This is a genomic window from Sphingomonas ginsenosidimutans (assembly GCF_002374835.1).
GTDB classification, from domain to species: domain Bacteria; phylum Pseudomonadota; class Alphaproteobacteria; order Sphingomonadales; family Sphingomonadaceae; genus Sphingomonas; species Sphingomonas ginsenosidimutans.
In genome coordinates this window covers 1-55,295 of record NZ_NWVD01000013.1, presented here as the reverse complement: position 1 = coordinate 55,295, position 55,295 = coordinate 1, and the positions used below count along the sequence as shown (strand labels likewise).

Annotated in this window: 54 protein-coding genes and 3 pseudogenes; 31 read left to right on the top strand and 26 right to left on the bottom strand. The window is 65.1% G+C overall.

Annotation, left to right across the window (positions count from 1 at the left end):
• The 7 genes from COA17_RS20195 to COA17_RS17135 all read left to right on the top strand — a co-directional run.
• Positions 1–74 (top strand): ATP-binding protein (locus COA17_RS20195; protein ID WP_217991017.1); only part of this gene is annotated, 74 nt, incomplete at its 5' end.
• A 168-nt stretch (positions 75–242) separates the two neighbouring features.
• Positions 243–1,403, top strand: coding sequence for a conjugal transfer protein TraH (locus tag COA17_RS17160; RefSeq protein WP_245857914.1), 1,161 nt, complete (start codon positions 243–245; stop codon positions 1,401–1,403).
• 24 nt (positions 1,404–1,427) lie between these two features.
• Complete coding sequence (locus COA17_RS17155; RefSeq protein WP_245857912.1) at positions 1,428–3,872, top strand: conjugal transfer protein TraG N-terminal domain-containing protein; 2,445 nt, start codon at positions 1,428–1,430, stop codon at positions 3,870–3,872.
• A gap of 89 nt (positions 3,873–3,961) precedes the next feature.
• Positions 3,962–4,414, top strand: a complete 453-nt coding sequence (gene tnpA / locus COA17_RS17150) for an IS66-like element accessory protein TnpA (protein WP_231729992.1) — start codon at positions 3,962–3,964, stop codon at positions 4,412–4,414.
• The gene (gene tnpB / locus COA17_RS17145) at positions 4,411–4,764 is read left to right on the top strand and encodes an IS66 family insertion sequence element accessory protein TnpB (RefSeq protein ID WP_066760231.1); all 354 of its coding nucleotides are present in this window, start codon (positions 4,411–4,413) and stop codon (positions 4,762–4,764) included. The genes tnpA and tnpB overlap by 4 nt, the downstream gene beginning before the upstream one ends.
• A gap of 66 nt (positions 4,765–4,830) precedes the next feature.
• A complete protein-coding gene (gene tnpC, locus COA17_RS17140) occupies positions 4,831–6,468 on the top strand; it encodes an IS66 family transposase (protein WP_096614018.1) in 1,638 nt (545 codons plus the stop codon).
• Positions 6,469–6,981: 513 nt separating this feature from the next.
• A complete protein-coding gene (locus COA17_RS17135) occupies positions 6,982–7,689 on the top strand; it encodes a M23 family metallopeptidase (RefSeq protein ID WP_245857911.1) in 708 nt (235 codons plus the stop codon).
• Here COA17_RS17135 and COA17_RS17130 read toward each other — a convergent pair.
• On the bottom strand, positions 7,670–7,930 hold the full coding sequence (locus tag COA17_RS17130) for a hypothetical protein (protein WP_056433121.1): 261 nt from the start codon (positions 7,928–7,930) through the stop codon (positions 7,670–7,672). The genes COA17_RS17135 and COA17_RS17130 overlap by 20 nt on opposite strands.
• On the opposite strand from COA17_RS17130, the gene COA17_RS17125 reads away from it, so the two are divergent.
• Positions 7,929–8,417, top strand: coding sequence for a hypothetical protein (locus COA17_RS17125; RefSeq protein WP_236696960.1), 489 nt, complete (start codon positions 7,929–7,931; stop codon positions 8,415–8,417). The genes COA17_RS17130 and COA17_RS17125 overlap by 2 nt on opposite strands.
• Positions 8,418–9,144: 727 nt before the next feature.
• Here the strand turns inward: COA17_RS17125 and COA17_RS17120 are convergent.
• The 6 genes from COA17_RS17120 to COA17_RS19960 all read right to left on the bottom strand — a co-directional run bounded on the left by COA17_RS17120 (position 9,145) and on the right by COA17_RS19960 (position 14,119).
• A complete protein-coding gene (locus COA17_RS17120; RefSeq protein WP_082442114.1) occupies positions 9,145–9,774 on the bottom strand; it encodes a TetR/AcrR family transcriptional regulator in 630 nt (209 codons plus the stop codon).
• Positions 9,775–9,965: 191 nt separating this feature from the next.
• Complete coding sequence (locus tag COA17_RS17115; protein ID WP_056433095.1) at positions 9,966–10,403, bottom strand: acyl-CoA thioesterase; 438 nt, start codon at positions 10,401–10,403, stop codon at positions 9,966–9,968.
• Positions 10,384–11,754 (bottom strand): Dyp-type peroxidase, encoded by a 1,371-nt coding sequence (locus COA17_RS17110; protein ID WP_056433092.1) that lies wholly within the window; start codon positions 11,752–11,754, stop codon positions 10,384–10,386. The genes COA17_RS17115 and COA17_RS17110 overlap by 20 nt, the downstream gene beginning before the upstream one ends.
• 1 nt (position 11,755) lies before the next feature.
• Positions 11,756–12,454 carry a hypothetical protein gene (locus COA17_RS17105; RefSeq protein ID WP_096614026.1) on the bottom strand — a complete coding sequence of 233 codons (699 nt, stop codon included), beginning with the start codon at positions 12,452–12,454 and terminating at the stop codon, positions 11,756–11,758.
• Between the two features lie 17 nt (positions 12,455–12,471).
• The gene (locus COA17_RS17100; protein WP_176484948.1) at positions 12,472–13,584 is read right to left on the bottom strand and encodes a catalase family protein; all 1,113 of its coding nucleotides are present in this window, start codon (positions 13,582–13,584) and stop codon (positions 12,472–12,474) included.
• Positions 13,585–13,861: 277 nt separating this feature from the next.
• On the bottom strand, positions 13,862–14,119 hold the full coding sequence (locus tag COA17_RS19960; RefSeq protein WP_245857909.1) for a hypothetical protein: 258 nt from the start codon (positions 14,117–14,119) through the stop codon (positions 13,862–13,864).
• Between the two features lie 338 nt (positions 14,120–14,457).
• On the opposite strand from COA17_RS19960, the gene COA17_RS17090 reads away from it, so the two are divergent.
• Positions 14,458–15,215 (top strand): IS5 family transposase gene (locus COA17_RS17090; protein WP_096614016.1). Its coding sequence is split into 2 segments (ribosomal slippage): positions 14,458–14,779 and positions 14,779–15,215, totalling 759 coding nucleotides; the frame shifts between segments, so codons are not numbered across the junction.
• Positions 15,216–15,274: 59 nt separating this feature from the next.
• Here COA17_RS17090 and COA17_RS17080 read toward each other — a convergent pair.
• Entirely contained in the window at positions 15,275–16,078 is an 804-nt protein-coding gene (locus COA17_RS17080; protein WP_236696957.1) for a TolC family protein, read from the bottom strand.
• 3 nt (positions 16,079–16,081) lie between these two features.
• On the opposite strand from COA17_RS17080, the pseudogene istB reads away from it, so the two are divergent.
• A pseudogene (gene istB, locus COA17_RS17075) lies at positions 16,082–16,555 on the top strand (IS21-like element helper ATPase IstB); the annotation flags it as partial.
• Positions 16,556–16,650: 95 nt separating this feature from the next.
• On the opposite strand, the gene COA17_RS17070 reads toward istB, so the two are convergent.
• On the bottom strand, positions 16,651–16,956 hold the full coding sequence (locus COA17_RS17070) for an acyl-CoA thioesterase (RefSeq protein WP_056433088.1): 306 nt from the start codon (positions 16,954–16,956) through the stop codon (positions 16,651–16,653).
• 60 nt (positions 16,957–17,016) lie between these two features.
• Between COA17_RS17070 and COA17_RS17065 the strand changes: the two genes are divergently transcribed.
• The 9 genes and pseudogenes from COA17_RS17065 to COA17_RS17025 all read left to right on the top strand — a co-directional run bounded on the left by COA17_RS17065 (position 17,017) and on the right by COA17_RS17025 (position 25,977).
• The gene (locus tag COA17_RS17065; RefSeq protein WP_176484947.1) at positions 17,017–17,655 is read left to right on the top strand and encodes a TetR/AcrR family transcriptional regulator; all 639 of its coding nucleotides are present in this window, start codon (positions 17,017–17,019) and stop codon (positions 17,653–17,655) included.
• A gap of 103 nt (positions 17,656–17,758) precedes the next feature.
• Entirely contained in the window at positions 17,759–19,138 is a 1,380-nt protein-coding gene (locus tag COA17_RS17060) for a TolC family protein (RefSeq protein ID WP_236696956.1), read from the top strand.
• Positions 19,135–20,160, top strand: a complete 1,026-nt coding sequence (locus COA17_RS17055; protein ID WP_232834232.1) for an HlyD family secretion protein — start codon at positions 19,135–19,137, stop codon at positions 20,158–20,160. Before COA17_RS17060 ends, COA17_RS17055 begins: the two co-directional genes overlap by 4 nt.
• Positions 20,157–21,326 (top strand): ABC transporter permease, encoded by a 1,170-nt coding sequence (locus COA17_RS17050; RefSeq protein ID WP_056433082.1) that lies wholly within the window; start codon positions 20,157–20,159, stop codon positions 21,324–21,326. The genes COA17_RS17055 and COA17_RS17050 overlap by 4 nt, the downstream gene beginning before the upstream one ends.
• The gene (locus COA17_RS17045; protein WP_056433079.1) at positions 21,323–22,423 is read left to right on the top strand and encodes an ABC transporter permease; all 1,101 of its coding nucleotides are present in this window, start codon (positions 21,323–21,325) and stop codon (positions 22,421–22,423) included. Before COA17_RS17050 ends, COA17_RS17045 begins: the two co-directional genes overlap by 4 nt.
• 438 nt (positions 22,424–22,861) lie before the next feature.
• Positions 22,862–23,365 (top strand): annotated as a pseudogene (locus COA17_RS17040) (IS21 family transposase); the annotation flags it as partial.
• Between the two features lie 38 nt (positions 23,366–23,403).
• Complete coding sequence (locus COA17_RS17035; RefSeq protein WP_056433076.1) at positions 23,404–24,033, top strand: MFS transporter; 630 nt, start codon at positions 23,404–23,406, stop codon at positions 24,031–24,033.
• Positions 24,034–24,165: 132 nt separating this feature from the next.
• Positions 24,166–24,888 carry an SIMPL domain-containing protein gene (locus tag COA17_RS17030; protein WP_042491065.1) on the top strand — a complete coding sequence of 241 codons (723 nt, stop codon included), beginning with the start codon at positions 24,166–24,168 and terminating at the stop codon, positions 24,886–24,888.
• 288 nt (positions 24,889–25,176) lie between these two features.
• Positions 25,177–25,977 carry a protein-L-isoaspartate(D-aspartate) O-methyltransferase gene (locus COA17_RS17025; RefSeq protein WP_056433069.1) on the top strand — a complete coding sequence of 267 codons (801 nt, stop codon included), beginning with the start codon at positions 25,177–25,179 and terminating at the stop codon, positions 25,975–25,977.
• Here the strand turns inward: COA17_RS17025 and COA17_RS17020 are convergent.
• Together COA17_RS17020 and COA17_RS17015 are read right to left on the bottom strand one after the other, a co-directional pair.
• A complete protein-coding gene (locus COA17_RS17020) occupies positions 25,938–27,290 on the bottom strand; it encodes a sensor histidine kinase (protein WP_236696955.1) in 1,353 nt (450 codons plus the stop codon). The two genes, COA17_RS17025 and COA17_RS17020, sit on opposite strands and share 40 nt — an antisense overlap.
• A gap of 49 nt (positions 27,291–27,339) precedes the next feature.
• Complete coding sequence (locus COA17_RS17015; protein WP_056433062.1) at positions 27,340–28,014, bottom strand: winged helix-turn-helix domain-containing protein; 675 nt, start codon at positions 28,012–28,014, stop codon at positions 27,340–27,342.
• 124 nt (positions 28,015–28,138) lie between these two features.
• On the opposite strand from COA17_RS17015, the gene COA17_RS17010 reads away from it, so the two are divergent.
• The 12 genes from COA17_RS17010 (at position 28,139) to COA17_RS16955 (ending at position 44,011) form a co-directional block, all read left to right on the top strand.
• Entirely contained in the window at positions 28,139–28,453 is a 315-nt protein-coding gene (locus COA17_RS17010) for a PepSY domain-containing protein (RefSeq protein WP_056433058.1), read from the top strand.
• Between the two features lie 59 nt (positions 28,454–28,512).
• Positions 28,513–29,859, top strand: coding sequence for a TolC family protein (locus COA17_RS17005; protein ID WP_096614009.1), 1,347 nt, complete (start codon positions 28,513–28,515; stop codon positions 29,857–29,859).
• Complete coding sequence (locus COA17_RS17000) at positions 29,859–30,899, top strand: efflux RND transporter periplasmic adaptor subunit (protein ID WP_056433051.1); 1,041 nt, start codon at positions 29,859–29,861, stop codon at positions 30,897–30,899. Before COA17_RS17005 ends, COA17_RS17000 begins: the two co-directional genes overlap by 1 nt.
• On the top strand, positions 30,899–33,973 hold the full coding sequence (locus tag COA17_RS16995) for an efflux RND transporter permease subunit (protein WP_096614008.1): 3,075 nt from the start codon (positions 30,899–30,901) through the stop codon (positions 33,971–33,973). Before COA17_RS17000 ends, COA17_RS16995 begins: the two co-directional genes overlap by 1 nt.
• Positions 33,970–34,980: a YncE family protein gene (locus COA17_RS16990; RefSeq protein WP_056433045.1), complete on the top strand. Its 1,011-nt coding sequence runs from the start codon at positions 33,970–33,972 to the stop codon at positions 34,978–34,980. The genes COA17_RS16995 and COA17_RS16990 overlap by 4 nt, the downstream gene beginning before the upstream one ends.
• A 35-nt stretch (positions 34,981–35,015) precedes the next feature.
• Positions 35,016–35,675, top strand: a complete 660-nt coding sequence (locus tag COA17_RS16985; RefSeq protein ID WP_056433042.1) for a phosphatase PAP2 family protein — start codon at positions 35,016–35,018, stop codon at positions 35,673–35,675.
• 98 nt (positions 35,676–35,773) lie between these two features.
• Positions 35,774–36,427: a DedA family protein gene (locus COA17_RS16980; RefSeq protein ID WP_056433039.1), complete on the top strand. Its 654-nt coding sequence runs from the start codon at positions 35,774–35,776 to the stop codon at positions 36,425–36,427.
• 115 nt (positions 36,428–36,542) lie between these two features.
• Positions 36,543–37,520 (top strand): efflux RND transporter periplasmic adaptor subunit, encoded by a 978-nt coding sequence (locus COA17_RS16975; protein ID WP_056433036.1) that lies wholly within the window; start codon positions 36,543–36,545, stop codon positions 37,518–37,520.
• Positions 37,520–40,627, top strand: a complete 3,108-nt coding sequence (locus COA17_RS16970) for an efflux RND transporter permease subunit (RefSeq protein ID WP_056433033.1) — start codon at positions 37,520–37,522, stop codon at positions 40,625–40,627. Before COA17_RS16975 ends, COA17_RS16970 begins: the two co-directional genes overlap by 1 nt.
• Positions 40,624–42,000 carry an efflux transporter outer membrane subunit gene (locus COA17_RS16965; protein WP_056433030.1) on the top strand — a complete coding sequence of 459 codons (1,377 nt, stop codon included), beginning with the start codon at positions 40,624–40,626 and terminating at the stop codon, positions 41,998–42,000. The genes COA17_RS16970 and COA17_RS16965 overlap by 4 nt, the downstream gene beginning before the upstream one ends.
• A gap of 7 nt (positions 42,001–42,007) precedes the next feature.
• Positions 42,008–42,685 carry a response regulator transcription factor gene (locus tag COA17_RS16960; protein ID WP_056433028.1) on the top strand — a complete coding sequence of 226 codons (678 nt, stop codon included), beginning with the start codon at positions 42,008–42,010 and terminating at the stop codon, positions 42,683–42,685.
• Positions 42,686–44,011 (top strand): sensor histidine kinase, encoded by a 1,326-nt coding sequence (locus COA17_RS16955; protein ID WP_056433025.1) that lies wholly within the window; start codon positions 42,686–42,688, stop codon positions 44,009–44,011. It begins immediately after the preceding gene.
• Positions 44,012–44,140: 129 nt separating this feature from the next.
• On the opposite strand, the gene COA17_RS16950 is transcribed toward COA17_RS16955, so the two are convergent.
• The 15 genes and pseudogenes from COA17_RS16950 to COA17_RS16890 form a co-directional block, all read right to left on the bottom strand.
• Positions 44,141–44,914, bottom strand: a complete 774-nt coding sequence (locus COA17_RS16950) for a hypothetical protein (RefSeq protein ID WP_056433022.1) — start codon at positions 44,912–44,914, stop codon at positions 44,141–44,143.
• Positions 44,915–44,919: 5 nt separating this feature from the next.
• On the bottom strand, positions 44,920–45,093 hold the full coding sequence (locus tag COA17_RS19485; protein WP_156361063.1) for a hypothetical protein: 174 nt from the start codon (positions 45,091–45,093) through the stop codon (positions 44,920–44,922).
• A 155-nt stretch (positions 45,094–45,248) separates the two neighbouring features.
• Positions 45,249–46,679: an ISNCY family transposase gene (locus COA17_RS16945; protein ID WP_056433019.1), complete on the bottom strand. Its 1,431-nt coding sequence runs from the start codon at positions 46,677–46,679 to the stop codon at positions 45,249–45,251.
• A 280-nt stretch (positions 46,680–46,959) separates the two neighbouring features.
• The gene (gene arsH / locus COA17_RS16940) at positions 46,960–47,700 is read right to left on the bottom strand and encodes an arsenical resistance protein ArsH (RefSeq protein ID WP_018251259.1); all 741 of its coding nucleotides are present in this window, start codon (positions 47,698–47,700) and stop codon (positions 46,960–46,962) included.
• Positions 47,700–48,131: an arsenic resistance N-acetyltransferase ArsN2 gene (gene arsN2 / locus COA17_RS16935; RefSeq protein ID WP_018251258.1), complete on the bottom strand. Its 432-nt coding sequence runs from the start codon at positions 48,129–48,131 to the stop codon at positions 47,700–47,702. The genes arsH and arsN2 overlap by 1 nt, the downstream gene beginning before the upstream one ends.
• On the bottom strand, positions 48,131–49,417 hold the full coding sequence (locus tag COA17_RS16930) for an arsenic transporter (RefSeq protein WP_043061442.1): 1,287 nt from the start codon (positions 49,415–49,417) through the stop codon (positions 48,131–48,133). Before COA17_RS16930 ends, arsN2 begins: the two co-directional genes overlap by 1 nt.
• On the bottom strand, positions 49,417–49,845 hold the full coding sequence (gene arsC / locus COA17_RS16925; protein ID WP_018251256.1) for an arsenate reductase (glutaredoxin): 429 nt from the start codon (positions 49,843–49,845) through the stop codon (positions 49,417–49,419). Before arsC ends, COA17_RS16930 begins: the two co-directional genes overlap by 1 nt.
• Before the next feature lie 11 nt (positions 49,846–49,856).
• Positions 49,857–50,189 carry an ArsR/SmtB family transcription factor gene (locus tag COA17_RS16920; protein WP_018251255.1) on the bottom strand — a complete coding sequence of 111 codons (333 nt, stop codon included), beginning with the start codon at positions 50,187–50,189 and terminating at the stop codon, positions 49,857–49,859.
• Positions 50,190–50,267: 78 nt separating this feature from the next.
• Positions 50,268–50,618, bottom strand: a complete 351-nt coding sequence (locus tag COA17_RS16915) for a DUF3147 family protein (RefSeq protein ID WP_018251254.1) — start codon at positions 50,616–50,618, stop codon at positions 50,268–50,270.
• Positions 50,619–50,648: 30 nt separating this feature from the next.
• A complete protein-coding gene (locus COA17_RS16910) occupies positions 50,649–51,566 on the bottom strand; it encodes a cation diffusion facilitator family transporter (RefSeq protein WP_018251253.1) in 918 nt (305 codons plus the stop codon).
• The gene (copM, locus tag COA17_RS19955; RefSeq protein ID WP_231376782.1) at positions 51,566–51,823 is read right to left on the bottom strand and encodes a CopM family metallochaperone; all 258 of its coding nucleotides are present in this window, start codon (positions 51,821–51,823) and stop codon (positions 51,566–51,568) included. The genes COA17_RS16910 and copM overlap by 1 nt, the downstream gene beginning before the upstream one ends.
• Complete coding sequence (locus COA17_RS19950; RefSeq protein ID WP_018251251.1) at positions 51,759–51,998, bottom strand: hypothetical protein; 240 nt, start codon at positions 51,996–51,998, stop codon at positions 51,759–51,761. Before COA17_RS19950 ends, copM begins: the two co-directional genes overlap by 65 nt.
• Positions 51,995–52,678 carry a ZIP family metal transporter gene (locus tag COA17_RS16900; RefSeq protein WP_018251250.1) on the bottom strand — a complete coding sequence of 228 codons (684 nt, stop codon included), beginning with the start codon at positions 52,676–52,678 and terminating at the stop codon, positions 51,995–51,997. The genes COA17_RS19950 and COA17_RS16900 overlap by 4 nt, the downstream gene beginning before the upstream one ends.
• A 25-nt stretch (positions 52,679–52,703) precedes the next feature.
• Positions 52,704–55,049 (bottom strand): annotated as a pseudogene (locus tag COA17_RS16895) (efflux RND transporter permease subunit); the annotation flags it as partial.
• Between the two features lie 18 nt (positions 55,050–55,067).
• Positions 55,068–55,295: transposase (locus COA17_RS16890; RefSeq protein ID WP_141397124.1), on the bottom strand; the 228-nt coding region annotated here is incomplete at its 5' end.

Sequence of the window (55,295 nt, the reverse complement as noted above, 5' to 3'; positions counted from 1 at the left end):
TCGACCGCATTACCCACCACTGCGACATCGTCGAGACCGGCAACGACAGCTGGCGATTCAAGCACCGCAGCTGACGCGCGGGACCACCGGCAGAAGATGCTTCGCGCTGGTTGCGCCTCCGGTCGGGCTACGCCCGCCCTACGCCGCAACCAGCGCGAACGGCACGCCCGCCATACCCGTCACACCGCTCGACAAACGGGGTCCCTTTTGGACGCCGATAGGGGGTCCTTTTTGGACGCCGATTGACAGATCTGTTCGCCGGCAGCTTCAGCTTCATCAACGCCGACGAGATGGTCGCCACGTTGAAGGCGACAGCGAACAACGCAATCGGCTTCGCGTTCCAGCTCGCGATCGACAGCATCTCCGCGCAGATCGGCGGGGTGATGAAGGACATGAGCCAGCGCGTTCAGGCGCTCAACGCCTTCAACATGTCGAGCTGCGAGGCCGCGCAACAGGCGATCGGATCGATCTGGCCCAAGATGGACGGCGCTAGCTCCACCATCTGCCAGCAGGTGGGCGGCGCCAAAGGCTTCTTCTCGGATGCCGCGTCGGCCCGTCACGGCTGCACGAACAAGGGCGAGCGCGAGGACACGATCGCCAAGGCCGGCGACGCTGCCGAGCTGGTCCAGTCGAAGAATTATACCTGGTATGCGCTGAACGCGAAAAGCGCGACCAAGCCGTCGAAGGAATATGCCGAGTTCCTGATGACGATGGTCGGCACGATCATCTACGATTCCACCAAGAAGGCCGACAGCATGGGCGGCTTCCGCTTCATCGCTCCGGCAAGCTGGGACACGTACCAGGCTCTTCTCGACGGCACGGCATCGGCGCCGACCGATGTGTGGTCGTGTGACACGACGGATGAAAAGGGGTGCATCAGCCCGACGTCGACCAAGCTCAGCATCCCTACCGAAGTGGCGCTGCGCACCCGGGTGCTGAAGATGATGGATAGCATGAGCGCGAAGATCCGCTCAAACGCCGCGCTGTCCGGCGACGAGATCAACCTCCTCGGGATGACGTCGATCCCGCTCTACAAGATCCTGGTGGTCAACGAGGCGGCGCACATGGGGCTGGGCTCGGGCGACAAGGCGACCTTGTCCGAGATGGTGGCGATCGATATGCTCATCTCGATGCTCGACCGCATGCTCGACGTCATCTCGCAGTCGCAACAGGGTGCCGCCTACGTCTCCACCACGGAGTTCGAGACGTGGCGCAAGCAAGTCGACAACGTGAAGGCGGAGCTGGCGCGCCGGAGCACGAAGATGTCGGCCGACGTGCAGAACACCTACCGTGTCATCCAGCAAACGCAGTTCCTGGAATCGACGCTGAAGAACACCATGAGCCCGCAGATGACTGCCTCGCTTCGCTTCGGACGCGGTCTGAGCTCGCAGGGTCTCCGGTAAGCAGTAGGGCAGGGAGCGACAACGATGGGCGCGCTTGAAGTCTTCACGATCGGCGGGGGCGAGTTCATCGTCAACGTGCTGAACGCGGTCGCGGCGTGGTGCGGGGGCGGGGGCTACCGCTCAATGCTCCAGGTCGTGATGGTGATGGGGCTCACCTACTCGCTGTTCGTGGTCGCCTTCTCGTTGGACTGGCGTGCCTGGTTCAACTGGTTCCTGCAGTCGACCCTCATCTACATGATGCTGATGGTGCCGACGGTGACGATCAAGGTCACCGACCGGATCAACCCGGGGCTCGCGCCGGCCGTCGTCGACAACGTCCCGCTTGGTCTCGGCGTCATGGCATCTTTCACGAGCCAGGCCGGTGACTGGCTGACTCGGTCGGCCGAGACGGTCTTCGTCATGCCGAACGCGCTCGCCCTGTCGACCAACGGCATGATCTACGGCGCGCGGTTGATGGACAAGGCGCGTACCTTCGAGCTGACCAATAGCGTATTCCGCGCCAACATCGACGAGCACCTGAAGCAATGTACGTTCTACGACGTGCTGCTGGGCTTCAAATCGATGAACCAGCTGACGAAGTCCAACCAATTTTGGGAAGATATCGGGCCGGGGTCGCCGGCGCGCAGCCAACGCTGGATAACGTCAACCGGCACCGACACGACGGAAAATTCGATCATCCCGTGCAACGAAGCCTACACCCGGATGTCCAACCAGTGGAAAGCGGAGTACGACAACGACATCCCCTTCTTCGCCAAGAGCGCCTATCCAGGCGTTGTTGATGAGATCGCGGCACAGCGCCTGAAAGACGATCTGCCGATCGTCGCGAAGGAGATGCATGGATCCAGCGGCGACGCGTATAGCTATCTACGCCAGGTCTCGATGATCGACGCCTTCCTCGCGGCGCGCGAGAGCTTCTCCGAGGCCGGCTGGGACGCCTATGCGGCGCAGCGCGCTGACGCTCAGGCGAAGAACACCTACACCTCCATCGCGCAGCAGGCGATGACTTGGGTGCCGCTCCTTGGGATCGTCCTCACCGTCGTTTTCTACGCCATGTTCCCGGTGCTCTTCCCGCTGTTCCTGTTCCCCCGCACCGGCGTGCAGACGCTGAAGGGCTATGCGACCGGCTTCTTTTATCTCGCCTCCTGGGGGCCGCTCTACGTCATCCTGCACATGTTCGTGATGAGCAGGGCAGCAAGCCTCTACCACGCCGTGTCGCCAACCGGGCCGAGCCTGCTTGTGGTCGACGGAATGGCAAGCGTGAACGAGTCCATCACGACGCTGGCAGGCTTCTTGATGATGAGCGTGCCTTTCATTGCCGGCGGGATGGCCCGTGGCGCTATGGCAATCGCCGGGCACGCGACGTCGATGCTGCAGCCCGCTCAAAGCGCCGCGGAGCAGGCCGCAACCGAGCGGACGACAGGCAATTATTCATACGGGAACACGTCGTTCCAAAATCTCACGGCTAACAACACGCAAGCCAACAAGTTCGACGATCAGCCGAAGTTCAACTCGGGCTATGCCGTCAGCTCCTTCACGAACGCCGATGGCGGCGTGACGTACGGGTTCTCGGACGGGTCCAACGCCTTCGACACGTCGCAGGGGATCTCGCGCCTCGGGTTTACGCCAACGCGCACGGCCGGTTTCGATAGCCAGATGAGCAGGGCTCTATCGGACGGCCAATCTCATACGGACTCGTTGCGTAACACGGCTTCGCAGTCCTGGAATGCGACCGCTACGACGGCAACCGACTTGCTCAGCGCGGCTGAACGGCGTCGCGGGAGTTCGACTGAGACCGGCTCGGGGTTCAACAATAGCGTCGCTAAAATGACTGACGTATCCAGGGGTATGGCGAATGGTCTCACCAGCCGATTTGGCTTGAGTGAGGCGGACAGTCAGCTGGTTTCGCGCGCCACTCAAACTACTGGCGATGCAAATGCAGGCATTGAAGCACTTGCTAAGGTTTGGAAGAATAAGTTTGCTGACGTCAGTGCCAAGGGCGGCCTCGCTATGCGGCTTGCCTCGATAGCATCCGAAAATACCGGCCGAACAGTAAGCGGTGATCAAGCCCTCGGTGAGATGAAGGAATATCTCACAAGGGAGACTAATTCTACCCAGGCGAAGGCAGCACGGGACGACTTCTTCCGTGAGACAAGTTCGAGTGGCGACAGCGAAGTAAGATCGCTTTCGCAAAAGCTTGGGGTTAGCGTTGGTGAATCGCGGTCGGCTTCGCTCGAGGCGACTCGCGCGGAGGAGACGTTCCAGCGCGTCAGCAACGACGTTCGTGAAGCCTCCTCGAGGGGCTGGTCGCTCAGCCGTAACGAGACCCAGGAGTTCGTCACGTACGCGCAAGAGCGGTTGCTGCAGGATGACAACCTTTCGCAGTCTGGCTGGACGCCCGGCATGGTGATGCCGCGTACTCGGGAGCAGGAGCAGGTCCGAGACATCCTCCTTGGTAAGCGTCCGGTCTGACGCGTGTTGCTGGCGCGGCGCAGCTGCGCGAGGCGGTCGGCTCTCGGAGTGTCCTTTCGCACTCCGTAAGGAGAGTGCGGATGGGGCGCATGGAGGTCATCACGCGGGTTGAGCGCCGCCGGCGGTATTCGGACGAGGAGCGCGCGGCGGTGCTGGCGCAGTGTGATGAGCCCGGCGCCACGGTGGTCGGCGTGTCGCGCCGGCTGGGCATCTCGGCCAGTCTCATCCACGGCTGGCGTAAGACGCGCCGAGAGGCGGAGCGCATCGCCAGCGAACCGTTACAGTTCATCCCGTACGGCGTGGTTGCGGACGCTGCTCCGCCCGAACCGGTCGTGGCGCTCGCAATGCCAGTCGAGCGCAAGAGCGCCGCACCTGCCCGCGAGGCCACGCCAGCCCCTGACGACCTGGTCCGCCCGCATCCGGGCGGCCGGCCGGGTGGCATCGACATCGACTTGGCCAGCGGCGTTCGCCTGTCGGTCGACAGCTACGTCAACGAGAAGGCGCTGGCGCGCGTCCTGCGGGCCTTGAGGGAAGCGTCGTGATCTCACTGGCGCCCGGTACCAAGGTTTATCTCGCCAGCAAGCCGGTCAGCATGCGGCTGGGCTTCGACGGGCTGGCGGCGCTGGTGCGGCCGCTGTTCGCGGTCGAGCCCTATGCCGGCCACGTCTTCCTGTTCCGCAGCCGGAGCGGCAGCTACCTCAAGGCGCTGCACTGGGACGGCACCGGCCTGTGCCTGTTCGCCAAGCGGCTGGAGCGGCACCGCTTCGTCTGGCCACCGCTGGTCGAGGGCGGCGTGGTGCTGACGCCGGCGCAGTTCGCGCTGCTCATCGAGGCGATGGACTGGCGCCGCACCGTGGCCCCTCCGGCACCAAGACTGCCGGTGCAGATGTAGGTGTGAAAACCGCAGAAAAGCGTGGTTTGCGCTTGGGCGCGAGTCGCCCGTCTGGTACACAGAACCATGTCGCCGGGTGGGATAGACATACCGGAAAACCCTGACGACGTGCGGGCGCTGGTCGCCGCCATGCAGGCCCGGCTCGTGGCCTCGGAGCAGGCGCTGGAAGCCGAGCGCACCGCTCATCAGACCACCCGCGAACATCTCGACGCGGCCAAGAACGCGGTCAAGCTGACCACGCTTCAGATCGAGAAGCTCAAGCTCCAACTCGCGCGCTTGCGCCGCATGAAGTTCGGCCAGTCGTCCGAGCGGCTGACGCTGCTGGCCGACCAGCTCGAGCTGACGCTGGAGGACCTGGAAGCCGAGCACGCCCATGCCGCGTGCGTGGTCGCAGGTGATGTGTCGCCCGAGGTGCTTCAGGCACCCGGCCGCAAGCCTCGGCGCGAGCCGCTGCCCGCGCACCTGCCACGCCAGGAGGTCATCCACCCCGCACCGGAGGCGGACGGCTGCACCGCCTGCGGCGGCACCATGTCGGCGCTGGGCGAGGACGTGACCGAGGTGCTGGAATATGTGCCGGCTCGCTTCCAGGTCTTGCGGTACGTCCGCCCCAAACTTGCCTGCACGCGTTGCGACGCGATCTCCCAGGCATTGGCACCGGCGCTGCCGGTCCCGCGCGGGCGTGCCGGACCGGGACTGCTGGCGCACGTGGTCGTGTCCAAGTTCGCGGACCACCTGCCGCTCTACCGTCAGTCTCAGATCTACGCCCGCGAAGGCGTGGACCTCAGCCGCTCGACGCTGGCCGACTGGCTGGGCCAGGTCAGCTGGCTACTGCAGCCGCTGGTCGACCGCATTGCTACCCACGTCATGGCCAGTCCCAAGCTCCACGCCGACGACACGCCCGTCCCGGTGCTGGCGCCCGGCACCGGCAAGACCGCGACGGGGCGGCTGTGGGTGTACCTGCGCGACAACCGACGATGGCGGCCGAGCGACAAGCCGGCTGCTCTCTTCCGCTACAGCCCCGACCGCAAGGGCGAACGCCCGCGCGAGCATCTGAAGGCGTTCACCGGCTTCCTGCAGGCCGATGCCTATGCCGGGTTCGAGCGGCTCTACGACCCGGACCGCAAGCCTGGCCCCATCACACCCGTCGCCTGCTGGGCGCATGCCCGGCGCAAGCTCCACGACGTCTTCCAGGCCGACCCAAGCTCGGTTGCGGCCGAGGGGCTGCGCAAGATCCGCGACCTGTACGAGGTCGAGCGCGGCATTGTGCAGGACCCGCATGACGACCGCCGCAAGGCACGCAAGCTATCAAAGCTGACTGCGCTCGACTTCTTCGCCTGGGCCGACAATGTGCTGGGTCAGGTGTCCGCGCGCACGCCGTTGGCGGAGGCGCTGCGCTATGCGGTCCGGCTCAAGCCGGCGCTGCTCGCCTACACCGGAGATGGCCGGCTCGAGATCGACAACAATCTCGCCGAGAATGCGCTGCGCGGCATCGCCGTCGGCAGGAAGAATTGGATGTTCGCCGGTGCCGACTGCGGCGGGGAGCGCGCTGCCGCCATGTACAGCCTGCTCGAAACCGCCAAGCTCAACGGCGTCAACCCGCAGCACTGGCTCGCTGACGTGCTCCACCGCGTCGGGCAAGGTCACCCGATCAACCGGCTTGACGAGTTGCTGCCGTGGAACTGGACGCAGGCGACACCGGCGTAAATGCCTGATGTGGTAGAAGGCGGCTGCTAGCCGGCGTCACATTTCGTTCTCGGGATCCCAGTCTCGGATGGATCGCGCGATGGGCATTCCGAGGCTTTGCCCGTCCAGCCATTCAACATTCCGCCCGTCCATGTTCCGCGCGGCTAACCCTGTGACCCTTGGCGCCCTCAGGTCAGTCAATCTCATATCGGCAGAAGAAGCTCCCACCATCCTCTTCCGGTCTCAGAAAACGGCACTCGGCATCGCGTCCATCAACTTTGAACGTGCGCCGCACAATCACCTGATCGACCACTCGCAGCTCCCCTCGTCGAGATCGTAGCGCCCTTTCCCGCGGCTGTAATTAGGCAGACTGCCGGCCGACTGCTTCCCCGCCCGACGGAGGTGACCGGACGCTTACAGGTGCGGGACGAGCTCGGCGTCAGCGTTCCGGAGCATCTGCGTGGGACCTTGCATGGTCCCGCGTCGACGACTGCGGCTGGTGTTCGCCAGTGGGGCGGACATCGGGCTGCTAGTGTGGCTGCGCAGGGACCTGATGTATCTATCCGCGAGAGCTCACGTGATCACGATCTCGCGGGTGAGGTCTCGGACGCGATCCCGAACGCCTCGGCACGCATCACCCGTCAGGCCTTCGAAATTGGAAACCAGGTCGACGACGCTAAGGTTACGGCCGGACGCCTGGGCAACCACGTTCGGGAGCGGAATGACGCATGGATCCCGACGACTCTCCCCGGCGTCGAGGGAGCGCGTGATTGGGCGCGCGACACGCTGGGCATGGGCCAGGGAACAAGCCACGTTTACGAGCTACCGCAGGGAGAGCGGGCAACGCTGCCGATCTCCGGACGATTGAGCTCTAACATGGGGGGCCGCATAGACCCGGTGACCGGGCAACCGGGGCATCATCACCGCGGCGTCGATATCGCGGCAGCACTGGGCACTGAAATCCGTGCGCCAGCGTCCGGCCGAGTGGTGAAGAATGACTTTCAAGGAGGCGGTGCTGGGAACTACCTAGTGCTGCAGCATGGCGACGGATCGCAAAGCAAATACTTCCACATGCAGGACCGGTCGGCATTTCCGGTAGGTAGTAACGTTGAGGCGGGCTCAGTTCTTGGCCGGGTGGGAAGCACGGGTAAGTCGACCGGCCCGCACCTTCATTACGAGCTTTGGAAAGATGGCAGGCCAGTCGACCCCAAGCGGTTCCAGCTTAGGAATGCCCGGGAATAAGGAATAGGCCGATGAACATGACGATCAGCACGGCAGCAACGATCCAACGTGCGTGCGGCGACACCTCGTTTTTCACATCAGCGGTGCTGGATGGGTAAACCTCGTCGAGCAACTCTCTGCCGCGGGGGGTCGAGGGGTCGAAAAGATTGTCCGGATTGACCGAGAAGGACGAGGCGGGGAATGCTGGCCCTTGAGCCCGGCCGGCATCCCAGTCCATCTGACCAGTATCGTGGTTCAACATGGCCGCTCCTCCTGCACCGATCGGCTTAACCAGGCGCGATTTACGCTTGCAAAGCGTAGCAGACCGCATTGAACTAAGCGAGCGGCTTTCCGTGTTTGTTCTCTCCGACGTTGCAGGAAGCGCGATGACGGCGAAGGAGGCAGTAGAGGATCCTAGCGTCGCTGCTCGGTACGAGGAGCTACTGGCGACGCATTTAGGCTTTTACGAAGCGCTGCGACTGCGCGAGCGGCGCCCCAGGAGCGCTGCACAGCGCCAATTTCAGGACGTGGCTTGGGGGAGGGCCGAGCCGGCAAGCGAGCACGAGAAGGCCTATGTCTGGCATCTTCGACGGCGTCGGATCGCACCGTTCAATACAGGTACGCCATCGCAGCACATTGATGACGCCATGACTGGCTTTGAGCCTGGATCTCGACCGGTCAGCAGCGAGGCCGGAGTGAAGTGGGATAATGCCTGGCGTGAAATACGCGGCGGTCGAGAGTTCTGGTAAACGGTCTGCAAGCACAAACGTATGTTCCTGTGAGTTAGAGAAGACATATTCTTCGCCACATAGAAACGACACCGTCTGGTAGCAGCGGGGGCAGCGTGGAGCCATCCAAACAGCGCAGCGTTGCCCCCGCTGATGCGATCACCTCCCGGCTCCTGACCCCGGACCCGCTGCGCCAGCAGCGGGCTCGGTCACGCCCGGTTTCAGGCGGTCGGCCTTTCCCGAAACTCCAGGTCCGAGGCAGCATTTTGGGAAAAGGCAATCGGGAACATATTTCGGGAAAATGGCCCCGGGCGGTCAACTGCGCGCTGATAGGCGTACCGTCCTCCCGGCCGACCTTCCCAATCGGGAAGGCGTCGCAGCGGAAATCACTAATTCGGCATAACGACTGGTGTTTGGCGATCAGAACGTGCCACTGGTCGCGGGGCACAGGGGGGCTACAGATGCGCGCACTTATAATGGGATTGGTCTGCCTTTCGCTGGGAAGTGCAGCTATCGCGCGAGACCCGGCATTTGATCCGCGTGCCTGGAAGTCCAAGGTGGCCGGGGAGAAGACGCAGGTTTCGGTGCTGGGTTCGGTTCACCTCAAGAATCTGGGTGCGTTCAAGCCTGATGACCTGCTCCCCGGAAATCATGCCATTTGTAGGTTAGCTCGTCAGATGGAGACGAGCGATGCGGCGAGGCCGTTCTACCCTGCCAAGGCTATTGGCTATGGCAGTCACCACCGCGGTTACGAATCATGCCGTATGAAGAGCTTTGCCAAGGCCTTCATCCAATCCTCGCTGATAGGCTGATCTGACTCAGGAGCACGCAGCATGTTCTCCGCCCGACCGATCAGACATTGCAACAAAGCATGACGGAACGTCGCAAGATCGAGATTCGCTAGCGCGATCGCGGCTCCCGGATGTGCTAGCAAGGCATCAATTGCGCGCAGACCGACAGCATAGGTAGAGGTCCAGGCATCATGCCGCGCGTCCGGTAGTTCCGCCAGCACCGCTGCGATCGCCTGACGCTCCGCGCTGATCAAGAAGGCCAGGATACGCCTCCCGACGCTGCAGAATGCATCGCGAAAGTCTTCCGCATCCACGTCCTCATGAAGTCCGCTTTCTTCCAGTTCAAGCTTGCGCCGCAGAAGGCGCATCAAGAGATCACTGCGGCCATGAAAGCGTGTGTAGATCGTCTTCTTGCTGACAGCAGCCGCACGTGCGATCCGTTCGACCGAGAGTTCGCGGGCACCCTTTGCGAGCAGCAAGTCCCAAGTGGCGGCCAGGATCCGGTCTTCCAGACTGGCCGCCTCTTTGGCACTCGGCCGGCCTATCCGACCGCGTTGGCTTTTCGGCATTCTCTTTTCACCGACCATCGCGGCTCTTCCTTACATCGCTCCGAGCTTTGATCGGTCCCGGTCAGCGTCGGCGACGACCGCTCGAGCCGTTCCGACGATGCCCAGAGGCTGAGCATGATCGGCCGTGGCGCAGCTTGCTCGCGGGCTGCGCCGCACCATCCGACCCAAGCTGCTCGCCAGGGTTAACCGCCCCTCATAGGCCCGGCGTGTTACAGGCAGAACGGCTGCGCAAGGTCCGGAGTGATGCGGACGAGTTGACCCGAGCTCGCGTCGAGACAGCATAACGTCGAGTGCACCTCGGCGACCGTCTCGCCGTCCCTGCCGATATGCGTCGAGAACCATGCTCGCGACGCTGTGTGCTTGGTAATCTGAACCGTCGCGATGAGACTATCGCGGTGATAGGCCGGTTTTCGATAGAAGATCTCGTGACTAGCGACGATCCAGCGAAGCCGGTCGACATCTTCCTTCCTCGCCACCGCGCGCCAGTACGCGGTTATCGCCTGCTGCACCCACTGCAGGTACACAGCATTGTTGACGTGGCCCAGTTCGTCGATCGCGTCCGCCGAAACGGTGATGGCATGCCGATGCGAACGGTATTGCGAGCGCCCCTCAGGCCCGCTGGACGGATCAGTGCCAGCCTGCTTCACCGATCCACCGGAGCGCCGTCAGCGACGGCATGAAGAGATATTCGCCGCCCATCAGACGGTTGAAGGTGGTCACGCCGTTGACGCGCTTTCGCGCCGGCTCCTGCGGAATGGTGAAGGTCCCGGGCTCCTCGTGCAGCGCGACGATCGGGTCCTTTTCGGTGCCAAGATCGATGAAGTTGCCCCGGTTGATCCATTCCTGCTGGAGGAACTCGATCGTATCGTACGCCCGCGCGCTGATGAAGATGAAGAAGATGCCGCGATCGTCTTTCGCATCGTCGGCCGCCGTCACGTCCGGAGTCCACTTGGGGCCGAAGGTGGAAGAGCGCCGGATGATGCGGTGAATGTTGACGTCGGTCAGGATCGTCAACTGGCTGTCGCGCGGGTTCAGACGGCGCATGTGCGCTGAATGCGGACAGACCAGTCCCTTGGGATCTTCCGCGAAATTAAAGTCGTTGTTGCGTGATCGATCCGCCCCCAGCGCCTCGTCGTCATGATCCGGTGCCAGGATCAGCGGCGCGCCGCTGCGCCAGCGGCCGAACATCTTGGCCGCCAGCTTCTCCTGGTCGGCTTCGCTGTCGGCGTTTGCGCGGATGAAATCGTTGAAGGCGCCAACCGCGCTCTGATATTTGCGCAGGACCACGAACGATCCGTTGCGACCGAGCGGGGCCGGTTCGGGCATTGCGACTGGCGCGCCGGTCTCGCTGTTTTCGCCCAGGATGAACTCGCCCGCCGCGATCGCGCGCTCGTCGCCCCGCGGGTCCACCCCGCCGCCCGCCACTGTCGGCTGCGAGATGGAGTCGCGAAATCCGAAAGGGTTCTTGGCATCGGCATCCGCCCCGAAGCTGTGCGTGCCGACGAGCGTGACACCATGCGAGGCTTCCAACTCGGTCATGGCAACTTTGATCGCCTTTTCAAGCGCGTCTTCGTCGCGGGCATAGATCGTCAGCGCGATATGGCAGGTGCCGGGCCGAAAGGCATCTTCCCACCGGTCGGGTGCATTCTCGCCGAAGTCGCGCAGTTGCTCGGCTCGGGCGGCCATGCCCTTTTGAAACGGGAGGGGAAAGCTCTTCAGCGATGCCTCTGGCACGCCCAGCGCCTTCAGGCCGGCATGGCTGATCGCGACGCCGGTCCAAGCGTCCATGTCGTCCGTCCAATCGTCGGCCGCGGGGATATGCGGCGCGAGTCGGCGGACGAGGTCGCGACCGCCTTCCGCCTCATCGACGTGCAGCATCGCGTGCAAGCCGACATAGGGCTCGGGCCGCGATCGCAGGATCAGGGCCTGGATGTCGTCGAGCTGCAGCTTGACCCGCTCCCGGCTGAAGCGCGCCCTCAGGTCCGCCAGAACGCTCATGTCAGTAATCCACCCCTTCCGGCTTGGAGATGGCGTCGGTAAGTTGGCCGAGCGCCGCCTTGGTCGTCGGGTCGATGCCCATGTTGGCGGCCTCTGCATCGAGGAACGCGTTGAGCGCCTTCTCCATTCGCTGGAAACGGCGTACGTCGACCACCGTCACCTGCGGATTGGCAACGAACCAGCCGGCAGCGTCGATCTGGTGGTCGGCGATGAAATCCTTCACCTTGGGGCTGTCGATCCCCGGCCAGCCTTCGACGTTGGCGAACAGAAGGTCCATGAGCTCGGGGATCTTGGTCGCAAAGTCATTGATGTAGGCATCCCAGTCGCCGTCGTAGGCGGTCGCGAACAGGATGCGCGTATCATCGTCGAAAAAGACGAAGCGCATGTCGTGCAGGGTGGAGACGCGCTGGGCCCCGTCCATGTTGCCGGCGGTGAGATCGAAGATCCGCCGCAGGCGCTCTGCGCCGCCCGGCTTGAGCGTCGCGATGGCGGTGAGTTCGGACACGTTGCCGGATTGCTTGCCGGCGCGGCCCGCCGACCGGGCGCTGCCCTTCAGGTCCGGATTATGTTTGCGGATCATCGCCTCGAGCGCGATCTTGGCGAGGTGGGGTGCATCGGCGGCGACTTCCTCCACCCGGCGACGGATTTCCTGAAGCTTGCTCTCATCCGCGAGGCGCGGGTCCTTGTTGTCTGTGGTCATCACGACCTCCTGCTTGTTCAATCGGGAATGTCATCGAGCCGGTCAGGCTCGATCCGGGGGCGCGCGTTCATCCGATGGCGGTAGCTGGTGGAGCGTTCGTAAGCCGCCCGGCGGATGCGCATGATCTGGCCGAGTGGGCGGTGCGCCTCTACGCCGTTCCATGGATTGAAAGACAGGACGTCGTCGCCATACACCTGGCGTGCCGGGGCGTAGGCGTCCTGCGCTGCGAACCGCAGCGTCGCGATCGGGCGATGCGGCGACACCTTCTCGTCCCAGCGTACCGCCGCATCCTCGACCGGCATCTCCGCCAGATCGGTGCAGAGTTGCGCCGACAGGGCATATTCCGCGCCCTGGCCGGCGAAATGCTCCACCATAACATCCCGCATCGTGGAGAAATCCGCCTTGCCCACCGGCTGTCCCGTCAAGGCCCGGACGTTATCGGAAGCTGGGGACAGAGCCAGCTTGGCGACATGGTCACCGAAGCGGATAGCACCTTGCGTATGGTAGCTCTCGCCGAGCGGATGATGGTTGTCGCGCGCCAAACCTTCGAGCGTCGCCCCGGGCGTCATCCCCAACGCCTCCACTGTCTTCTTGGCACCCCGCGCAGTGCCTGCGATCAGCCGCTGGAAGGTGTCGGGCGCATGCGCATTCGCCTCAAGAAGGCTCAGCATCAGCTTGTATTTGGCGATGGTGCCAAAGGCGAGGACGGGAAAGTTCACCATCAGGAAATCCTGGTTGGCGCCCCCGATATCGGGCGACAACCGCTCTCCTTCGACGCCGATTACCTTGATCGCGAATCCTCGCGGCGCAGGGATCGCGTCCGAATGAATGTCGCTGGGCGCCGAGGACAGCCGTGCGACCACGCCGTAGGTGCATGGGTGTCCGAAGATGCCCTGCCGCAGTTCCGGCGCCAGATCGTCGTGAACCGTCAACGTGCCCCTCAGGACAGCATGGGACTTGGCATGCGCGTCGCGGATCGCATGGCGGTGATGCTCGAAAGCGCAGCGGTTCCCGGCCGCCATCTGCTCGACGATCTCGGCCGTCAGGCGATCTTCATCCTCGGCGATCGTCTCGATGTCGGACGAATAGAGAAGCGGTGCTTTCAAAGCCTGACCTCGTCTGTTGCCCATGTCCCGACGCCGGTCGCGGCGCCGCTTGGCCCAGCCATTTCCCGGCAATTACCCACCAACAACACCTAGGGGAACCGAATGGTTCCCTTTCTTGCTGACTCGACCAGGTCTCTACGTGAGGCAACTATCGATGCAGGTGGCAGCGATCAGCGACACGAAGTCTCGTGGCCATGCGAAGCGAGGTCGCAGCCACTACGAGCGGCTAGAATGAGTGCGCGATACACTACAGCCGCGGAAACGGTGGAGCTTGCGCTCCTTGGCGAGGATTGCCCTCCATTCAGGCCTCGGTGGCGGACGTCCCGACCATCGCGCCGAAGCCGACGAGGCGCGAATACGCCAGCATGGCATAGCCGAGGGCGAGGCTTGCAAGGGTCAAGGCGGGGATCGTGACCTCGCTCAGGCGCGCATGCATCTGGTTCAACGGGACGAACGTGTGGACGCCGGCGGTGGCCGGGATCAAGTGAGAGAGGGCGGCGACGAAGCCCGGCATTTGATCGAGCGGATAGGCGGTCCCGGTGAGGAAGAAGAACGGCACCGAGGTCGGTGCCAAGGATGTAGGTTGCCCGCTCGGCGCAATCGAACACGCTGCCGATGAGCAGCCCTAGGGCAGCAACCGCCGTGGCGAAGACAGGGACCATCACCATCATGCCGGTAATGTCGCCATCGACGGGCACAGCCTGGAGCCAGAAGATGAACCCGAACAGGAAATAGCATCCCAGGATGCCTACCGACGTGAACGCCGCCAGCGTTCCCCAGAACTCCGCGACACCCATCCGCCATGCGCCGGAGCGGCGTCGTCCGCCCATGAAGGTAGGGTCAGGACCCATTGATGTGAGCGTCACGATCTGATTCAGGCTCCGCGAGGAGACCGGAATGAGTGACCTGTTTTGGCTGACGGATGAGCAGATTGAGCGGCTGCGGCCGTTCTTTCCCAAGAGCCACGGCCGGCCGCGGGTGGACGACCGACGGGTTCTGAGCGGCATCGTCTTCGTCAACCGCAATGGGCTGCGCTGGCGAGATGCGCCCAGCGCCTATGGGCCGCACAAGACGCTCTACAACCGGTGGAAGCGCTGGGGTGAGGCAGGCGTGTTCACGCGGATGATGGAAGGGCTGGCGGCGGCAGGCGCCGAGCCGAAGACGGTTATGATCGACGCCACCTACCTGAAGGCGCACCGCACGGCATCGAGCCTGCGGGTAAAAAGGGGGGCCTTGGCCGCCTGATAGGCCGCACCAAGGGCGGCATGAACACCAAGCTCCATGCCGTAGCCGATGCGAACGGACGCCCCTTGAGCTTCTTTATGACCGCCGGGCAGGTCAGCGACTACACCGGTGCGGCCGCGTTGCTGGACGACCTGCCGAAGGCTCAGTGGCTGCTAGGTGACCGCGGCTACGACGCCGACTGGTTCAGGGATGCGCTCCAGGCCAAGGGCATCCAACCCTGCATCCCAGGGCGGCGGTCCCGCAACGAGCCGGTCAGGTACGACAAGCGCCGCTATCGGCGACGTAGCCGCATCGAGATCATGTTCGGCCGCCTCAAGGACTGGCGCCGCGTCGCAACCCGCTACGACCGCTGCCCGACCGTCTTCTTCTCCGCCATCGCCCTCGCTGCCACCGTCATCTTCTGGCTGTAATCAACGAGTCCTGACCCTAGCGGCGCCGAAGAGCAGCGTCTGCTGAACGATGATCACCGCTACGGCCGGAAAGACATAGCCCTTGTAACCACCCGTCCGATTGAACAACGGTTCGGTGGTGACCGCGACGGGCAGCCCGCCGCGACTGAGTTGGGTTCAGCGGCAGCACGTTGCTCCAGATGTGGGCAAAGGCGTTGGCGCCGTTCAGCGGTAACGTCGCGCCCGAATAGGCAAGCGCCGAACCGGCATAGACGGCGCTCGCCGACAGAGCGGTCGCGGTTTCGCGTGTCCGTGGGCAGCGCATTGTCGCGATTGGCGTTGTAGCTGCCGAACGCGAAGGCTTGCGGGCGGTAGCGCGATTTCGCCAGGCCGACCCCCGCGCTGGCGATGTCACGCGCTGCGTCGGCGCCGCGGGCCCGGGGCGTCGCGTCTATGCCCTCCAGGAATGTGCCGACGGGAGGCAGCGGCTGCGAATTGACGAACAGCGGCGTCGATGCGCCGACGCCGGCGGGTCGGTCCAGCAACCGCGACAGTGCGTCGGCAGCAGTCGCTTCCTCGAGTTGCGCGCGAATGAAGGCGCGTTCGGCGGCGTCGCGGGCGACCTGAACCTGGAGGACGCGCGCATGGGGAATGACCCCGTTCTGCTCGAGCTTCACGGCATCCGACAGATGCCGATCGAACCCTGCGAGCGTCTCGCGCGTCGACCGGGTCAGCTGGGCGGCAACCTGCTGACCGAAATAGGTGCGGACCAACCTGACGCGAGACAGGTCGCGACCACCCGCCTGCCTGGCGCGGGCCACCTCGACCGCGCCGTCCGCACCCGCCTGGATCGCCGGGATCGCACCGCCCGTGTAGAGCGGCACGCGGTACGCTCGCTGTACAGCGGCTCGTTTCTTCCGGGCCGGCGCAACGTCGTGCTGGTCGGTGGGACGGGCACCGGCAAGACGCACCTCGCCACCACCATCACCGCCAATGTGGTACGGGCCGGCGCCCGCGGGCGCTATTTCCACACGGTTGATCTGGTGAACCGGCTCGAGGAGGAAACCCGCCTTGGGAAGGCCGGCACGCTGGCGGCCCAGCTCTCGCGCCTCGACCTCGTGGTGCTCGACGAGCTTGGCTACCTGCCGTTTGCCCGCTCGGGCGGTCAGCTGCTCTTCCACCTCGTCAGCAAGCTCTACGAACAGACTTCAGTCATCGTCACGACGAACCTGGCCTTTGGTGAGTGGCCCACCGTCTTCGGCGACCCCAAGATGACCACCGCGCTGCTCGACCGAATTACCCACCATTGCGACATCGTCGAAACCGGCAACGACAGCTGGCGCTTCAAACATCGAAGCTGACGCCTGGGACACCGGCAGAGAACGCTTCGCGCTGGTTGCGCCTCCCGTCGGGCTACGCCCGCCCTACGCCGCAACCAGCGCGAACAGTGCGCCCGTCATCCCCGGTACGCTGCTCGACGAAGGGGGTCCCTTTTGGACGCCGGTAGGGGGTCCCTTTTGGACGCCGATTGACAGTCAACGCGCTGATCTAGGAAGGCGGGGCAGCGATAGGTGATCTCATGCTTTATCGCGACCCGGGCAACCGACTCCAGCGCATCGCCGGGCGCGATCCGGTGCCAAAAGGAGATCACCGCCTCCTGTATCCAGCGTAAATAGACCGTATTGTTGACGTGGCCCATGTGATCGATGTCGGAGGCGATCACATCGAAGGCGCAGGTATGGCCGGCGCTATCGTTAGGCATCCGCGTCGTCTCCGCTGATCGTCATTGACACCGACACGGCATTAACTTATATTGTCATCAGTGACAATAGAGCCTCCCCGTCGCCGCCGGCGTCATCCGGACGAGCTTCGCAGCGAAGCGGTCGGCGCTGCCCGCGATATCCTTGAGCGTTTCGGGCCGGCAGCGATCACGCTTCAGAGCGTGGCCGGGGCATTAGGCATGGCGCACGGAAGCATCACCCATCATTTCGGCACCGCGGCCAACCTGCAGGCAGCCGTCGCGGACGACGGCATCGGCCAGCTTCTGGAGGACGTCCGGCGCGGTGTCCGAGCCTTGAGGGCAGGCGACATCGATGAAGCCGGCCTCGTCGACCTCGTCTTCGACACGTTCGCACAGACCGGCGTGGGCCGGCTGATCGGCTGGCTTGCCGCGACCGATCGTCAGATGCTGGAACCCCTCTTCAGCCGATTCTCCCGCCTACCAAGCGAGTTGGCGGGCGACACGACGGGGGGCTCGACAGTCGCCGACCACGAGCTGCCGGCCCTCGTCGAGGGCATCGTTTCGGGCGCGCTGAGTGCGTCGTTGATCGGCGACGAGCTGGACCATGCTTTGGGATTGCCAAGATCATTCGCGAAACGACGTGCGGCCCGCGAGCTGACCCTCCGAAGGGGGGCGAGCATCGTCTCTTGCGAATTTCGACGACCGGGGTCGCAGTCGTGAACGTGATCATGGCGGCGACGCCCAGACCTCGTCCCCTCGTACATGGCTGCGGCATCGAGGCCGCAGACGGCTTGTCGCCTCACAGCAAAGCGGGCCAACGTCGATGATGAGCCTTCGGTCTATCGCCATCATCGGCGCCGCGGTCGCGACGGCGCATGCCGCATCGGCCCAGAACATCGGCCCCTCAAGCCCCGCCGTCCTGACATACGCCCGTGCGCAGGAGCAGCTGCTGGACCGTTCCGACGCGATCGCGGCCTCGGACGCGAACGTGCGCAGCAAGGAGGCGCAAGAGGGAGCCACGCGCACATTGCGCAGGCCGGACGTCGACCTCGAGGCGCAACTGCTGGACTATCAGAAGACGCTCTATCTGCCGCTCGGTTCGCTCGCGCCGGTCGCCGAGGGCTTCGGCATCCCTGACCCGCTGCGGTTTCAAGTTAGAAGGCAAAGTACGCGCCCCATCGCTTCGACGACCCTCCCGATCTACACCGGAGGGCAGATTTCGGGGACGCAGGCTGGTGCGCGGGCACAGGTGGCGCAGGCGCAGGCCGACCGGGCCATCACCGCCAACGATCAGCTCGTGCAACTGGTGCGGGCCTATTTCGGCCAGCAGCTAGCCGAGCGAGCGCTGGGCGTGCGCCGCGACGTGCTCGATGGGCTCGACCGTCACGTCGCAGACGCCGTCAAGCTCGAGGAAGCGCGCTTCATCAGCCGGGCGCAACGCCTTCAGGCAGAGGTGGCACGCGACGACGCACGGGCGGAATATGAGAAGGCGATCGCTGACCTCCAGACGGCGAATGCGGCGCTTGCGGGGCTGCTGCGCGAACCCGCAGGAGTGAGGCCGTCAACGCCGCTCTTCGTCATCTCGCGTCCACTGCCGCCGCTCGACACGTTCAAGGCCGCGGCCCTAGCCTCACATCCTCAACTCGAGCGGCTGTCGTCGCTGGAGGACCAGGCGAAGGCCGGCGTCCTGATCCAGCAGGCGAAGCAGCGCCCGACCGTCTACGGCTTCGGCCAGTATAATTTCGACCGGCGCAACACCCTCCTCACGGACCCGGATTGGGCAGTGGGTGTTGGCTTGCGCTATAAGCTCGCCGGGGGTCTTGGGCGCCGACAGGCGGTCGATGCGGCACGGGCGACGGCGGAACAGGCGCGCGCCGGTCTGCGCGAAGGCCGCACGCAGATCGAGATCGGTGTGACGAAGGCGTGGAACGACGTCGAGGCGGCGCGAAAGCGGTATCTGCTTCTCGATACCTCCCTCGCTTCATCTATCGAGAATCTGCGGCTTCAGACCCTATCCTATCGGGAACAGCAGGCGACATCGCTGGACGTCATCGACGCGCAGCTTTCGCTGGGGCGATCGCGCATCCAGCGCGCGCAGGCGGCCAACGAATATGTACAGGCACTTGCCCAGCTTCTGAACGTCAGCGGGCAAATGGATGAGATGGCCGCATACGTCGCCAAAGCCGACAAGGTAATTCCATGAACGCCGCAACTGAAAACGAAATGCACGACGGCGGGGGGACGACAAGGCCACCCCGCGGCAAACTGGTCGTTGTCGCTCTCGTGGTCGCTGCCCTGCTGGGCGTCGGACTCTGGCTCAGCTACCGTCCCGTGCCTGGTCAGCTGCAAGGCATGGTAGACGCGCGCGAGATCCGCGTCACGAGCAAGGTCACGGGACGGATCGCATCGTTCGGCGTGGAGGAAGGACAGCCCGTCCGGCAAGGGCAGCTACTCTACACGATCTCCAGCCCCGAAGTCGCCGCCAAGCAGCAGCAGGCCGGCGGGGCGCTGGAGGCCGCGCAGGCAACGCAGGACAAGGCCGAGGCCGGCGCGCGCAGCGAGGACATCCGGGCGGCCGAGGCGCAATGGCGGCGTGCACAGGCGGCAGCGAATCTGGCGCAGGATACCAGCAACCGCACGCAACGCTTGTTCGCCCAGGGCGTCGTCGCCGGTCAGAAGGCGGACGAGGCGCGGACGAACGCCATCGCTTCGACGGAGGCTGCGAAGGCAGCGAGGGCGCAATACGATCAGGCCCTGGCGGGAGCCCGCCCTCAGGACAAGGCCGCCGCTGGCGGTCAGGTCCAGCAGGCGCGCGGCGCGGTGGCCGAGGTGCAGGCCGCCGCCGCCGAGACGCGCGTGGTCGCGCCATCTGCTGGGGAAGTCGGGAAGCGGATGGCTCAACCAGGCGAACTCGTGCCGCAGGGCTTTCCGGTCTTCATGCTGACCGACGTCGAAAACGCTTGGGTCACGCTGAACGTCCGCGAGGATCAGCTCGACGGGCTCGCACGAGGCCGGCAGATCGTCGGAACGATACCTGCGCTTGCGAACAGGCGGGTGACGTTCCGCGTGTCGTACCTGGCGCCGGCGGGCGAGTTCGCGACCTGGCGCGCGACCCGCCAGTCCAGCGGGTTCGACGTCAAGAGCTTCGAGGTCCGCGCCCTGCCATCCCGTCCCATCGACGGGCTGCGTCCCGGTATGACGGTCCTGTTCGACTGGCCGCAATGATCCCGCCCGCGCTGGTCGGCGGCTTTCGGCGGGAGGCCGGCTTCCTGCGAAAGAGCTTCTGGGACCTGTCGCTCGTGACATGGATCCCGTTGATCCTTCTCGCCACGGTCGCCATCCAGATGTCGGCCGGGGCCATGCGCGACCTCCCAATCGTCGTGGTCGATCGCGACGGCGGCGGCATCGCCCGCGAGTTGACCCGCCGTCTCGATGCGGCGCCCGGCTTGGCCGTTCTCGAAATAGCACCCGACCTGTCGATGGCGGAAAACGCCGTGCGCGCCCGACAGGCCTATGCAATTGTCCTCATCGATCGGGACACAAGCAGAGAGGTACTCCGCGGCGGCACGGCTCAGGTCATTGCGCTCTACAATGCCAGCTACTCGACACCGGCCGGGTCCGTCATCCGCGAAGTCGGCAGCGTCGTGCAAGGCTATGCCAGCTCGCTTGCGTCGCAGCAGAGCGCGGCCGTGCTGGGGCCTGGGAGGGTTCGCAGGCCACCCATCGCGGTACGCTCGACCGTTCTCTTCAATCCGCAGGGCAGCTACGAAATTCAGCTGGTGGCGCTGCTTCATCCCGCATTGCTGCATCTGATCTTCATGGTGGCGATCACCGGCGCGCTCGGGCGGGAGCTTCGCGACGGAACGATCGGGGACTGGCTTGCAGACTGCTCGCGACGCGAGGCGGCCTGGGCCGTTTGCGGCAAATTGCTGCTCTACGTCCTCATCTTCATGGGCTGGGGGATCGCAGCGATCGCCTATCTGGCTGGTCTGCGAGGCTGGCCGATCGCTGGCAGCCCGCTGCTGATCGGCGCCGGCTATGCGGTGATGTACATGGCATATGTCGGTGTCGGGCTTCTATTCGTCGGTCTTACTCTAACGATGAGCAGCGCGCTTTCGGCGGCTGGCCTCTACGCGGGAGCCTCCTTCGCGTTCGCCGGGGCGGTATTCCCGGTCGAGTCCGCCTCCGGCTTTGCTCGGGTATGGAGCGCGCTGCTTCCTTATTCTTCCTTTGCCAAGCTGCTTTCGGAGCAGTGGATCATGGGTTCGGCGGCATCAGTGTCACTGCGACAGATCATCGTCATGCTACCATTCGTGATCGTCGGTCTTGCCGTCGGACTGCCGCGCTACCTTGCCGCGGCGAAGCAGCCGGAAACCTGGGGCCGCCGGTGATACGCAACGCCTTCCTCGGCACGTTCCGTGCCATCCTCTCGGACCGATCCGCGCTCCTGCTGCTGATCGGATCGGCCATCATCTATTCGTTCTTCTACCCGGCCGCTTATTCCGGCGAGGTGCCGAGGCGACTGCCCATCGTCGTTGTCGATCTCGACCATACCGGTTCGAGCCGCTCGCTCCTGATGAAGCTCCCGGCCCTTCAGCAGGCCGAGCTCATCGCCTCCCTATCGTCTCCTCGAGAGGCTTACGGATGGGTGCAATCTCGCCACGCGGACGCGGTGATCGTCATCCCGGACGGCTACGAGCGGAACATCCTGCGTGGTGGCCAAGGCACGATCGCGCTGTATGGCAATGGTGCCTATCTTCTTCGTAGCAGCACCTCGCTCGGCAGCATCGCCGCTGCCATTTCGGCGGTCGGTCGCGAGGCAGGGATGGATCAGGCGATGGCCGCCGGCGCGACGGCGCCACCGGCCTTGTCGCTCGTGCAACGACCGCTCTTCAACACGCGCGAAGGCTATGGAAGCACGGTCGTTCCGGGCGTCGCGTTCCTGATCATTCATCAGACGCTGCTGATGGGTCTCGCTCTGCTTGCCGGGACGATGAGGGAACGGCAGGGCCGCCGACGCTTCACTCGCAGGGAGTTCTTCGGCATCGCACTGGCATTCGTATCAATTGGTCTCCTCGACGTGGCCTACTACACTGGCTTCGTTTTCTGGTTTCAGGACTACCCACGTGCTCAGGCGGCCCCTCTCACCCTCATCGTCGCAGCAATCGCGTTCGTCGCGGCAACCGTCGCCGGGGCAATGGCGCTTGCCAGCTTCTTCAAGACTCGCGAGCGGCCGATCCAGCTCTGGATCGTGACATCCCTGCCAATCTTCTTCCTCTCCGGCTTGTCATGGCCCTCGGAGGCGACGCCGGGATGGCTCGTCGCAGCGTCACGGATGCTTCCCACGACCCCGGGGATACATCTGATGGTGGGGGTCAACCAGATGGGTGGAAGCCTTCGGCAATTATCAGGCGAAGTGGTGAACCTCTTCGGGCTCACCGTTTTCTACGGCTGGATCGCATATGCCCGCTTTGTTCGGCCAAGTTAGCCAACATCGCCGCACACGAGATTGCACGTGCTTTTTTTATCAACCAAACAGTCTAGGATCGTTGAGCGCATGATGCAGCGTTCGTGACACGCTGGCGTCACGAGCCTCATGCCTCGGGAGAGGCGCACTGCTCAAAATGTGACACCATCAAGGCTGAGATATTCACCGGCGATCCAGGCTATAACGACCCAATTTCGGTGGTTCAATCGCGGTAATAGCGCTCCCGAAAGCGGTCGTCCGTTCACCTGCCAGTCGGTAGTCTGCGGCTGGGCAAAGAGCGGTGGCCGGTGATGGGCAACCGCATTTCGAGCGAAATTTCGGGTGTGGATCGGCGTGGAAAAAGGACCCCGGCAGCGGGGTGATCGGCGTCGAAAAAGGACCCCTCATCCCGGTGGTCTAGGCTGCTCGCTTGGCGGTGTGTCAGGCGGCGAGATCGGGATGCTGGTATTGGAGACGGTGTTGAGGATCCGGCGCGAGCACGCGTCTGGGAAGGCCATCAAGGCGATAGCGCGGGACCTGCACCTGTCGCGCAAGGTGGTGCGTAAGGCGATCCGGGCGCCGGAGGCGGACATGGGGTATCGGCGGGAGGTACAGCCGCTGCCTAAGCTGGGGCCGTTTCAATCGCGACTGGACGCGTTGCTGGAGGAAGATGAGGCACGGCCGCGGCGGGAGAAGCTGCGCCTCACCCGTATCCACGACCTGCTGCTACGCGAGGGGTTCGACGGCTCGTATGATGCGGTGCGCCGTTATGCGGCGCGCTGGCGGCAGGCGCGGCGTCGCGACGTAATGAATGCGCCGGCGTTCATCCCGCTGCTATTCCGGCCGGGCGAGGCTTACCAGTTCGACTGGAGCCACGAGGACGTCGAGATCTCGGGCAAGCCGATGCGCGTGAAGGTCGCGCATGTCCAGCTGTGCGCGTCGCGGACGATGTATCTGCGCGCCTAAGCGCGCTCGCCGGAACACTCGTTGCGACCGCACTGATGCTTGCCGCACTGGCAGTTGCCGCATCACGGTTCATCGTTACGCCGCGTGCCGAACAAGCGCCGCTTTTCGTCGTGCCGCGCGGTATTGTGGTTCTCCTGGCGCTACTCGCCGCGATTACCTTCCTGACGGAGGGGGCTATTCTCGACTGGGGTGCGCTGCTCCTTGCCGGCAAGGGATTGCTGGCACCCGATCAAGCGGGCCTTGGATATAGTGTCTTCGCTATTGCGATGACCGCAGGGCGGCTCACCGGCGATCGGGTGGTGGCTCGAATTGGTGATCGTCAGACCATGTTTTGGGGCGGCTTGCTGGCGCTCATGGGCTACGGGATCATGCTGCTCGCACCGGTTGCCGTGGTCGCCATGTTGGGTCTGATGTTGATCGGACTTGGTGCATCGAACACGGTGCCGGTATTGTTTCGCCAGGCTGGCGCACAGAACGCGATGCCGCCTGAGCTTGCCGTCGCCTCGATTACGACGGTTGGCTACGCCGGCATCCTGGCAGGTCCGGCTGCGATCGGTTTCGTCGCGGGGCATACCGGCCTAACGGCCGCTTTCTGGATGCTGGCGGCTCTACTCTGCCTTGTACCACTATGCGCGAGAGCGGCAGTGGCAAAAGCTTCAGCTTGAGGATGGCGTAGTTATAGGAACACCTATCCTGGGCTGACCTTTCGTTGTCCCAAAATTAGCATCCCAATGGGAAAACCTCGACCGTATCGATAGACGTGTCTTCCAGGTAGAGAACGAGAAGGAAGAACGCGGATGAGGAGTCTGATCTGGGTCGCGCCGCTATGCGCTGGTCTCGGCGCTTGCAACGCCACCCCCGATCCGATCGGCCTTCAGCCGGGCGAGACGCTGTTGTCGGTGACGGGCACCGGCCGCACCGAGGCGACGCCTGACCAGGCGCTGTTCACCGCCGGCTTGTCGAGCATCGCCGCGGATGCCCGCGGCGCGTCCGAACGGAACGCTCGCACCATGACCGCGATCACGCAGGCACTGGCAAAGTTAGGCGTCGCCCAACGGGATATCCAAACTCGCAATCTGTCGGTGAACCGCATCACTTGGGGCGCGAACAAGGGACAGTACGAGGTCGCCAACAGCGTCACCGTTCGGATGCGCGACACCGGCAAAGTAGGCGCGGCGATCGCCGCCGTCACTGACGCCGGTGCCAACATCGTGTCCGGCCCCGACCTTTCGGTCGCCGATCCGGAAAAGGCGAACCTCACCGGCTACGGAAATGCCTACAAAACCGCACGCGCGAAAGCGGACGCATATGCCGCCGCGGCCGGGCTGCATATCGTGCGGGTGCTTTCGATCCGGGATGGCGGCACTGGCGGCGAATTACCGCAGGCCGGCGATATGACGGCGATGCCCGTAGCACCGCCGCCCGTGGTCGCGATGCAGAGCGCCGCCCCGCCCGTCATGGCCGGCACGAACAACGGCGTGGTCGCGGCGCGGGTCGATTTCGCGCTCGCGCCGAAGTGACCAACAGTCGTTCGGATATCACCAGCACCCTTAGACATAGGTTTTGAGAAGCCGACTACATTCTCTCTTCACCATCCCAAACGGGACGGCTGCGACCGTCCCGCTGGCCGTTCCCAATCGAGAATGCGTCGCGCGGTCACCTCGATGCACTCACCGATCGGTGAGGTATCGGACATTGGTAAATCTCATAGCTGCTGCGATCGTGGCGTAATCTCGTCAGGGGTACACGTCCGCGAGCTGGCACCGTCAAGCTATATTGCCGGTGGGCCGGCGGATTCTGACGGAGCCATGATCGTCGTGCTGAAGATTTTTCTGGGTCTGGTTTGCTTAACTGGTGCTTCAGCGGCCATCGGATCTTTCGCACAGAACCGAACAGGCGAGCGTGCGCGAATGATCAGCTCGATCAAGGCAGCTGCTGCTGACGTTCCGGCACTGCGAGATGATCCCTTTTTCCGAGCAGCGGTTGCGGTCGAGGCAAAGCTTCCACGCGAGGATTTCATACCCCGCGCTGCCAAGCCGCAAGCCTACATCGGCGCACCGTTGGAAATCGGGTGGCAGCAGACGATTTCCGATCCTTACGTCATGGCGATCATGACGGCCGCAGTGCAAGTGCGGCGCAAGTCTCGCGTTCTGGAGGTCGGGACTGGCTCCGGCTATCAGGCCGCGATCCTGGCCGAGCTGGGTGCAGAGGTCTCGACGATCGAAATCGTCCCGCAGCTGGCGCACCAGGCAGCCACGGCCTTGCGCCGGCGCGGCTATCGAAATGTCCATGCCCGCGTCGGAGACGGCTTCGTGGGCTGGCCCGAACGAGCGCCCTTCGACGCAGTGATCGTCACCGCAGGTTCTGCGAGCGTTCCAACGTCGCTCCTTGATCAGTTGCGGATAGGCGGGCGTCTGGTCATGCCGATCGGCCCCTCCACGGCGACCGAGCGACTAGAGGTCTTCACAAAGCAGACTGACGGTAGTGTCGTCGCGTGTTCACTGGGTTGGGCAATGTTCGTGCCCCTAACGGGACGTGGGTATGCGCCCGATCGCCCGGGTGTCGGCGATCACGCCAAGCCATGGTGCTTCGGGGCATCGGTCACCTGATCTATTGCAGACGACCGATGGAAAGTGAGACGGACGCATAGGCCCATTGCACTGTCAGGGATGGTGCAGTCCGCCTGATGCAGGGCGGCAATCGCAGCCACGAGTGCCAGGCCAAGCCCCGCGCCTTCTGTGTTGCGACTGGCATCCCGCCGGTAGAAGCGTCGAAACACCTTCTCACGTTCATCGAAGGGAATGCCGGGACCTTTGTCGCATATTTCCGCCACTGCTTCGGCGCCAACGATATGCAGGCGAGAGACGATATGCGTTCCGGGCGGAGTGTGGACGATCGCGTTCTCGATCAGATTGGTGAACAGCTGCGCGAGAAGGTCGGGGTCGCCGATGACGGTGACTCCTGCAGCATGGTGAGCAATGAACGTCTGCCCGGAGTCCTCGACCACGGGCAAGTAGGCCGCATGGATACGATCGAGCAGTTCGGACAGGTCGACGGGACCGAAGCGACGTCGCCCGACACCTCCCTCGATCGACCCAATCCGCAGCAGGGCCTCGAACGTCGCGAGCAGTCCGTTGGTCTGCTCGACGGCCGCGTCGATACTGTCGGGATCGCCGGCACCTGACGACTGCAATCGTTCGAGCCGTTGGTGGAGCCGGGTAAGTGGCGTGCGCAGATCGTGCGCGATTTCCGTCGACACCTGCCGCAGAGCCTCCATCGCCGCGTCCTTCCGCTCGAGCATGCGATTGAGGTTGCGGGTGAGGTCGTCGAACTCCGGACCGAACCCGATCATCGGCAGCCGTTCCGCGCTATCCCCATCAATTATCCGGTCGATGGCGCGATTGACCGTCGCGAGCCGACGCAGGAAGACGCGCCCAACCAGATACCCGCCGATCAATGCGAAGGCAGCGATCGCGATGCCGCTCCAGATCGTGAAGTATCCGAGCCGCTGGCGTAGCTGCTGAACATCGAAGCTGTCGGTCGCCACGACAAGCAGCAATCCGTCGGGCAGCTGCGTTACTTGCGTTGCGAGATGTTCGACGTGTCGCGAACCGTCAAAATCCTCGGGCACCGCAACGCTTGCCTGACCGATCCTGGCGGCTTGCAGCGGCAGGTCGCCGGATAGCCGGTGTCCCGTTCTGTTGATCAGGAGATATCGATAGGGCGGATCCGCGTCGCTACCCCTGTGCCGCGCGATGGCATCCGTCAGTCCCGAGAGACCCAGATCGGCATATTCCGCGGCCAGAACCGACGATTCCGCCCGAAGCATCCCATCACTGGCTTCTCGGGCGTAATAACCGATCTGCCTCTCCACGGTGAGCAACAGGGCGCCTGCGCCGAGCGCCACGACGACCGCCAGCATTAAGGCGAAGCGAAAGGCCGCGCTCCCGAACGCGGCCGGGATGCGTGACCTAACCCGCATCGATCCGGTATCCAGCGCCCCGAACGGTCTGGATCAATTCACGTCCGAAGCCGCGATCGACCTTGGCGCGCAACCGGCTCATGTGGCTCTCGATGATGTTGGTCTTGGGATCGAAGTGAAACGACCAGACATTTTCGAGGAGCATCGTGCGGGTCACCACCTCGCCTGCGTGCAGCATCAGATATTCAAGCAGTTTCAGTTCCTGGGCTTGCAAATCCACTCGCTGACCGGCGCGCGTCACGTTGCGGCGGATGCGGTCGAGAACCAGGTCGCCGACCGCAATCGTGGCGGCGACGTCCGAGATCGGGGGGCGCCGCGCGAGCGCATTGATCCGGGCGAGCAGTTCGGTCGCCGCGAACGGTTTCGCCAGATAGTCGTCGGCCCCCGCCTCGAGCCCTTCGACCCGGTCCTCGACGCCGTTCATGGCTGTGAGGAACAGCGCAGGTGTCCGTATCCCCGCCGCCCGGATGGCCTTGAGCGCCGGCAGGCCAGCGATGCCCGGCACCATCCGGTCAAGGATCAGAACGGCGTATTCGCTGGAAGATGCCAGGAAGATCGCGTCCTGCCCGGTCGAACAGGCGTCGACGACATGGCCTGCGCTGCTCAGCACGCGCTCCAGGTCCTCACGCGTCCCGGCATCGTCTTCAAGCAACAAGAGCTTCATCGACTGATGATCCGGTTTCGCGCCGGAGACGGCAAGTTGGGCATAATCAATCTTGTCCTCACCCGCGACGAAGGTTGCCGCTCCTAGAAGGGCACGGTGTAATCTGCCCCAAGGAGTGTGTGTCATGAAAGACGTGCGATTGATGCTGGGTCTGCTGTCCGTCGCGGCGATGAGTGGAACAGCCGCTGCGGCAGCAACGAAACTGAAGGGACACCAATACGCCGCTCAGGCGAAGGTCTCTCTCGCCACGGCACGGCAGACCGCACTCAAGGCGCGTCCCGGCACGATCACCGATCAGGAGCTGGAACGGGAGAAGGGTGGCAGCGGCCTGCGCTATTCCTTCGATATCACCAGCCACGGCAAGCCTTATGAGGTCGGAATCGACGCGCGAAGCGGCGTGATCCTCGAGAATGTTGCCGAAGGCAAAAACCCGGACTGACCAACATCGAGATCCCGACGCATTGGCCAGCGTTACCGGCCAGGAGGCGCGACAGAAGCATGTTGATCAGGGGGATCAGGAAGGGCGTCCTGCCCATTCTGCTTGCAGCGTTGTTGGCGGGATGCGCGCATTACACCGCGCTTCCGCTCACGCGAGACATACCGCTCGCGCCGTCTGTCGGCGCGCTGCAGGGTGCCGCGGAAGATCATGGAGCCTTATCAGTCAGTGACGTCGTGACGTTGGCGCTGGCAAACAACCCGGATCTTCGCGCGGCGCGCCTGAAGCGGGGCATTGCCGAGGGGCAGGCGACGCAAGCCTCGATCCTCGCCAATCCGTCCCTGTCGGGCGCTTTCCTGCCTCTGCTTTCGGGGGCAGGCACCGTCCCGGCCTGGAATCTGGGAGTGGCACAGGACATCAAGAGCCTCGTCACCTATCGCGCGCGACGCCGCGCTGCCACTGCCAGCACCCGGCAAGTTGCGGCTGATCTCGTCTGGCAGGAATGGCAGGTCGCCGGGCAGGCGCGCCAGCTTGCCACCGACATCATCATCGGCACGCGCAGCCGCCCGACCTATGTCGCGGCCTACGATCTCCTGTCCGATCGCAACGGCAAGCTCGAGCGCGCCCTCGCTGCCAGAACCGTGACGCTCGTCACCGTCGCCCCGGACCGTGTCGCTCTTCAGGCGGCGCGCACGTCGCTCAACACGCTCGACCAGACGTTGCTATCGCAGCGGCACCAGCTGAACGCCCTGCTGGGCTTGACACCCGATGCGGTCGTGCCGCTTGCGACCGCGCCCGACCTCCCGCCGTTTAACCCCGCCGCGATCCGCGCAGGGCTTGCGACGCTGCCTGATCGCCGGCCCGACCTGCTCGCACTGCGCCTCGGCTATGCAGCCGCTGACGAGCAATTGCGCGTCGCGATCCTGTCGCAGTTTCCTGACCTGATCCTTGGCGGTTCCGCGTCGAGCGACAGTTCGAAGGTCATCAACGGCGGGCCGAACGTGCAGGTCGGCTTGCCCATCTTCGATCGCAACCAGGGCAATGTCGCGATCGCGCGGGCGACGCGGGCGCAGCTTCAAGCCGATTATTCTGCGCGGCTAGCGGCCGCTACCGGTACGGTCGGCGCGCTGCTGCGCGAATATGAGCAGCTCGCGGCGCAACTGGCGATCGCGCGTCGCGATTTGCCTGCCGCCCGCATCGCCGCGTCCCGGGCACAGGCGGCGTTCGGCGCCTCCAACATCGACGAGCGGGGCTATGTCGACCTCGTCTCTAACCGCTTCGCCAAGGAAGAGGAGATCATGACCTTGGAACTCGCGCTGTTCGATCGTCAGATCGCCATACAGACGCTGGTCGGCGCGGGCCTGCCGACGATCGACTTGTCCGCCGAACAAGCGGGGAGCGGTCGGTGATGCCGCCTCATCCGAGAATATCTGCTGCTCTGCTTCTGCTTTTGGTCACGGCTTGCAGCAGCGGATCCCCCGCGCCGGATGCCAGCGATACCCCGACGCCCAGCGTTCTCGTCAACACCGTCGCACCCCGCCAGGGTGCGCTACCGGCGATCGTCACGGCTTATGGCTCCGTGGCGCCTTCCGAGATCGGCACCCGGACATTCAATGAAGCGCAGCCAGGCCAGGTGACGCGGCTGTTCGTCGCCCCAGGCAGCGCCGTGAAGGCCGGACAGGCTCTTGCTATATTTGTCACGGCGCCGACTTCGCGCAGCACCTACGCACAAGCGGTGAGCGCTCTCGCCGCAGCGCAGAAGGCGCGCGCCAGCACGGCGCAGCTGCTCGCGCAGCAGCTCGCGACAACCGATCAGCTGGTGCAGGCGGACAAGGCGGTGTCCGACGCACGAACCTCTCTCGCTGCGCTGCGCGCCGAGGGGGCTGGCACCCCTGTCCATACCATCGTGGCACCGTTTGCGGGCATCGTCACCGCCGTCGCGGTTGCCCAGGGTGACCGCACCGCAGCGGGCGCGACCATCCTAACGGTCGCGCGATCGGGCGGGATCGTCGTCACCGTCGGGATCGATCCGTCGCAGCGCGGCGCGGTCGTTGTCGGACAAGCGGCGTCGCTGAAGCGCTTGTCGGGCGGCGGTACGATCGAAGGTCGCGTCGTGCGGGTCGACGGCGCGTTGAATGCCGTGACCAAGATGGTCGACGTCGACTTATCCTTCCCTGCGGGCGCACTCCTCCCGGGCGAGCCTATGCAGGTCGACATCCGCACCGGCGCGGTCAACGGATGGGTCGTGCCGCACGCGGCCGTCGTGACCGCCGGTGGCAGCCCGAAAATATTCCAGGTGCAGAGCGGCAAAGCCAAGGCGGTGCCGGTCACTATCAGGCTGTCGTCGGACGCGGGCGACGTCGTGGATGGCGCCCTGTCCCCCCGTATCCCGCTGATCGTCGCCGGTGCCTATCAGGTCACCGACGGCGATGCCGTCCGGAGCCGTTGATGCTCGAGCGGTTCCTCCGCACCCAGTCGCGCGCCTTCGTCCTTGTCGGCTTGGCGCTGGCACTAGCGGGAATCGTCGCAGCGTTGTCGTTGCCGATCGGGCTCTTCCCTCAGGTATCGTTTCCGCGGGTCGTCGTCGATCTCGATTCCGGGAGCCGTCCCGCAGATCAGACCGCGCTGACCGTTACCCGTCCAGTCGAGGAGGCGATCCGCGCCATCCCTGGCGTCAACAACGTCCGTTCCGAGACGGCGCGCGGGACCGCGCAGATCTCGATCGACTTCGGTTGGGGGCGCGACATGATCGCGAGCACGCTGCTCGTCGATACCGCGGTCGGCCGTATCCTGCCGTCGCTGCCTGCCGGCACGCAGTACAATGTCCGCCGGATGGACCCGACCGTCTTTCCGATCATCTCCTATGCGCTGGTATCCGACACGGCGGATCCAGCTCAGCTCCAGGACTTCGCACGACTTCAGATTACCCCGCTGCTGTCCTCGATCACCGGCCTTGCGAAGGTCGGTGTGCAGGGTGGTGACACCGCAGAGGTCGAGGTGCTCGCGGACCCGCAACGGCTCGCGAGCTACGGCCTGGCGATGGCGGACCTTGCGACCGCCATCCGCAACGGCAACGTGTTGAGTGCGGTCGGGCAGGTCCAGGATCGTGGTCGACTCTCGCTCGTGATTGCCGATCGCAGTGTCGCCAGCGCTGCGCAGATCGGTGACATCGTCGTCAAGGCGGCCCCGGCAGGGGTCGTTCGGGTGCGGGATGTCGCAACCGTGCAGACCGGTGCCGTGCCCGTCTGGCAGCGGATCGTCGAAGACGGAAAGCCTGCGGTGCTGTTCAACATCTACGAACAGCCGGACGGCAACGCGGTTCAGATCGCAAAGCAAGTGCAGGCGAAGCTGGCGAGTGTGAGGCTGCCGGCCGGGGTAAAGCTCGTCAACTGGTACGACCAGAGCGAGTTGGTGACCCAATCGGTCGCGAGCGTTCGTGACGCGGTACTGATCGGCCTCGTGCTCGCCGCGCTGGTGCTCCTCCTGTTCCTGCGCAGCTGGCGCGTCACGTTCGTCGCCATCATCGTCGTGCCGGCAACGCTGGCGACCACGGTGTTGGTGCTGAGCATCCTCGGCATGAGCTTCAACATCATGACCCTCGGCGGGATCGCCGCCGCAGTCGGATTGCTGATCGACGACGTCATCGTGATGGTCGAGCATATCGCCCGCCGCGCTGGCGAGGTGAGACCGGATGGGGAGGTCGCTGGCAATGCCGCGGTCATCCCGGCCGCGCGTGAGTTTATGGCACCGCTGACCGGATCGAGCCTCGCGACGCTGATCGTGTTCGTGCCGCTATCATTCCTGACCGGGGTCACCGGTGCCTTCTCCAGGGCGCTGTCAGTGACGATGGCGGCGGCACTTGCCATTTCCTGGGCGATGACGGCTTTCGTCGTGCCGGTCCTCGTGAGGTGGCTGGTGGACTTTCGCACATGGAAGGATCCCGGTGTCGCCGGTGAGGGGCGGCTTGCCGTGGTCCATGACAAGGGCCTTGATCGCCTGTCGGCCCGGCCCTGGTTGCTACTTGTCATTCTCGTGCCGCTCCTGACAATCGGTTATATCGGCTATTCCAAGGTGCCGACAGGTTTCATGCCGAAGGTCGACGAAGGCGGCTTTGTCATGGACTATTACACTTCGCCCGGCACGTCGCTGGATGAGAGCGGGCGTCAGGTCGGCCAGATCGACCGTCTGCTTGCCGCCAATCCGGAGGTGCTAACCTTCTCGCGGCGGCTCGGCACTGGCCTCGGCGGTGATCTCGGTCAGAGCTATCACGGTGACTATTTCGTCCGGCTGAAGCCGAACCACAGTCGCCCGACCGAGAAAGTGGCTGCCAGCGTCGCGGACGAGATCGGGGTCAAGGTGCCGGGCGTCCAAGTCGAGGTCGCGCAACTCATCGAGGATCTGATCGGTGATCTCACGGCCGTTCCGCAGCCGATCGAGGTCAAGCTCTACTCGTCCGACCCAACCGTGCTCGATGCCCAAGCCAAGAAGGTCGCTGCACTGATCGCAAAGATCGATGGCGTGGTCGAGGTGAAGGACGGCGTTCAACTCGCAGGTGACGCACTCGACGTCCGGGTCGACCCGGTTCGCGCCGGCGTGGAAGGGGTCGCGCCCGCAGACGTCGAGACACAGCTGTCGACCGCCCTGAGCGGCACTGTCGCCACAACCCTTGCCCGACCCGACAAGGCCATCGACGTGCGCGTCCGGCTTCCGCAGGCGATGACGATCAGCCAGGCCGGGCTTGGGCAGCTGCCCATCCGGGCCACTGATGGCCATCTATTCCCGCTGTCGCGTGTCGCGTCCATCGAGGCAGTCGTCGGACAACCGCAGATCGCCCGTGAGAACCTGGAACCGATGGTCGCCGTGACCGGTCGCATTCAGGGACGCGGCATCGGTGCTGCCGTTGGCGACGTGACGAAGGCCCTCGACCAGCCAGGCGTGCTGGCACCCGGTATCCGTTATGAGCTGGGCGGTCTCTATCAGCAGCAGCAGATCGCCTTCGCCGGCCTCATCAAGGTGTTCGGCGCAGCGCTCGTCACCGAGCTGGTGTTGCTGCTTGTGCTTTACCGGCGGTTCTGGCTGCCCGTCATCATCATCGGCTGCTCGCTCCTGTCGACCACGGCCGTGTTCACCGCCCTGTGGCTCGCCGGCGTCGACCTCAACATCACGGCGCTGATGGGCATGACGATGATCATCGGCATCGGCACCGAGATGGCGATCTTCTACGTCTCCGAGTTCGAGGAACTCTGCCACACCATGCCGCCCGTCGTCGCGACGCGCGAGGCAAGCCGCAACCGCCTGCGTCCGATCACGATGACGACGTTTGCGGCGATCCTGACGCTCCTGCCGCTCGCCCTGGCGATCGGCCAAGGCTCAGGCATCCAGCAGCCGCTGGCGATCGCGATCATCGCCGGGCTGTTGCTGCAATATCCGCTCGTCCTCCTGGCAATGCCGATCCTCGTTCGGCTGACCCTACCGCATTCCGACCATGATCCCGCCATTCCAGCACAAGGAACTGTACAATGAAGAGGGTACTGACGACTGCTACCTTGGCGCTGACCTCCTTCGCTGCGGCGGGGGCTGCCCCGCCGACGCCAGCTTATCGCGTCGCGGCTACCATTTCCGGTCCGGACGGCGGGGGATGGGACTATGCCCGCGTTGATCCAGTCGATCACCGCCTCTTCATCGCCCGGTCGACATCGGTCACCGTCATCGACACCAGAGGTGAGCGGGCAGTCGGATCGATCGGCACGATCGCGCACGGTCATGCGGTCGTACCGCTTCCCGGCGGGCGGCTCATGGCGACGAGCGGCGACGATGCCTCGGTCCGCTTTCTTTCAACCTCCGATGGTCGCGAACTCGGTCGTGTAACGGTCGGCAAAAAACCTGACGCTGCGATCGTCTCGCCTGACGGCAAAACTGGCTTCGTGATGAATGCCAAGGCCGGTTCGGTATCGATCATCGACACGGCAGCGATGCGGACTTTGCGCACTGTGCAGCTCAAGCCGGGCCTTGAATATGCCGCGCTGACGCCGGACGGCACGCTGTTCGTGAACAACGAGGACGCAAACGAGATGGAGGTCGTCGACGTGCGGCGTGGCACAGCCGCTGCGCCGATCGCCTTGCCAGGGTGCGCCGAGCCATCTGGCCTTGCCTATGACGCGAAAACGGATCGCCTGATTGCCGCGTGTGCCAACGGCAAGGCGGCCATCGTCACGGGCTCGAACCACAAACTTTCGCAGCTGGTCGACATCGGCGCAGGCCCGGATGCCGTGATTCTGGATCCGCAGCGTCGCTTGGCATTCATTCCCTGCGGCAAGGACGGAGTGCTGGACGTGCTGTCTCTTGAGGGCACCGTCGTGAAGCGCGTGGGCCGTATCAAGACTGCGGTGGGTGCACGGACGGGTGCGCTCGATCCAGATAGCGGTGCGATCTACTTGCCGACAGCATCGTTTGGCCTGCCAGCCAAACCTGGTGCCCGCCCGGTCGCAACGCTTGGCACGTTCAAGGTCCTGGTCGTGAAGCCGGCGTGACGGGACCAAATGGAATAAGTCGGGTGACTGTCCCCATGCGGATACTCTACGGGGGCTCACTGCTCGCGCTGGGCGCAGGGCTTCTACTCGTCGCCGCGTCGCTCTTCGCCACAGGCCGGGTGACGGGTTTCGATGCGGCCATTCTCGTGTGGGTGCGCGAGCGCACCGGCGATCATGGTCCGCTGATCGTGGCTTCCCACGGTGCGACCATGATGGGTAACAACCTCACTTTGTGGATCGTGACCGCGATCGGGCTCGCATATCTAGCGAGCAGGCAACGCTGGCGGTTGTGTGCCTATCTTGCGAGCACGGCCGCAGGTGGGGCGATTATCGTCAGCGTTTTAAAGGCACTCGTGGATCGGCCCCGGCCGATGATTGTCGCGCATCTTGTCGATGTTCGAACGGCTAGCTTCCCGAGCGGGCACGCCATGGACTCCGCTTTCGTCTATGGCTCGCTAGCGATCGTCATGGCTGCGCAGGCCCGTCGAGGTCGTCGAGCGACTGTCGCAACTTCCGTTGCCATGTTGCTGATTTTTGCAATCGGGGCTTCACGGATCATTCTAGGCGTCCACTGGCCGACGGACGTGGCCGCTGGTTGGGCTATCGGCTTGGGCTGGACCGCCATCGTGACGCAGATTTTTGTTTGGACCAATAACCTGAATTCCGCGCCGAGCAGCTGGCCGTCTCTCCGTTAGCGCATGATCGAGGAAACGACGCTTGCGGTCATTTCGCGGCTGCCAACGAGCGTCGACGCACATTTGCGCAAGAAAACTGAAGCGCCAAGGACATCAAAATGAATGGGCTAAGCAATCTCATCGCGACGCTGGCGGGCTGGATCGTCGCCGTGATCGCTGCGACCGGATATATTGGCATCATCGGTTTGATGGCTCTCGAAAGCGCCTGCATCCCGCTGCCGTCTGAAATCATCATGCCGTTTAGCGGTTATCTGGTCTCGACCGGTCGCCTGGACCTGTGGCTGGTAGCGATTGCGGGAGCAGTTGGCTGTAATCTCGGATCAGCTCTTGCTTATGAGGCGGGGCGCCGCGGTGGTCGTCCCATGGTCGAGCGTTACGGACGCTGGCTTTTGCTCACACCCGAGGATCTTGACCGATCGGAACGGTTTTTCGAGCGCTTCGGCGGTGCGGCTGTTCTGATAGGTCGGATGTTGCCGGGCATCCGCTCGTTTATCGCGCTGCCTGCGGGGATCGCCCGGATGCCGTTGCTGCGCTTTCACCTATACACCTTCATAGGGTCACTGCCTTGGTGCCTGGGGCTGGCCTATGCCGGCCAGGTACTCGGGAGCCGCTGGAACACAGACCCGAGATTGTCGGCCTGGTTTCACAAGATCGACCTGTTCCTGCTGGGCGCGATCGTGCTGGCGGCAATATGGTTCGTCCGACGTCGCCTGACGGGGGTGCGAACTTCACGCGCGACAGAACCCGAATAAAAGTCGGGGGTGACCTCGGGACCCCTCGTCTGCAACCAGAGCGGGGGGCCGCTTCATTGGGACTTTGTATAGTCGCCTCCAGCAGCGCCCATGCTTTCGTGACTAAGCCGTCACGATGCGCCAGACTTTTCTTCTGATCCCGATCCTGCTTGCCGGTTGCGGCGAGAAGACTGCGAAGCCCTCCGCACCGCCCGCCCATGCCGAGACGATCGCGCACGAAAGCGAGCTGCTGAAGCTGACGCTGACGCCCGAGGCGCAACGTCGCCTGGGCATCGGCTTGGTGCGTGTCGGCGGAGGATCGGCCACCGCAACGCGCGAGGTGGCCGGTGAAATCGTGGTCCCGCCGATCAGCGCCAACGGCGTGCCGGTCAATTCGACGACCAACCTCCAGCAAATCGGCAGCCAGCAGGCCGCGGCCGATGCCGAACTGGCGCGCGCATCGGCGCAGGCCCGCCTCGCCCGGATCGCGCTCGATCGCGCCGCGAGCCTGGTGCGCGAGGAAGCGGGCAGCGTGCGCGCGCGTGACGAAGCTGCGGCGGCATTGGCAGCAGCACAGGCAGCGCTGGGCGCGGCACGTCAGCAGCGCCGCTTGCTTGGGCCTGCGGTCGCCTCGCTCGGGTCGCAAGCGGTGCTGTGGGTCCGCGCGTCGGTGTTCGGCAGCGACATGGGGAATGTGCGCCGTGAGGCCGCCGCGACGGTCCGCACGCTCGGCGACGCCGGCCTGCCACGCAGCGCCCGTCCGGTGCAGGCGCCGCCATCCGCCAACACCGTCGCGGGCACCGTCGACCTGTATTACGCCGTCGACAATCGCGACCGGGCTTTCCGGGTCGGTCAGCGCGTGTCGGTCGACCTGCCGCTCGCCGGGCAGACCGAGGGGCTGTCGGTCCCGTCCGCCGCGATCCTGCGTGACATTCATGGCGGCGAGTGGGTCTATCAGAAGACCGCGCCCGACACCTTCGTCCGCCAGCGGGTCGAGGTGGCATCGGAAAGCGGCGGACGGGCGCTGCTCGCGCGCGGGCTGTCCGTCGGCGCGCAGGTCGTGACCGATGGCGCGGCGGAGCTGTTCGGTACCGAGTTCGGGGCGGCGCACTGATGCTTGGCCGGCTCGTCCATTTCGCGCTGGCGCAGCGCGTCCTCGTTCTCGCGCTCGCCGCGCTGCTGGTGGTGCTCGGGGTCCGCGCCGGGCGCGACGTGCCGCTCGACGTGTTCCCCGAGTTCGCACCGCCGATGGTGGAAATCCAGACCGAGGCCCCGGGGCTGTCGACCGAGGAGGTCGAAAGCCTGGTCACGGTGCCGATCGAGACCGCGGTCAACGGCGTTCCCGGCCTGATGACGCTGCGCTCCAAATCGGTGCTGGGCCTGTCGTCGGTGCAGATCCTGTTCGAGCGCGGGTCCGACGTGATCCGCGCCCGCCAGATGGTCGGAGAGCGGATCGCGCAGGTGCAGCCGCGCCTGCCGCTCGCGGCGCGTCAACCGGTGCTGATGCCGCCGCTTTCCTCCACCAGTCGCGCGATGAAGGTCGGGCTGTCGTCGACGAAGCTCGACCAGATGCAGTTGTCCGAATTGGTGCGCTGGACGATCCGGCCACGGCTGATGGCGGTCCCCGGCGTCGCCAACGTCGCGGTCTGGGGCCAGCGCGACCGGCAATTGCAGGTGCTGGTCGATCCCGATCGTCTGCGCGCTTCCGGCGTGACGCTGGCGGAAGTACGCGCCGCGGCGGGCGACGCGGTTCTGGTCGGGGGCGGCGGGTTCGTCGACACGCCCAACCAGCGGCTTGCGGTCCAGCAGGCGGGCACCGTCCAGACGGCGGCTGACCTCAGCCAAGCGATCGTCAAGCAGGCAGGCGAAGCACCGGTCAGGATCGGCGACGTCGCGCGCGTGGTCGACGGCTTCAACGCGCCGATCGGCAACGCCATCATCGACGACGGTCCCGGCATCATGCTGATCGTCGAGAAGCAGCCGACCGCCAACACCCTGGAGCTGACCCGCGCGGTCGAAGCGGCGTTCGCCGACCTGAAGCCCGGTTTGAAGGACGCGAAGGTCGACACGACGATCTTCCGGCCGGCGACCTTCATCGAACGATCGATCGACAATCTCACCCGTGCGCTGATGATCGGCTGCGCGCTGGTGGCGGCGGTGCTGTTCCTGTTCACCCGCGACTGGCGGCAGGCGACGATCAGCCTCGTCGCGATCCCGCTGTCGCTGCTCGGCGCCGGCATGATGCTGCTCTGGTCGGGCGCGACGATCAACGTGATGATTATTGCCGGCCTCGTCATCGCGCTGGGCGAGGTGGTCGATGACGCGATCATCGACGTGGAGAATATCGCCCGTCGCCTGCGGCTGAACCGCGAGGCGGCCGATCCGAAGCCCGCGTTCGCGGTGGTGCTGGCCGCGTCGCTGGAGGTGCGCTCGGCGGTCGTGTTCGCCTCGCTGATCGTGATGCTGGTGTTCGTGCCGATCTTCTTCCTCGGCGGGGTAGCCGGCACCTTCTTCCAGCCCCTCGCCATCGCCTATGTGCTGGCGATCGGCATGTCGCTGCTGGTCGCGCTGACCGTCACGCCGGCGATGTGCCTGCTGCTCCTGCCGAACGCGCCGCTTACCGAGGAGCGCGACACCCGCTTCGTCGCCGGATTGAAGCGTCGCTATGTCGGCTTCCTGCCGTGCGTGGTGGGAAGGCCGGCGCTGGCGGTCGGGATCGTTGCGGGCGGGCTGCTGCTGGCGGGGGTCGGCTATGCGACCTTCAAGGACCAGTTCCTTCCCGACTTCCGCGAAACCGACTTCCTGATGCACTTCGTCGAGAAGCCGGGCACGTCGATCGAGGCGATGGACCGGATTACGATCCGCGCGTCGAAGGAGCTGCGCAGCATCCCCGGTGTGCGCAACTTCGGCGCGCATATCGGTCGCGCCGAGCAGGCCGACGAGGTGGTCGGTCCCAACTTCACCGAACTCTGGATCAGCCTGGATGAGAATGCCGATTACGATGCGTCGGTGAAGCGGATCAAGGAGGTGGTCGAGGGCTATCCCGGCCTCTACCGCGATGTGCTGACCTATCTGCGCGAGCGGATCAAGGAGGTGCTGACTGGTGCCGGCGCGACCATCGTCGTCCGCATCTACGGCCCTGACCAGGCGGAGCTGCGCGCGGCCGGCGCGCGTGTTCGGGACGCGATCGGCGGTATTCAGGGCGTGTCCGACCTGAAGCTGGAGAGCCAGGTGCTGGTCCCGCAAATCCGCATCCGCCCGCGCGCCGGCGAACTGGCCCGGCTCGGGCTGACCGCGGGCGAGGTCCGCCGGCAGGCGCAGGTCTTAGTGGCGCAGGCCAAGGTCGGCGAAATCTACCGCGACCAGCGCGCGTTTGACGTCGCGGTTTGGGGTGAGCCGGCGGTGCGGAACAGCGTCCATGCGCTTCGCGACCTGATGATCCAGGCACCCGTCACCGGCGCGCCGGTGCGGCTCGGAGACATCGCCGATATCGAGATCGCGCCCGCTCCCAACGAGGTGAAGCGCGAGAACGGCCAGCGCCGCCTCGACGTGACGATGAACGTCGCGGGCGCGGATCTCGGCACCGTCGCGCAGGCGGTCGACGCCGCGGTCGCGAAGGTGCCGTTCGCGACCGGCTATCACCCGCAGGTGCTGGGCGAATATGCCGCGCTGAAGGAATCGCGCAGCCGGTTGTGGAGCATCGGCGCGCTGTGCCTCGTCGGCATCCTGCTGCTGGTGTGGATGGAGTTCCGCTCGCGCCGGATCACCGCGCTGGTCGCCGTCAGCCTGCCGTTCGCGCTGGTCGGGGGCGTGGTCGCGGTCGCGCTCACCGGCGGGGTGCTGTCGCTCGGCTCGCTGGTCGGCTTCGTCACCGTCATCGGCATCGCCGCGCGCAACGGCATCATGCTGCTGTCGCACTATCAGCATCTCGAACGCCATGAGGGCATGACCTTCGGCCGCGAACTGGTGCTGCGCGGCGCGGAGGAGCGACTGGTGCCGATCCTGATGACCGCCGCCTGTGCCGGCCTCGCGCTGGTGCCGCTGATCGTCGCGGGCAACGCGCCGGGGCACGAGATCGAGCATCCGATGGCGATCGTGATCCTCGGCGGTCTCATCTCGTCGACCGCGCTCAACCTGCTGCTGCTGCCCGCGCTCTACGCTCGCTATGGCGAGAAACGCGCCGTGCCGCCTGCTGCCGCACACAAGGAGGCGCTGGCATGATCCGTCGCCTCGTCCCCGCCGTCGCGCTGCTCGCCTCCGCGTGCATGAGCGTGCCCGCACCTCCGCCGACGATCGCCCCACCCAGCGCGACGGGCGAGTTCGCCCGACTTCCCGTCGCGTCGATCGCGCCGGTGCCGGATGACTGGTGGCGGCTCTACGACGATCCAGTCCTCGACGGACTGGTCCTATCGGCCCTCGCCGCCAACGCCGATCTGCGCGTCGCCTATGCCAATCTCGACGGCGCACGCGCGGCATTGCGACAGGCACGGGCAGCGCGGTTGCCGCAGACGACGATCGAGAGCGCGCTGGGCATCGACAATCCCGCCGGACAACCGAGTGCGTCGGGCAATGTGCCCACGACGGATTACGATATCGCCGCAACCGCGAGCTGGGACCTCGACCTGTTCGGCCGGCTTCGCTCGGCCGCGACCGCGGCGGGCGCTGATACCGAGGCGCAAGTGGCCGTCGTCGACGGACTGCGCGTTGCGGTCGTTGCCGATACCGTGCTGGCCTATGTCGACCTGTGCGGATCGACCCGCGCCATCGCCACCGCGCGCGAGGTCGCTGCGGCGCAGGACCGTTCGCTCGCTCTCGTGCGCGAGCAGTTGCGTGCCGGCGAGGTGTCGCCGCTGGAAGTCTCGCAGGTCGCGACGATCGCCGCTGCCACTCGTGCCGCCATCGCCCCGTTCGAGGCGCAGCGCGCCAATGCGCTGTACCGGCTCGCGACGCTGCAGGGGCGCCCGCCCGCCGAAGCGCGCGCCTACCGCTTCGCCTGCACCGCCGCGCCCCGTCTGCGCGGGGCGGCACCGGTCGGCGACGGCACCGCGCTGCTGCTACGCCGTCCCGACGTGCGCGAAGCAGAGCGCCGCCTTGCCGCCGCGGCCGCACGGATCGGCGTGGCACGCGCGGACCTCTATCCACGGGTCAATCTGGGCGGGGCTGTCGGGTTGCTGTCCGGCGGGATCAGTGCGGCGGTGACGCCGCTCGTCAGCTGGGCCTTTCCCAACCAGGCACCGGCACGCGCACGTCTCGAACAGGCCCGCGCGACCGAGCGCGCGGCGCTGGCCGGGTGGGACGTGGCGGTGCTGCGGTCACTGCGCGAGGTCGAGACGGCCTTGGCGACCTACGATGCCGAAACCCGTCGCAACCGCGATCTGGCGACCGCCTCGCGCGAGGCGCAGGCCTATGCGCGCCGCGCAGGTGCCCGCGTCCGCCTTGGCGACGCGCCCGGCCTGCTCCAAGTCGATGCCCAGCGCGCGATCGCATCGGCGACCCTCCAACAGGTCCAGTCCGATCTGGCGGTGTCGCAGAACGAGGTCGCTCTGTTCCGCGCCTTGGGCGGCGGTTGGCGAACCGACGCCGCTACGCGATAATTGGGCAATGCGGATATTGATCGTCGAGGATGATAGCGACACCCGCGCCTTCGTCGCGCAGGGACTGGGCCAGGCCGGGCATCAGGTCGCGGTCAGCGAGGATGGCCGCGACGGGCTGTTCCAGGCGACCGGCGGGGGGTTCGACGCGATCGTGGTCGACCGGATGCTGCCCGGCCTCGACGGGCTGGCGCTGGTGAAGGCGTTGCGCGCGGCGGGCGATGCGACGCCGGTTCTGATGCTGACCGCGGTCGGCGGGATTGCCGATCGCGTCGAGGGGCTGGAGGGCGGGGCCGACGACTATCTGGTAAAGCCCTTCGCCTTCTCCGAACTGGCCGCCCGCCTCAATGCGCTGGCGCGCCGGCCGGCACCACGCGGCGATGACGCGCATCTGCTGCGGGTCGGCGATATCGTCCTCGATCTGCATCGCCGCACCGTCGAGCGCGACGGCCGACGCGTCACCCTGCAACCGCGCGAGTTCGCGCTGCTCGCCGAGCTGATGCGCAATCCGCGCCGGGTGATGACGCGCACCATGCTGCTGGAGCGGGTGTGGGATTTCGACTTCGACCCGAAGACCAACATCGTCGAGACGCATCTGAGCCGGCTGCGCTCCAAGCTCAACGCCGGCTTCGACGCCGATGCGATCGAGACGGTGCGAGGTGCTGGCTACATGATCCGGGGCGAGTAGATGCTCACCCGCCTGTGGCGCTCGACCTTCGGCATCGTTGTGCTTGTCGCGCTGGCGTTCAGCGCCGCGACGCTGGCGATCGGTGCCGTCGCCTATGAAGTGACGCACGAGGCACTGGAGGAGCAACTGGACCATCGGGTCGCGGTGGAGACCCGCGCGCTCGTCGCAGAAGCGCGCGAAGGTGGTCTGGCGGCGGTGTCCGAGGCAATCCACCTACGCGAGGATGCGCGCAACGAAGCGAGCCTTGATTATCTGCTCGTTGACCGCGCCGGGCGGCCGATCGCAGCGACGATCACGCCGCTGACGCCGGTCGAGCCAGGCTATCAGGAGCATTTCGGCTTCCGACGTGGCAACGTGACCGGCGTCGGTCAGGCGCTTGCGACACCGCTGCCCGGTGGGATGCTCGTCGTCGTCGCTGATCGACGTGACCTTGCCGCGATCGACCGGACACTGGCGTCGCTGTTCGCCACCGCGCTTGCGGCGATGCTGGCGCTGGGAATCGGCGCAGCCGTGCTGGTCGGATGGCTAACCCGGCGTCGCCTGTCGCGCATCGATGCCACGGCGCAGGCGATCATCGCCGGCGACCTGACGCAGCGGGTGCCGCGCGACGGGTCGGACAGCGAGTTCGATCGCCTCGCCGCCACGCTCAACCGGATGCTCGACCGCATCGCCGCGTTGATGGATAATCTGCGGCAGGTGTCGACCGACGTGGCGCACGACCTGCGCACCCCCCTTACCCGCCTGTGCAACCAGCTTGATCGCGCCGCGACCGGGGACAAAGACGCGATCGAGGCGGCACGGCGGCAGGCCGACGATCTGCTGGAGATATTCGCCGCGCTGCTGCGCATCGCCGAGGTCGAAGGGTTGGCTGAACGTCGAGCGTTGGGAGCGGTCGATCTGTCGGCGCTGCTGGAGGACATGGCCGAAACTTATCGTCCCGACTTTGAGGCTGCCGGCCATACGCTGACGATCGACGTCATGCCCGGACTGCATATCGAGGGCGACCGGCGCCTGCTCGCGCAGGCATTGTCGAACCTTCTGGAGAATACGTTGCGGCATACGCCGGCCGGCACCGCCGCGAAGCTCTCCGCCAAGGTGTCGCATGATGCGATTGAAGTGACACTGGAGGACAATGGTCCGGGCGTTCCTCCTGTTGATGCCAAACGCCTGTTTCAGCGTTTCGCCCGCGCCGAGGCGTCACGCACCACCGATGGACATGGGCTGGGCCTTGCTCTGGTTCGCGCCATCGCCGTTGGTCATGGCGGCGATGCCCTTCTGTCCCGATCCGAGTGGGCCTTTGGTGTCACCATACGGCTTCCGAGATAGAGCGAGAGGCGCTGGCGATCGACTTCGGGGTTAAGTAAACGAGGCTTCTGAGAAGCCGCAAGCTTTCCCGTTTCAGCATCCTTTTCGAGACGGGTTTGGCCAGCGCGGTTCGGCTGACCGTGAGGCTGGTCAGCTCCGTTCAGCCGCGTCCTCTTGTGCGACGGCCTCAACATCCGCAGCTGGCGCCTGCACGACCTCCAGTGCCACATTTGCAATCTCGGCCGCTGTCACCTGCAATTGGGTGATCGGCGTCGAGCTTGTGTCGACCCGGTCTAGGCCGCTCTCAGAAATTTTGACCAGGAAACGGTCGACGTCGTTGAGGATGACCAGCTTGATCGACTGGTCTTCGTCGAGCGCGAGCTGCTGAACCGTGCCCTCATAAGCCACGATGAAGCCGTCGTGGCTGGTCTTGGTAAGCACATAGGCGACGACGAAGGAGTCGCCTTTTTTGACCGCCTGCACGGCGGGGTTGAGCCATCCGAACGCGATGGGGTCCGTCTTGCCACTCACGGCGTCGCGCTGCACGAGCCACTGGGCGACGACGCCTGTCACCACGCCGATGAGGAGCATCGCCAATAGCCATGCTTCCAATGCAAAGTCTGTCGCGCCTCGAGCATCGGAAGCACCCCGCAACAAGGCGCGGTATATGTTGGGGTCGAAGCCGACACCGACACAGAAGCCGGTTGTCTGACACCAGGCCGTTTGCAGAGCGAAGAAGCCCGTTCCTAGCAGATGTCCTACAATGGTGCCGAAGACCACCATGAACAGCGTAAGGGTGGAGTTCGGTCGATCCGGCGACGGGCTCAGGAAGTCGGTTCGTTCGCCGGCACGCCAGCCAGCCCAGAAGCACAGGCCCGGGAAGATCAGCAGCAGAACGAGAAAAAGCGAGTAGCTGAAGGCCAAGCCGGTTATGCCGTGACGGGAATTGAGCCGTCCTGCTTGTCGCTATCGGTGGCCGCGTTAGCGCTCACGACGTACACGCCGTTCTCGACGCGCGACGCCTGTCGCACGGCCTGCCATGTGCCGTACCTGCTTTTGACCCGGCGGGCCAAACGCATCGAAGTGCTGGTATTCACGCGCATCCTGGTCCTCCAACGCCTAAGATACATGTTGGTTCGCCCAGCGTCCACCCAGGCTGAGGGGACACAGGGCACTCCCGTGCAGGCTTTACCGCGTGTCTGCTTAGAAGCACTCAAAACTCCATCGCGTTTGAGGCGCCGACAGGCACAGCCTTCGGTCATCCGATGTGTTGGCGGACATACTCGCCCAGGCCGCGCGCGACGAGGTCGTCGTTGGAGAGGCGAGGGCCTCGCTTCAGGCGCTGATTGCCCAGTTTGCGGCGATCCAGCTTAGGCCCAGGGGGGACGGGCGAGGGGGCCTTGAACATCCCGCTGGGCTGAGCGGTACGCGCGGGCTCGTGGTTGTTGCGCTTGGCGTGGTGCGGCTGGACCTGCTGGATGGCATGGGCGAGCGCCAGAGCGGCGTCCAGGTGTTTGCTGTCGACCACCGGCGCTTGGTTCACCCTGCGCATCTTGTCGAAGACGCGATAGGGCAGGGTCTCACCCTCGTGCTGGATCTCGAGCCGGCCGTCCGGATATTCGCACACATCCACCTTCTTGCGCGCGAGCCCCTGTGCGACCAGGGTCGGCTCCAGGATGAACATCGCCTTGTTGTAGTGGAGGGTGAGGGCGCCGGTGACGGTGCGCTGCTCGCGCCATACCATCTCGGCTTCGAGGTTCTCGTGGATGGCGAGCGGCCGGTGCAGATCGCGCGGGTCGAACGGCGCCTTGGCGAACCGTTGGTTGTGCTGCGCCATATAGGAGGGGAGGAAGGCGTTGGCTTGGTCGATGGTGTCGATGCGGTGGAGCCGCATCGCCTTGACGAGCCGGTCCTGCAGCGTCGCGTTGGCCCGCTCGACGCGCCCCTTCGCTTGCGGCGAGTTCGCGCAGATCAAGTCGATGTTCAGCCGGTCCAACGCGCGTCCAAGATGGGTCATGCCGTCGCCATTCGCCGAGGCCGTGTTGTTGCGGAACGCACTGTGCTTGTCCGTGTAAAAAGCGACCGGCTTGCCGTGCCGCTCGAGGTACGTGCGCGTCGCGCGCATGTAGGAGAACGTGCTCTCGCTCTCGACCATCTCGAGGTGCATCAGCTCGCTCGTGGCATCGTCTATGAACACCAGCAGCGTACATTGCGGGCCGCGGCCCTCGAACCACCAGTGTTTCGAACCATCGACCTGGACCAGCTCACCGCGACAGTCGCGCCGGTAGCGAGGCTGGTAGGGGCGAGGGCGCCTGGCGGCGCGGTCCTTCCAAAGCCCGGCTTCCATCATGATCTGCCGGAGCGTCTCGCAAGACAAGCCAAGGCCGTGGCGCTCGGCGAGATACTCGCGCGCGAGCGTCGGCCCAAAGTCGGCATAGTTTTCTCGCACCAGCGCGACCACCTCGGCGCGAAAGGCATCGCTGTAGCGCCGATTGCTCGGTCGCCCACGTTTGCGCGACACGAGACCCGCAGCGCCTTCCTGTCGCAGGCGATCGAGCAGCCGGTAGATTTGCCGCCGCTGTAGGCCCAGCAGCTCCATCGCGTCCGGGATCCGGATCTCGCCGCGGTCGAGCCGCATCAGCGTGTTGAACCGGGTGATCTCTGCAGCACTCATCGTCAGCACCGTCATACCATGCGCGTCCTCGTTGCCGAGGAAGGCTATGACACCGGCGATCCGCTGACAGCACCGGCAGTGCCGTTTCTATCTAGCAGGATGGTGTCATTTGTATCTAGCGCTTACAAACGTACAAGATTGATAACATAGATTATGTAAAATCTGGTCGTGGTTTACGCTGTTAATTGGCCTCGCTTGGCTTCGAGCTGGGTCGAGTGAGCCAGCGCGGCGAGAGCTTCATCACTTCGCAAGCATCGGAAATAGTCAATTCTTTTAGGCAGTTCAGTTGTGAGACCTACGGCGCAATCGCGATGCTGGACAGGTCCATCGCAGTATTGATCGGCACCCCGGCTTCCTTTCGCTCTGAATAGCGATCGACCAGTTGCACAGTATGCGCGCGCAGCAGCACCGTGAACCGCACCAGCTCCTCCATCACATCGACGATCCGGTCATAGTAGCTCGATGGCTTCATCCGTCCGTCGTCATCGAACTCATTGAACGCCTTGGCGACGCTCGACTGGTTCGGGATCGTCACCATCCGCATCCAGCGACCCAGCACGCGCAGCGTGTTGACGCTGTTGAACGACTGCGATCCGGCCGACACCTGCATGACCGCGAGCGTCCGCCCCTGCGTCGGGCGCATCCCGCCCATCGACAGCGGCAGATGGTCGATCTGCAATTTCATGATGCCGGTGATCTGCCCGTGACGTTCCGGGCTGCACCACACCTGACCCTCCGACCATAGAGACAGCTCGCGCAGCTCATGGACGGCCGGATGGTCGTCGCCGGCATGTTGGTCGGGCAGCGGCAGGGCCGATGGATCGAAGATGCGCGTCTCGCAGCCGAAGAACCGGAGCAGGCGCGCCGCTTCCTCGACACACAGCCGGGAGAAGGACCGTTCGCGCAGCGAACCATAGAGCAGAAGGATACGCGGCGCGGAATCGAGCGGGCCAAGCCCCAGCGCCGGCCGCTGGATGGCATAGGCGGGATCGAGTGCCGGCAGGGTATCGGGATCGGCAAGCGTGCGGAGCGGCATCAGAGAGCTTTCACGAGATAGGCGGCCGACGCCGGGCATAGCGCGGTAAACTCGCGCGATGCGGCGACGGCCGGGGGAGCAGCGCCGCGATCTGCGTCGGCATAGCCAAGCGCCCGGAAGAATGGCGCGGCCGTCGTCGTCAGCAGATGGAGGCGACGCACCCCGAAGTCGCGCGCCTGTCGTTCGAGGGTGGCGACCAACGCCCGCCCCAGGCCATGCCCGCGGCGATCGGCAAGGATGACGATCGAGCGGAGCAGGCGGTCAGCCCCTTCCCCCTCCAGGCCGCCATAGCCGACGAGGCTATCGGCCTCGAACCGGAAGAACAGGCGGCCAGGGTCGGCGAGGTCGGCGCTCGGTAGGCTCGCAGCGTTGAGGAACCATGCCAACCCGGCCAGCTCGGCGGGTTCGAGTGTCGTGATGGTCAGTCCCATCACGCGAGGCTGATCCGGATCGCGAGCGCCGCGAGCGTGATGAGCAACACCGGCACGGTGAGCGTGACGCCAACACGGAAGTAATAGCCCCATCCGATCCGCACGCCCTTCTGTCCAAGGACGTGGAGCCACAGCAGCGTCGCGAGCGAACCGATCGGCGTCAGCTTGGGGCCGAGATCGCAGCCGATCACGTTGGCGTAGATCATCGCTTCCCTGATCGCGCCCGTGGCGTGGGTGGCGTCGATCGAGAGCGCGCCTACCAGCACGGTCGGCATGTTGTTCATCACCGACGACAGGACGGCCGCGATCACGCCCGTACCCAGCGCCGCGCCCCACACGCCCCCTTGCGCCGTGCGATCGAGCAGCGCCGCCAGATGATCGGTCAGGCCGGCGTTCCGCAGGCCGTAGACGACGAGATACATGCCGAGCGAGAAGATCACGACCTGCCAGGGTGCGCCGCGCAGCACCTTGGCCGTTGAGATCACCTGGCCCCGCCCCGCGATCACCAGCAGCAGGATCGCGCCGGCAGCGGCCACGGCGCTGACCGGCACGCCGAGCGGTTCGAGCAGGAAGAAGCCGGCGAGCAGCAGCGCGAGAACGATCCATCCGGCGCGGAAGGTCGCGGCATCGCGGATCGCGTCGCGCGGCGCGCGCAGCGCTCCCACGTCATAGTCGGTCGGTATGTCGCGCCGGAAGAACAGCAGCAGCGCGCCCAGCGTCGCGGCGATCGACACGAGGTCGACCGGTACCATCACGGCCGCGTATTCGCCGAACCCGATCTTGAAGAAATCGGCCGACACGATGTTGACGAGGTTCGACACGACCAGCGGCAGGCTGGCGGTGTCGGCGATGAACCCGGCGGCCATGACGAACGCCAGCGTCGCCTTGTCCTTGAAGCCGAGCGCCCGCAGCATGGCGATGACGATCGGCGTCAGGATCAGCGCCGCGCCGTCGTTGGCGAACAGCGCGGATACCGCCGCGCCGAGCAGCACGATCAGGACGAACAGCCGACGACCATGCCCCCGGCCCCAGCGGGCGACGTGGAGCGCGGCCCATTCGAAGAACCCGGCTTCATCGAGCAGCAGGCTGATGACGATGATCGCGACGAACGCAGCGGTCGCATTCCAGACGATGCCCCACACCACCGGCACGTCGGACAGCGTGACCACCCCCGCGAGCAGCGCCACGACGGCCCCGCCCATCGCGCTCCACCCGATGCCGAGTCCCTTGGGTTGCCAGATGACGAGCGCGATCGTCGCGACGAAGATCAGGACGGCAAGGAGCATCAGGCGACGCGCTGGCCCGAAGCATCGACCACCTTCTCCCCGTCTTCCTTCGCGAACGCGCCGAGCTGATCGCTTGGCAGCAGATCAAGCACGGCATCGGACGGCCGACAGAGCTTCACGCCGAGCGGCGAGACAACCAGCGGCCGGTTGATGAGGATCGGATGCGCCATCATCGCATCCACCAGCGCGTCGTCGGACAGCGACGTGTCGCCCAGGCCCAAATCGGCATAGGGCGTCCCCTTCTCGCGCAGCAGCTCACGCGGCCTCATGCCGGCGCGGTCGATCAACTCGACTAGCAGCGCGCGTGCGGGTGGGGTTTTCAGATATTCGACCACATGCGGCTCGATGCCGGCATTGCGGATCATCGCCAGCGTGTTGCGCGACGTGCCGCACTCGGGGTTGTGATAGATGACGATATCGACGGCCACGGGATGTCCTTTCAGCAGCAGGGGGCGAGTTCGGCGACGAGCGGCGCGCACAGCTCCGCATTGCCGGCGCAGCAATCCTTGACGAGGAACAGCGTCAGCGCGCGCAGGCCGTCCAGATCGGCACGGTAGATGATCGAGCGGCTATGCCGTTCGGAGCGGACCAGACCCGCACGGGCGAGGATTCCGAGATGCGCCGACATGGTGTTCTGCGGCACGTCGAGCTGGCGGGCGATATCGCCTGCGGCCATGCCGTCCGGTTCGTGCCGCACCAGCAGGCGGAACACGTCGAGGCGGGTGCCCTGTGCGAGTGCGCCCAGCGCAGTGATAGCCGAGTCGTTTTCCATATATCCAGCATAGCGGATATATGGCGTTGGTCTAGTGTGCGTTGCCTCTCAACATTGCGGGAGACCTGCGCTGATGGCCTATAACCGCAGGCCGAGGCGTGGACCAAGGCATACCAGGCCGAGATAGAGCAGGATGGTAAGGAGGCACCCCGCGCCCAGCGCTAGCCAGAATGGTACGTTGCGCCCGAGCAACGCGGGGATCAGCAGGAACATCGGTAACGATGGCAGCACGAACCAGAAAGTCGCCCCGGCGTGAGACGCCATCAGCACCCGATCTTGGGTGTCGCGCCACAGCCAGATCATTCCCAGCACAGAGACTAACGGCAACGATGCGACAAGTGCGCCGACGCCGGGACTGCGCTTGGCGATCTCCGAAACCGCCGCGATAATCGCACCGGAGATCATTGCCTTGATGACGACATAGAGCATACCGGTTGTGACTTTCGATCGCCGAGATGGCTAGCGATGAAGGTGCTGGTCATCCTCACAGGCTTGCGATGGCGCTTCGGTCTGGATCGTCGAATGTTCGATCCCGAACCTCTCGTCGAGTGTTCTGGTCACTGCAACCCTGACGCTATCGGGATCGACGCCCTCGCCGAGCGTCACATGGGCGGTGCAATTGATCTCGTCCGAAGCCATCGACCAGACGTGCAGGTCATGAACGCCGGCGACACCCGGAATGGCGGCGATCGTTGAACGGATCTCCGGCAGCTTCAACCCGCCGGGGACACCTTCCAGCAGCACGTTGATCGTTCCCTTGAGCAGAACCCAGGTGCGCGGCAGCACCCACAGGCCGATGCCGATGGCGATGACTGGATCGACCCACGTCCAGCCCGTGAACCGTATCGCGAGGGCACCAAGGATGACGCCGACCGAGCCGATCATGTCGGCCCATACTTCCAGGTAGGCGCCTTTGACGTTGAAGCTTTCGTCCTTGCCGGCGGTCAGCAGACGCATCGATACGAAGTTCACGACGAGGCCAATGACCGCGACGATCAACATGCCGGTCGACTGAATCGACTGCGGCTCGCGGAAGCGCTGGATCGCCTCGTAAAGGATATACATGGCGACGACGAACAGCAGGATCGCATTGAAGGTCGCGGCGAGGATTTCCAGTCGTTTGTAGCCGAACGTCCGCTTGTCGTCGGCAGCCTTCTTGCCGAGATGGATCGCCATCAACGCGATGACCAGACCGGCGACGTCGGTCATCATATGGGCTGCGTCGGACAGCAGCGCGAGGCTGTTGAACACGAAGGCGCCGACCACCTCTGCCACGAGATAGGTCGCCGTCAGGGCAAGCGCCCATCTGAGCATCTTGGCGTTGGCGCCGGCCGTATGGTCGTGGCTGTGCCCGGCTTCGCCGTGATCGTGTGCCATTATCGCGTCCCCTTCTTTGTGGCTTGCCGTTCGGCGAGCCAGGCCTGCATCTTCACGATTTCGGCCTGTTGGGTCCGGATCACCTCCTCCGCCATCGCGCGCACCTTCGGATCGGTGCCGTTGGCAAGCTCGGCGCGAGCCATATCGACCGCACCTTCATGGTGCGGGATCATGCCCCGAAGGAAGTCGGTATCAGGATCGCCGGTCGACGGCATCGCCATGCCGGCCGTGCCGTGCGCTCGATCCGTGGATGGCATCGGTCGCACCGGACTCGTTCGATCCGAACTGGCCCGCCGGCTTGCCGCCGGAACACGCAGACAGGGCAATCGCAGCGGCCAGAAAGGACCATCGCGCCGTGGTGATCGACATTTTCTTCTCCTTACGGGATGGATCGCGGCGCACATCGACACCGCTCAAGGTCAGGCCGGTCACATCGCGATCTCCTCGATGAGCAGCAGTGCGAGAAAGCCGACGAAGAACATCGCGCTGATGAGCGGAGAGTCCGGTTTCTCGTGCGCCTCGACCAGCAGCTCCTCGGTGACGAGGTAGAGCAGCGCCATCAGGCCGAAACTCAGGAATCCCGTGATCCACACCGGCGACAGCAGCGCCACGGGCTGCACGACGAGTGCGCCGATCGGCACCAGCAGCGCAAGCGCGCAGGTTAGGCCGATCGCCTTCATCTTGCGATACCGGCTCGTCAGATCATTGGTGAGCGTCAGGGCCAGGAACAGCACTTCGAGCGTCAGCGCGACCGCCAGCAACGTGCCCGCCTTCTCGCCGGCGATGAAGGCCAGACCCAGAACCAGGCCGTCAATAGCAAGATCGAGCCCGATCGCGGCGAGCAGCGCCACGGGGCCGTCAAACCGGCCTTCCGCCGCCTTGAGGCCCAGCATTACCGCGACGCCGATCGCACCGCCGATCAGCGTCGCAGCCGGCGATCCCCCGTGCATCACCAGCGGCAGGATTTCGGTCGCCGCCGCGGCAAATACGACGCCGGCTGCAAGGTGCTGCATGGCGGCGACCAGCCTCTCGCCGGGTGTGCGCCACCCGGCGAGAAGCGCGCCGATCATGATCGCGATCATGGGGATCAGTGCGAACTTGAGCGCCGCCATCGTCAGTCCCCCCTGCCAGACGCGATCATGCGGGTTGCGGCAGCGGCGCGCCGTCGTCCGCCCTATCCGCGTCGTCGACCTTGACCGCTTGCTGCCCGAACCGGGCGTAAAGCGTCGGCAGCACGAACAGCGTCAGCAGCGTCGCCGAGATCAGGCCGCCGATGACGACGGTCGCGAGCGGCTTCTGCACTTCCGCGCCGGCTCCGCTGGCGAATGCCATCGGTACGAAGCCGAGACTGGCGACCAGCGCGGTCATGACGACCGGGCGCAATCGCTGGAGCGCGCCCGTCCGCGCCGCTTCGGCCCGGTCCATGCCCGACCGGATCAGCTCCTGCACCGAACTAACCATGACGAGGCCGTTGAGGACCGCGATACCCGACAATGCGATGAATCCCACCGCGGCCGAGATCGAGAAGTCCATGCCGCGAACGAACAGCAGCAGCACGCCTCCCACCAGCGCGAAGGGCACGCCGGTGAAGACGATCGCCGCATCGCGTACCGATCCCAAGGCCCCGTAGAGGAGCAGCAGGATCAGCACGAAGCACGCCGGCACCACGAGTTTGAGCCGCTGGCTGGCGGATTCGAGATTCTCGAACTGGCCGCCCCATTCGAGATAGCTGCCCGCCGGCAGGCGCACGCCGGCGACCGCCGCCTGCGCATCCGCGACCACGCTGCCGACGTCGCGTCCGCGGACGTTCGCCTGGACGACGACGCGGCGCTTGCCGTTCTCGCGGCTGATCTGGTTCGGCCCGTCGACGACGCCGATATCGGCGACGCTGGACAGCGGCACATAGCCACCGCCGGCGACCGGCACCTGCACCTGTTCGAGCAGCCCCAGGTCGGCGCGCTCGGCGTCCGACAGGCGGATGACCACCGGAAAGCGCCGGTCTCCCTCGAAGATCATGCCGGACTCGCGACCGCCGAGCGTGGCGGTGATGGTGTCCTGCACATCCTGCGCGGTGACGCCGACCCGTGCCATCGCGTCGCGGTTGACGCGAATGTCGAGCATGGGAAGTCCCGTCGTCTGTTCGACCTTCACGTCAGCCGCTCCTTGCGTCCGGCGAAGGATGCCGGCGATCTGTTCGGCGGTGCGGTTCATGGAGGCGAAGTCGTCGCCGAACACCTTCACCGCGATGTCGCCGCGCACGCCGGCGATCAGCTCGTTGAACCGCATCTGGATTGGCTGCGTGATCTCATAGGCGTTGCCCGGGAACTGCGCGAGCTTCGTCTCCAGCCGCTCGACCAGCGCGGCCTTCTCCAGTTTGGGGTCGGGCCATTCCGCATGCGGCTTCAGGATGACGAACATGTCGGTCGCGTTGGGCGGCATCGGGTCCGAAGCCAGCTCGGCCGTGCCCGTCTTGGAGAAGACGAACCGCACCTCGGGTTGCTTCGAGACCATGCGCTCGATCGGCACCTGCATCGCCTGGCTCTGCTGCACCGATGTCGCCGGAATGCGCAGCGCCTGGATGAGCAGGTCGCCCTCGTCGAGCTGGGGGAGGAACACCTGTCCCAGCGTCGTGAAGGCAAGCGCCGCGGCGACGAGGCTGACGACGCCGGCGCCGATGGTGATCGACGGTCGCTTCATCGCCTTCTCAAGGCCCGGTTCGTAGCGCTGCTTCAGCCACGAGATGATCCGCCCGTCCTCCTCGTTCACCCTCCGCGACAGCCAGATGGCGATCGCCGCAGGCACGAAGGTCAGCGACAGGACGAACGCGAACAGCAGCGCGATGATGACGGTGAGCGCCATCGGCACGAACGTCTTGCCCTCGACGCCGGTCAGCGTCAGCAAGGGCACATAGACGAGGATGATGATTGCCTGCCCGTACACGGACGGACGGATCATCTCGCGCGCCGCGGTCGCGACCGCCTCCAACCGCTCCTTGACGCTCAGCAGGCGACCTTCGTGATGCTGTTGCTCGGCGAGACGCCGCAACGCATTCTCGACGATGATGACGGCACCATCGACGATCAGCCCGAAGTCCAGCGCGCCGAGCGACATGAGGTTCGCCGAAACCCCCAGCCGTAACATTCCGAACCCGGTCAGCATCATCGTGACCGGGATGACCGCCGCGGCGATCAGCGCGGCGCGGAAGTTGCCGAGCAACAGGAACAGCACGACGATGACGAGCAGTGCGCCTTCGCCGAGATTCTTCGCCACCGTCTTGATGGTGGAATTGACCAGGGCTGTGCGATCGAGGACCGGCTGCACCACTACGTCGGGTGGCAGCGAGGCGTTGATCGACTTCAACCGATCGGCGACCGCGGTCGCGACGTTGCGGCTGTTCTGTCCGATCCGCATCACCGCGGTGCCGACGACGACCTCCGTGCCGTTCTCCGACGCCGATCCCATGCGGATCGCCTGACCCGTCTTAGGGTCAGGACTCATTGGTCATAGCCAGAAGATGACGGTGGCCGCGAGGGCGACGGCAGAGAAGAAGACGGTTGGGCAGCGGTCGTAGCGAGTTGCGACGCGGCGCCAATCCTTCAGACGGCCGAACATGATCTCGATGCGGCTGCGGCGCCGGTAGCGGCGCTTGTCGTATCTGACCGGCTCGTTGCGCGATCTGCGGCCCGGGATGCAGGGCTGGATGCCTTTGGCTTCCAGGGCGTCTCTGAA

Bases quoted from the DNA above. Each gene is read 5' to 3' on its own strand.
- COA17_RS17155 (WP_245857912.1), top strand. From the start codon at position 1,428: ATGGGCGCGCTTGAAGTCTTCACGATCGGCGGGGGCGAGTTCATCGTC.
- tnpA (WP_231729992.1), top strand. From the start codon at position 3,962: ATGGAGGTCATCACGCGGGTTGAGCGCCGCCGGCGGTATTCGGACGAG.
- tnpC (WP_096614018.1), top strand. From the start codon at position 4,831: ATGTCGCCGGGTGGGATAGACATACCGGAAAACCCTGACGACGTGCGG.
- COA17_RS17125 (WP_236696960.1), top strand. From the start codon at position 7,929: ATGGCCGCTCCTCCTGCACCGATCGGCTTAACCAGGCGCGATTTACGC.
- COA17_RS17130 (WP_056433121.1), bottom strand. From the start codon at position 7,930: ATGTTGAACCACGATACTGGTCAGATGGACTGGGATGCCGGCCGGGCT.
- COA17_RS17120 (WP_082442114.1), bottom strand. From the start codon at position 9,774: ATGGTCGGTGAAAAGAGAATGCCGAAAAGCCAACGCGGTCGGATAGGC.
- COA17_RS17110 (WP_056433092.1), bottom strand. From the start codon at position 11,754: ATGAGCGTTCTGGCGGACCTGAGGGCGCGCTTCAGCCGGGAGCGGGTC.
- COA17_RS17105 (WP_096614026.1), bottom strand. From the start codon at position 12,454: ATGACCACAGACAACAAGGACCCGCGCCTCGCGGATGAGAGCAAGCTT.
- COA17_RS17100 (WP_176484948.1), bottom strand. From the start codon at position 13,584: ATGGGCAACAGACGAGGTCAGGCTTTGAAAGCACCGCTTCTCTATTCG.
- COA17_RS17070 (WP_056433088.1), bottom strand. From the start codon at position 16,956: ATGCCTAACGATAGCGCCGGCCATACCTGCGCCTTCGATGTGATCGCC.
- COA17_RS17060 (WP_236696956.1), top strand. From the start codon at position 17,759: ATGATGAGCCTTCGGTCTATCGCCATCATCGGCGCCGCGGTCGCGACG.
- COA17_RS17055 (WP_232834232.1), top strand. From the start codon at position 19,135: ATGAACGCCGCAACTGAAAACGAAATGCACGACGGCGGGGGGACGACA.
- COA17_RS17050 (WP_056433082.1), top strand. From the start codon at position 20,157: ATGATCCCGCCCGCGCTGGTCGGCGGCTTTCGGCGGGAGGCCGGCTTC.
- COA17_RS17035 (WP_056433076.1), top strand. From the start codon at position 23,404: ATGCTTGCCGCACTGGCAGTTGCCGCATCACGGTTCATCGTTACGCCG.
- COA17_RS17030 (WP_042491065.1), top strand. From the start codon at position 24,166: ATGAGGAGTCTGATCTGGGTCGCGCCGCTATGCGCTGGTCTCGGCGCT.
- COA17_RS17025 (WP_056433069.1), top strand. From the start codon at position 25,177: ATGATCGTCGTGCTGAAGATTTTTCTGGGTCTGGTTTGCTTAACTGGT.
- COA17_RS17020 (WP_236696955.1), bottom strand. From the start codon at position 27,290: ATGCTGGCGGTCGTCGTGGCGCTCGGCGCAGGCGCCCTGTTGCTCACC.
- COA17_RS17015 (WP_056433062.1), bottom strand. From the start codon at position 28,014: ATGAAGCTCTTGTTGCTTGAAGACGATGCCGGGACGCGTGAGGACCTG.
- COA17_RS17010 (WP_056433058.1), top strand. From the start codon at position 28,139: ATGAAAGACGTGCGATTGATGCTGGGTCTGCTGTCCGTCGCGGCGATG.
- COA17_RS17005 (WP_096614009.1), top strand. From the start codon at position 28,513: ATGTTGATCAGGGGGATCAGGAAGGGCGTCCTGCCCATTCTGCTTGCA.
- COA17_RS17000 (WP_056433051.1), top strand. From the start codon at position 29,859: ATGCCGCCTCATCCGAGAATATCTGCTGCTCTGCTTCTGCTTTTGGTC.
- COA17_RS16995 (WP_096614008.1), top strand. From the start codon at position 30,899: ATGCTCGAGCGGTTCCTCCGCACCCAGTCGCGCGCCTTCGTCCTTGTC.
- COA17_RS16990 (WP_056433045.1), top strand. From the start codon at position 33,970: ATGAAGAGGGTACTGACGACTGCTACCTTGGCGCTGACCTCCTTCGCT.
- COA17_RS16985 (WP_056433042.1), top strand. From the start codon at position 35,016: ATGCGGATACTCTACGGGGGCTCACTGCTCGCGCTGGGCGCAGGGCTT.
- COA17_RS16980 (WP_056433039.1), top strand. From the start codon at position 35,774: ATGAATGGGCTAAGCAATCTCATCGCGACGCTGGCGGGCTGGATCGTC.
- COA17_RS16975 (WP_056433036.1), top strand. From the start codon at position 36,543: ATGCGCCAGACTTTTCTTCTGATCCCGATCCTGCTTGCCGGTTGCGGC.
- COA17_RS16970 (WP_056433033.1), top strand. From the start codon at position 37,520: ATGCTTGGCCGGCTCGTCCATTTCGCGCTGGCGCAGCGCGTCCTCGTT.
- COA17_RS16965 (WP_056433030.1), top strand. From the start codon at position 40,624: ATGATCCGTCGCCTCGTCCCCGCCGTCGCGCTGCTCGCCTCCGCGTGC.
- COA17_RS16960 (WP_056433028.1), top strand. From the start codon at position 42,008: ATGCGGATATTGATCGTCGAGGATGATAGCGACACCCGCGCCTTCGTC.
- COA17_RS16955 (WP_056433025.1), top strand. From the start codon at position 42,686: ATGCTCACCCGCCTGTGGCGCTCGACCTTCGGCATCGTTGTGCTTGTC.
- COA17_RS19485 (WP_156361063.1), bottom strand. From the start codon at position 45,093: ATGCGCGTGAATACCAGCACTTCGATGCGTTTGGCCCGCCGGGTCAAA.
- COA17_RS16945 (WP_056433019.1), bottom strand. From the start codon at position 46,679: ATGACGGTGCTGACGATGAGTGCTGCAGAGATCACCCGGTTCAACACG.
- arsH (WP_018251259.1), bottom strand. From the start codon at position 47,700: ATGCCGCTCCGCACGCTTGCCGATCCCGATACCCTGCCGGCACTCGAT.
- arsN2 (WP_018251258.1), bottom strand. From the start codon at position 48,131: ATGGGACTGACCATCACGACACTCGAACCCGCCGAGCTGGCCGGGTTG.
- COA17_RS16930 (WP_043061442.1), bottom strand. From the start codon at position 49,417: ATGCTCCTTGCCGTCCTGATCTTCGTCGCGACGATCGCGCTCGTCATC.
- COA17_RS16920 (WP_018251255.1), bottom strand. From the start codon at position 50,189: ATGGAAAACGACTCGGCTATCACTGCGCTGGGCGCACTCGCACAGGGC.
- COA17_RS16915 (WP_018251254.1), bottom strand. From the start codon at position 50,618: ATGCTCTATGTCGTCATCAAGGCAATGATCTCCGGTGCGATTATCGCG.
- COA17_RS16910 (WP_018251253.1), bottom strand. From the start codon at position 51,566: ATGGCACACGATCACGGCGAAGCCGGGCACAGCCACGACCATACGGCC.
- copM (WP_231376782.1), bottom strand. From the start codon at position 51,823: ATGCCATCCACGGATCGAGCGCACGGCACGGCCGGCATGGCGATGCCG.
- COA17_RS16900 (WP_018251250.1), bottom strand. From the start codon at position 52,678: ATGGCGGCGCTCAAGTTCGCACTGATCCCCATGATCGCGATCATGATC.